We start from the raw sequence: 48,302 nt of genomic DNA, 5'->3' as shown, positions 1-48,302 counted from the left end.
TTTTTTTATGTTATAAATTTATTAAAACAATAATATTTATTTATTACAAAATAGATAATAAATATTTAATTAGCATATATTCTATTTCATTATAAATAACAATTATCCGAAAAAAAAAATATTTGCTAATAAAATCGGAAAATATTCAAATAAATATTAAATAATGTTTATTTTCTTATTAAATAATATCTAATTTCCTACTTGTTCATATTTGAATAAATTTTCTTATATTTGGCATTGAATTTTGGCAGTCATGTAAAATGAATTTGTGAAATGGAAAAGGAGTAGGGCTATATGATACATTTTGACTTAGTTCATAAGATTTTCAGCTACATAAATCTTGAGAGCGAAGTTGATGATTTCGACAAGATTCACGAATCTATCGAAAAGGACTTGAACTTCAAGGGTACAAACCTTTGGATTTTGGCGTTCGCTATCATCATAGCCTCAGTCGGCTTGAATATGAATTCGACCGCAGTAATCATCGGAGCGATGTTAATTTCGCCATTGATGGGACCTATAAACGGCATGGGTTATAGCATTGCGACATATAATATGCCCTTATTCCGCAAAGCTGCCAAGAATTTCTCCTTTGCGGTTATAGCAAGTTTGATAGCTTCAACCGCTTATTTTGCGATTACACCAATTTCCACAGCTCATTCAGAATTGTTGGCACGTACAAGCCCTTCGATTTACGATGTACTGATTGCACTTTTTGGCGGTCTTGCCGGTATCGTAGCCATCAGCAGTCGTCAGAAAGGCAACGTCATACCCGGCGTGGCGATTGCGACTGCACTTATGCCACCGCTTTGCACTTCGGGCTACGGATTGGCTACCGGGCAGTGGAACTTCTTTTTCGGTGCATTTTACTTATTCACCATCAATACTGTTTTCATCGCCATTTCATCGGTCGTCATATCGCAAATTCTGCAATTCCCAATCAGAACTTTGGTTGATGCCGACCAAAAAAAGCGTGTAAATCGTCTAATTTCCCTTGTCATTGCGATTGTCTTGATTCCCAGCATCTATTTCGGATATAATCTCGTTCAGAAGGAAAAGTTTGTCGGCAATGCTAACGACTTTGTTAAGAGAATCAACGTTGTGGAGGGAAGCTACTTGTTGAAGCACGATATTGATGCAAGTAACAGGAAATTGCTCTTGATTTATGGCGGCGCCACTTTGTCGGATGAACAGAAGCTTATAATCCGTGACAGAGCAAATGATTTCTCGCTTGAAGAAGCTACAATTGAGTATCAACAAGGCTTCTCATTCGATGAGATTGCCACACAAAGTAACGAAGCAAACGATTTGAAAGCTGAAATGAATAGATTGAATCTGATTGTAAAGGAAAAAGACCGCGAGATTCAGAGCTACGAAGATAGAAAATATCTTGGGAGTCAAATTTTGGACGAAGTAAAAATTATGTATCCGCAGGTGGTGAAATGCTCCTATGCCGAAACGTATATTTTTATCGAATCACAGCCCGAGCCCGAAAGAGTTGACTTAGTAGTGTTAACTTTGGAAGGGAAAAAACTCCCGGACAAGGACCGTGAAAAAATCGAGACTTGGCTCAAAACGAGGCTAAATTCGGAAAAAGTAAAAGTCTATTATGAGAATTAATTCATTTGTGCTGATAATTCACATTCACTTTTTTAACGACGCAGTTTCAAGTGCTGACCAAGCTCTAAGCAAAATAGACAAAATAAAAGCAAAATATTTTAAAAATAATTGCATCAAAATGTAACAAAACGCATTTTGATTTGTTATTTACATATAGAGATGTGAAGTTTTTGAAATTTTATTTTTGAAATTTTGAGGAGTCTTTATGAATTTGTCACATGTACTTAACAAGTACAGAAAGCCGAGTATCAGGTTCAGTTTGAGTCCCGAAAGTGCCGCTTTAAGCAATCGCCTAATTCGGAGGCTTGAGATGGTTAGAATTGCCCAATTTTCTGCAATTTTTGTGGGCTTCACAGGAATTTCAAATAGCCAAGCTTCTGACCCCACAATTTGTGAGGAATCATTATGAAATATTTATTATTTTTATTGATTTTATTTCCATTTGATAATTTATTTTCAGAAGAAATTTATCAGATTGAAAATGCTTATGCTTTTGGTAAAAATATTCCAAGTAATCCAAGTTGTTTATCCTGTTTGGATGAAATTAATTGCATCTTATTAAGAACCGATGATAATGGTACAGGAATAATACTTGAAAAGACTACTGATGGTGGTTTTTTGTGGACAAAAGTTTATGCCGATACCTCTTTCAAATCTTCCGATTCTGCTTACTATCCTCATTATAGAGGTGAAAATTGCAAATATAATAATAATGGAACGATAATTATTGTTACAAGTAATGGTAAAATAATTCGCTCTGATGACTTTGGCGATTCATTTACAAAATACCCAATAATTGACGATTATAAGCATCATTCATTTATTATGTTAGATCCGGAAAAGGCTCTTACATCTACATCGATATGGTCAGAAATGGCGGGTACAAGCTACCATATAATGAAATCGTCAGATAGCTGTAAAAGTTGGCAAGCTTTTCCGGTACCTACTTATATCACTAATAAATGGAATCTTACAGATTTAATTTTGCAAAAAGATAATAGTATAATAATGCGTCGAATAGTTAAGAAAACACCTAACAAGGATACGATGAATTATTTTTACCATACAGATTTCGAAGGTAGTTTTTGGAAATTGTTAGAAGTTCCCAAACATATTGAGTATATTTATTATTTAGATGAGAACGAAGCTTTTGGAGCCGGTAACATTTATGTTACTATTTACGATAGGGATACAACCATAGTCTGCAAAACTTATGACGATGGAAAAACATGGGAATTTACATCGAAAACCATTTGGCCCAAACAAAGAGTATCTTCTTATCTAGTTCATAATGACAGTCATATTATTATTTCGGGTTCGTGGTTCGGGTTTCGTAAATCAACAGATAAGGGTAATAGTTGGTTTAAACCTGAGTTTCAAATTGATAGTGACATAAAATCAACAAATCAGATATCAAATGTTCAGGCTTATTTTGATTCTGAGATACTTTATTTCTATACTGTATCGCCTTCACAACTATTAAGAGGCACAAAAGTAATTTCCTCAGTTAATTCGCCATCAGTGAAGCCCAAGCGGATTTTTCCGAACCCGGTTACATACGGCTCGGACTTCGTTGCCGAATACGAAATTGCGACTTCCGGGCATCTGAAAATGTATCTGTCCGATTTGTCAGGACGAGAAGTTTGCCCTTTTTATAGCGATTTCGTCGAATCAGGCTCGTACTCGACATCTTTGCGTTTACCTGAGAATATCATTTCGGGCAGCTATTGGCTCGTCTCCGAACAAAACGGCTACAAGCATGTCCAACTACTGAATGTGGTGAAATAGACTGGGGATTCAATTGCGTAAATTTAGAAATTAAACGTCGAATAAAAGAATTGCACAGATAATTCGTAACTTATATATTGAAAAATAATATGATTGCGAAATGTCACTTATTATACCTGAATACATAAAGGCTCTTGACCCTTACAAGCCCGGCAACCAACGCCGCGAGGCAGCTTTTAAGCATGACGTGAAGATGGTTTTCAGCCTTGCGTCGAACGAGAACCCAATTGGGACTTCGACGAAAGTGATTCAGGCGATTATGGACTCAGTGAGCGGTATCGGGCTTTACCCTGATCCCGCTTCCACTGATTTGGTGGCTGCTTTAGCCGCAAAGTTTGACAAAAACCCGAATCAAATCGTGTGCGGACATGGCTCCGAATCGCTCATGGCGCACATCGTCAATGCCTTTTCGGACATCAACGAGCGGGTTTTGACTTCGCGGGGAACTTTCGCCGGGATTTATGTCAAAACGCATAAAAACGGGCGAAAGCTAAACCGTGTGCCACTGCTGAATTACGGCTATGATTTGGAGAAGCTCCTGACGAGAATTCACCCAAATACACGAATCATCTACATCTCAAATCCGAACAATCCGACAGGGACGATGATTCCGAAAGATGAATTAGATTGGTTCTTGGCTCAGATACCGGATAATATTTTGATTGTGCTCGACGAAGCCTATTCTTACTATGCCGCTCAACACGAAGGCTACGTCAATGGTTTGCAATATGATTTGCCAAACTTAATCGTTCTCCAAACTTTATCAAAAACGCATGGCTTGGCAGGACTGAGAGTGGGCTATGCAATCGGACCCGAAGAGCTAATCAGCACTTTGTACAAGGTGAAATTACCCTTCGAGCCGAGTCTTTTGGCACAAAAAGCCGCAGTCGCCGCTCTGAGCGATGACGAATTTTTAACCGAAACGATTAGGATTAATTCAATCAGCCTCAAAATGTTTTTGGCATTATTCGACAAACTTGGAATTAAATATGCCAATCCATACGCCAATTTTGTGATGATAATTATGGAATCGGAACAATTTGCAGCTGATTTTTGCAAGCATACCTCCGAGCATGGTGTTTCCGTAAGAAATTGCAAGCCTTTTGGGTTGGCAAATTGTGTCAGAATTTCGACCGGAACCGAAGAACAAACCGAATATGCGTGTCAAGTTTTCGAACACGCTTATAATGATTTGATAAATAATATTAATAATTAATTTAAGATATAATGAAATTAGTAACTTACATAAACTCAAAAGGTAATTATATTCCCGGAATAAATATTTCAGGACATATATTTAATTTAATTGCCGCATCACAAATAATCGGTAAAAGCATCCCTGACACGATTCTCGGAATTATCGAATCCGGCGATGAAGCAATGGAAACTGTTCGTGAAATTGAGCAAAAAATTATTAGTTTGGGCATAAATCCTGATACAGATTTAGTAAAGCTCATTTCCCCAATTCCCAATCCACCCTCATGCCGCGACGCTTATGCTTTTCGTCAGCATGTAGAATCGGCTCGCCGCAATCGCGGAGTAGAAATGATTCCTGAATTCGACGAATACCCAATATTTTACTTCACCAATCATAACGCAATCTTTGGCGAAGGTGATATTTGGGTAGAAAAGGACCATCTCGAAAAGCTTGATTTTGAGCTCGAATGGGCGGCTGTTATCGGCAAAACCGGCAAAAATGTCCCTTCCGGCGAGGCAGATAATTATATCGCAGGATTTACAATTATGAATGATTTATCTGCGCGGCTTTTGCAAATGGAGGAAATGAAATTAAATCTCGGACCGGCTAAGGGCAAGGATTTTGCGACTACGCTGGGACCATTTCTCATCACTCCGGACGAACTCGAAGAGTATAAAACTTCAACCCCGTTCGGCAATCAATATAATCTGAAAATGGAAGCCTATCACAATGGTGAGCTGATTTCATCGGGCAACACCGCCGATATGACTTGGACTTTTGCAGAAATAATTGAGCGAGTCTCTTACGGCGTTGCGATACGTCCCGGCGAGGTAATCGGCTCGGGAACTGTCGGAACAGGCTGCTATTTGGAGCTAAACGGCACACGCACCAGAATTGCTAAAGAATCAGGCGAAAATTACACTCCTGTGTGGTTGCAGCCCAACGACGAAATTTCGCTTAAAATTGACATGCTCGGCACTTTGAATAATAGAATTGTTTATTCGAATTCCGATTATTCAATATTATCAAAAAAGAAAATAAATAAATAATTAATTAAATAAAGAGAAAAAAATGCTTCAATTTAATCCTAAAGAATTATCAATTCCTGATGTCCAAAAGCTTATGCAAGGCGGAATAGCACCACGCCCGATTTCATTTGTATCAACAATGTCTAATGACGGAATCCCCAATTTATCGCCTTTTTCATTTTATAATGCTTTCAGTTCCAATCCACCAATTGTAGTGTTTTCGCCATCTCGAAGCGGCAGAACCAACAAAACAAAGGACACGTATAATAATTTGATGGAAAATGGCGAATGTGTAATCCAAGCGGTGACATACGATATGCTTGAGCAAATGAATCTGGCATCATCCGAATTCGCTCCCGAAGTGAACGAATTCGAGGTGACAGGCTTTACTCCGATTGAATCGAAATTAATCAAACCGTTCAGAGTGAAAGAATCCCCATTTCAGATGGAATGCAAGCTCCGTCAAATGTTTGGAATGGGCGACGGTCCATCAGCAGGGAATTTAGCCGTTTGCGAGATTTTAATGTTCCATGTGGACGAATCAATTCTGAACAACGGCGCAATTGACCCGCAATTGATTGACCACGTCGGGCGAAATGGTGGCTCGTGGTACACTCGCGCATCGGGAGACGCAATTTTTGAACTTGAAAAGCCCAAGCATGCTAACCCGATTGGCTATTCTGCAATTCCGGAGCAAATTCGCAATTCATTTATTCTATCTGCTAATGATATCGGAAAACTCGCAAGTTGTGCAGCTATTCCGACTAAGGCATTTGTAGATGAATATTTGTCCGAAATCGAAGTTCACGATGCATCAATGGAAACTTTCAATCGCTACGCTTCCGTCGGTGAATATACCGAAATGCTTTCGATAGCTCTACACTATCATAGCATCCAAGCACAAAACGCTAAGCATATGCTCGAACTCACGGCAAAAATCGCTTTGTCGTTTAATGATACTGATTGTGCCTGGGTCGCTTTGCTAATAAAATAGTTATATTTTTATGAATTTCTTGATTTTATTTCCGAATTTTACAAAGTAAATACCTTGTGGAAATTTCGAAATATCAAGCCTTTTAAGCATCGAATTTTCGGAGCGAATATCAATATTTTGCTTTGTCATCACAATGCCAAATGGGCTTATTATTTCGACAGTATTATTTTCAATGTCGAATAATTCATCACCAACATAAATATCAACATAATCACTTGCCGGAATTGGCATAATTCTCAAATCTGATAAATCATCGCCTATTTGTTCTTCCACATTAACTGGCGTTGAATATTTGAGAAGAGTCATATGTTCACCACCTGCCCATCCGACGTTAGGTTCAGAAAAATGAATTGAGAGTAAATTTTGATTAGTTAAAGATTCAAAGTACATTGTTTCGTAATTTTGGACATTTACTTTACATAGAAATCCATTATTTCCACATAAGATTAATTCAGATTCATTTCGGAAATCAGCACCATTAATTTTATTTTCTGTAACTTTAAGATATTTCCAGCTTTGTCCTGCATCCTTAGAATAATAGAAACCCTTTTCTCCAATAACATAAAATTCTAAATCATTAAGTATCAATAATTTATTAAAAAATTGTTCACGAGTATCATCTATGCCTGCAATTTCACCTACGAATACCCATTCAGCTCCGGTATTACTTTTCATTAGAACATTTCCGGCGTTTTTAGCCTTACACACCACAAAATGAGTATCTTTATGGAAAACCCCAAAAAGTGGTGTATAACCTGAAATTGAACTAAAATCTGTCATTTCCCAATTAGTAAGTTTTTTAACTTGTGACCATTCCTCAAGTACTAAAATTCCGTTTCCTTCTGCGTTGACACTTGAATAAATAGTTTTGTGGTTGCCAAAAACTCCTTGGTCGTACCAATGTGTTTCCCATTCGTAAAATAACTCATATTTATCAAGAATTGTATCTCTTGGTATAACATAAAAAACAATTGAATACTCTGTCAATGGATGAGTTACAAAATTGAAATACCAACCATAAGTAACTATTGCGCTGTTTGATTTGTATGAAACATCGTGTAAATAAGTGTCCCAATCTGTGAATTTAATCAATGGAATGGGATTCCTGTCCTTAACAAAAATGTGTATCATTGAGCGAGCTGCAAAAAGATGGTCTGATTCGAAAGAACTTAGCACTTCAAAATGATGACCCGTATACTCGTCGTCTGTGAGTTTTATAATTTCCCAAACAGGCTCTGAAGCCTTTGTATTAGTGCATGATAATAATATCGCCAGAATCGAAATCGAAGTCAATATTCTTTTCATTTTAACTCCATTTAAATTATATTTATGTTACAAATATAAATACTATAACACATACAATTTTGAAAAGTTACAAAAATTTATCTCAATAAAAAAAGGGTTGCCTCATTTGAAGCAACCCTTTTTAAATCAGTGATATATATAAGTTCTATTCTTTCTCTTTCTTTGTATCGTCATCAACGACAGTATATTCGGCTTCTTCTACGCCATCATCTTTTTTCGGCTCTTGCTGTTGTTCGCCACCCGGATTTTGTGCTTGACCGCCTGCTCCTTGGTACATTTCCGAAGATGCTGCAGACCATGCGTTGTTCAATTCATCCATCGCCGAACGAATATCGCCCGGGTTGTCTTTGATAGCATTTGCTAATCGTGTCTTAGCGGCTTCGATTTTTTCCTTGTTCGCCGGTGTTATTTTGTCGCCCAAATCTTTCATTTGCTTATCAGTCGAATAAACAAGTGCATCGGCTTGATTGCGTAAATCAATTTCTTCCTTACGTTTTTTATCTTCTTCTCCGTATTTTTGAGCGTCAGATTTCATTTTTTCGACTTCTTCTTTCGACATTCCACCTGAAGATTCGATACGGATATTTTGTTCTTTATTCGTTGCTTTATCCTTAGCCGCAACTGCCAAAATACCATTTGCGTCAATGTCGAAAGTTACTTCAACTTGCGGAATTCCTCTCGCAGCCGGTGGAATACCATCAAGGTGGAATCTGCCGAGTGAGCGGTTATCGCGTGCCATCGAGCGTTCGCCTTGTAAAATATGGATTTCAACCGACGTTTGACTATCTGCCGCAGTCGAGAATATTTCCGATTTGCGAGTTGGAATCGTCGTATTTGCAGGAATCATCGGTGTCATTACTCCACCAAGGGTTTCGATACCCAAAGTCAAAGGAGTGACGTCAAGCAACAATACGTCGCTTACATCGCCCGAAAGTACGCCACCTTGGATTGCTGCCCCAACTGCAACGACTTCATCAGGATTAACTCCACGTGAAGCATCTTTGCCGAAGAATCTCTTGACAAGTTCTTGGATTTTCGGGATACGAGTCGAACCACCAACCAAAATCACGTCGTTGATATCGGTAGGTGTCATTTTGGCATCTTTCAGAGCTTGCTCACAAGGTCCTAAAGTTTTTTCGAACAAATCTGCACAAAGATTTTCAAATTTGGCGCGTGTCAAATTGATATTTAAGTGCTTCGGACCGTCTGCAGTAGCAGTTATGAACGGCAAATTGACATCAGTTTGGAGCATTTGTGATAGCTCGACTTTTGCTTTTTCCGAAGCTTCGCGAAGTCTTTGCAATGCCATTGCATCTTTTCGCAAATCAATTCCTTCGAGATTCTTGAATTCATCTGCCAAAAAGTCAATCAAACGTTGGTCGAAGTTGTCACCACCAAGGTGTGTATCACCATTAGTTGATTTCACTTCAAACACTCCGTCGCCAATTTCGAGAATCGAGATGTCAAAAGTACCGCCGCCAAGGTCATAAACCGCAACGGTCATTGATTGCCCTTTTTTGTCCAAACCATAAGCCAATGCAGCAGCAGTCGGCTCGTTGATAATACGACGCACAGTCAATCCTGCGATTTCGCCTGCATCTTTTGTAGCTTGGCGCTGCGAATCATTAAAATATGCCGGAACGGTAATTACAGCCTCTGTGACTTTTTGTCCGAGGTAATCTTCGGCAGTTTGCTTCATTTTTTGAAGAATCATCGCAGAAATTTCGGGTGGCGAATACTTTTTACCGTCAATGTCAACACGCAGTGACTGCCCATCTTCCGACGGTACGATAGTGAAAGGTACCATTTGGGCTTCTTCGGTCACTTCGTTCAATCTTCTGCCCATAAAGCGCTTAATCGAATAAATAGTATTTTTGGGATTTGTTACAGATTGGCGCTTAGCTTGCTGCCCAACCAGACGTTCTCCATTTTTGGTGAATGCGACCATAGAGGGCGTTGTTCTTGTTCCCTCGCTATTGGCTATTACTACGGGCGACGAGCCTTCCATTACAGAAACGCATGAATTCGTTGTCCCTAAGTCTATTCCAATTATCTTACTCATTTTATAACTCCATTTGTTTTAAATTATGTGAAATTTTGTCATCTATTGTCAATATGTCATTAATTACAAGAAAAAATGTCACTAAATTGCGACATATACATTAGTGTGAAAATACCATGCCAAAAATATTATGTAAATAGGGGATAGTGGTTAGGGACTTGGGGTTGGGGGTTTGGGTGTTTGGGGTTTGGGGTCTTTATCCCAAAGGGATAAAATGTTAATAACCCCGTATGAAATGCGGGGAGCGAAGCATACTCGCCCTCTTACAAGCCCGAAGGGCTTGAATATCTATAAATAAAAATCAACCTTCCGAAGGTTCCAAAGCTTCGGAAGGTTTTGAATATATAACTTTCCCGTCATTCTGAACTAAAGAAGAATAAATTCCTTTCCATTGTACTTGATTATTTCTACCTAATCTTGTTGACGAATCAAGATAGTTTGCAGAAGCTTGTCCTCTATTTTAGCAATATGCTGATGTCAGTGCTTCTCAGCCAGGATAAAAATTATTAGACAATACTATCACAAGTAATGTGTAAATAAATTTCTTTTTAAGTTACAACGATAACAAAATATAGTTATATTTGAATCTTAAATAGCTTGAATTTTAAAATTATTCGATGGTGCCAAAATGAAGTACTTAACTTACTTAACAGTTTTTTTCGCTTTCACTTTGTTCACATTTGCTCAGCCCACTACTATTACTTATCAGGGAAAGCTTCTCGATAATAACAACTTGCCGATTATTCAAACCGGAATGTCTATTACATTTGCGATTTACAGCTCTCAGACTGGCGGTACCAAATTATGGCCCTCAGGAACAGCCGCGACAAAAACGGTGGACGTAATTCAGGGATTGTATTCTGTATTCTTGGGCACAGGAACAGGTAACGATGATGCTTTTACCGCAGGGATGTTTGCAACTTATTCGCCATGGCTCGAAGTTGTGGTTGATGGCTCAAAATTACCACGCACACCACTTACTAATGTACCTTTTTCTTTATTAGCAAATCATTTGTCTGATGAGGGTTGGGCTTCACCCGGTGAAATTGGCTCTACTGCTCCGAATAGTGGTGCGTTTTCTTCTGTTACGGTTGGAACTGGTACAACTACCTACACTTTACCAACTGCAAAGGGTTCTGAAAATCAACATTTAATGTCAAATTCGGACGGTACAACTTCGTGGACGACTGGTGCCGTCCCAAGTTTGACTCAAGCACAAATATTAGCTATCAATAACCCGATAAACGGCTATTTGGTATTTAATTCGGATGATAACAAGTTTTATTCATTTATATCAACAGATTTTGAATGGAAAGAAATTTCTTTTGGAGCAGGTAGTTTACGTTATACATCTGCATATTCAATTGGGTCCGGTTCGTCTTGTTCAAATACAACTGTAAGCGGTGAATATTTACAAGGAGTCGCTCTTAATTCATCAAATTATGTATCTTTACAAGCTGACGTTACTCAAAAAGGTGCATGGAGCATTACAACAAACACTTTGAACGGTTATAGCTTTAGTGGCACCGGCAATTTTGTATCTACCGGTAATAATACTGTAGTTCTTTATGGAAACGGTACTCCCGGTGCCAATCAAAGTAGTACTTTTACAGCTACTGCATATAATAGTGGAGGCACGTGCACATTTATCGTAAGTATGGATTATGGAACAGTTGTGAGTGGTGGTGGAAGAACTTGGATGAATCGTAATTTGGGCGCTTCGCAAGTTGCTACAAGTAGTACTGATGCCGCATCATTTGGGGAACTTTATCAATGGGGAAGGGCTGCTGAGGGGCATCAGGTAATTACAAGTTCAACGAGTACGACACTTGCCAGTACAGCAGTTCCTAACTTGGGGAACAGTTGGGATGCAAAATTTATTATAAATGAAAGCACGGAAGATTGGCTTTCTCCATCTTCTAACTCTATGTGGCAGGGAGTAAGTGGACCTAACAATCCATGTCCCGCCGGATTCAGAATCCCAACCGAAACTGAATGGAACACTGAAATAAGTTCTTGGTCCGGTACTCCATTCGAATCACCATTGAAATTGCCATATTCAGGCATGCGAGAAAGCACAGACGGTTCAATTGTGTATAATTTTTCCGGCATTCTTCTTGGAAGTTATTGGAGTAGCACACCCGGTACACAAACCTATTTAGCACGAGCATTGACAATACTCAGCAATGGTACCAAAGCGATGCAATCAGGTCGAAAAGCGCATGGTATGTCTGTTCGTTGTATTAAGGATGAATAATTATTTTTAAAGAATTGATGCAAGATGAAATTATATTTAATATTAATATTGTCAGTATTAAGTCTACTCATTTATCAAGTTGACGCTCGTCAATTGACAGGTTATTGTCAATCTCATATTCATGAAGAAATATCACTTTATGGTTTCAATGGTCTTGAGAACTATTTACTCAGCCAATCTGAAACTGACAGTAATGGTAATTTCGTGCTTGAATATCCTGAAGATTACACCGGGATTGGATATATAAAAATATCAGATACTACGGGATTTTATTTGGTTCTTCACGAATTGGATATCAATGTAAATATTACCTATACTGATAAAATATTGAATGTGGATTTTACAAATAGTTATGAAAATAAAATATTCAAAGAATACGCAGTTCAGCACACTCAACGCGAGAATGCACTTTCTGCATGGAGATATCTGCAACAATTATATGATCATTCTGACTTATTGAATAAAGATAGAAATTATAAGAAATTAATTGATGATGAAATTGAAAGCATCAAGTACGATGATTATAATTATTTGATTAATCTGGAAAAGGCAACTTATGTTTCGTGGTATCTACCTAAAAGAAAACTGCTTGATGACATGTCTAATTCAATTAAAATATCTAAAGAAGATATTCCGAAGTATGTCGAACAATTTCGTGAAATTGATTTAGATGATTTGAAATTAATCAGAAGTGGTTTGTATCAAGATTTGTTAATTTGTCATTTTATTTTAATTGAAAAAATGAATATTGCATTTGACTCAATACTATACGAAATGAATATTTCGATTGACTATATTATCGAAAATCTAAGTCGAAATAATATTCTACTTAGTAAAACAGCTCTGTATCTGTTTAATATGTTCGAAAAGCGGAGTTTGATTAAGTCCTCTGAATATTTAGCTTTGGCAATGTTATCAAATGAATCATGTTTGTTAGATACAAATGTTGCAAAAAGATTTGAAACTTATCGTAAAATGAAAGAAGGGAAAATCGCTCCTGATTTTGTTTTTAATGATGATATATTCAAAAATGGAGTACCTTTTACTTCTGCATCGAGCCTATCTCAAATTAATTCAAAATATAAATTAATAATTTTTGGTGCAAGTTGGTGTGAAACGTGTACATCCGAATTAAGTAGTTTAATGAATCTTTACGATAAAATGAAGTCTAAAAGTATTGAAGTCATTTTTGTATCTTTGGATACAGAGCAGAGCCAATTTAAAAAGTATTCAAGTAAATTTCCATTCATTAGTTACTGTGATTATCAAAAGTGGAATTCGAGACCGGTTATGGATTATCTTGTTTTTGCAACACCTACAATATTCTTATTAGATTCTAAAAATCAAATTTTTAAGAGACCAATATCTATCGAACATGTTAAATCAATTGTAGATAGTATGGAATAGCTTTTTAACAAAAGGAAAAGAAATGAAATTTATTATTTATTTATTAAGTCTAATATTATCGAGTTTATTGCTTTCAGCTCAAACCAAGCAAACCGATGTATTTCCGGGCGGTGGTGGTAAATCAGAGAATTCGAAGTATAAAAATTTTGGAACTTTTGGTCAAACTTCTGCAGGATTTTCAATTAATTCATTATATATAAATAAAGAAGGATTTCTGCAGGCGCAAGGACAGAATACACCTTGGATTAAAACCCAACCCGTTTATAATATCACAAATAATTCAGCAATAAGCGGCGGTTCAATCAATTTAACCGAAGACGATAACGATGTTACCCAAAAAGGTGTCGTTTGGTCAACATCGGCAATGCCAACAACCTTAGACAACGACGGAATAACCGAACAAGGCGCCGGACCAACGAGTGGCAATTCAACGATTTTCGCTACAAATCTGACGAGTTTACAATTAGGTACAAAATATTATGTTCGTGCATATTTAATCACAACCGATGAATCCGAAGCCGAAGTCGTCTTTTACGGTCAGCAACGCATCTTCACCACAATCCCCACTCTCGGTGAATGGGGCTTAATCGCTCTCGGACTCCTTTTCGCAAGCTTCGGTGGCTGGTTTGTAATGCGGAAAATGGTGTAAGTAAGGGTATAGGGTTAGAGGTTTAGGGGCTTGGGGTTTGGGTTTAGGGGATTGGGGTTTGGTTATGGTTTTTTACCACGAAGTGGTTAAATATTAATAACCCCGTATGAAATGCGGGGAGCGAAGCATACTCGCCCTCTTACAAGCCCGAAGGGCTTGAATATGAATAACCCCGTATGAAATGCGGGGAACAAAGCATATGCAACCAAAACAAGCCCGAAGGGCTTGAATATCTATTTCATAAATATTTAACCCCTTCGGGGTAAAGTGAACACGCACCTGCGTTATATTTTTACAGATATTTAACCCTTTCAGGGTAGAAGACATTCGCACAGAACGCTGTTGCTGTTGCAACAAATATTATGCGTTTTTAATCATCCGATGACTGGGTGTTACAGAGAACTGCTTTTTAAGTCATCGGATAAAATGAATGAGAGTCATCGGATGAATTGCATTGTGAGTAATCGTATATAGTTATTATTCATCCGATGACTGGGTGTTACAGAGAACTGCTTTTTGAATTATCGGATAAAATGAATGAGAGTCATCGGATGAATTAAAGAACTACACCCTTTCAATAATTACGGCGTAACCTTGACCGACGCCAACGCACATGGTGCATAGGGCATACTTAGCGTTTCGTTCGATAAGTTCATAGGTGGCTGTGGTGAGCAATCTGGCGCCCGTCATGCCCAATGGGTGACCTAAGGCGATTGCTCCACCGTTGGGATTGAGCCTGCTGTCGGTGGCTGCGATGCCCCATTCGTTCAAACATGCCAAACTTTGTGCGGCGAATGCCTCGTTTAGCTCGATTAGGTCCATGTCGTCGAATGTCAATCCGGCTTTTTTCAGGGCTTTGTTTGCGGCTTCCACCGGACCGATGCCCATTATTCGCGGTTCGACGCCTACGACGGCTGATGCTACTATGCGGCTCAGTGGTGTAATTTTATTGTCCGAAATGCCGTCCGTCGAAGCGATGATTAATGCACAGGCGCCATCATTGATGCCTGATGCGTTGCCTGCGGTGACCGAGCCGACTGCTTTGAATGCCGGTTTGAGTTTCGACAGTGTTTCGACTGTGCTTTCATCGCGAATGAATTCGTCTTCGGCAAATGTGGTGCTGCTTTTCTTGCCGACTATTTCCACTCCGACGATTTCTTTTGCCAATCTGCCACTGTTTCTAGCGGCGACGGCTTTCATTTGCGAATTGAATGCGAATTCATCTTGGTCGTAGCGGCTGATTTTCCATTGTTCGGCGACGTTTTCTGCGGTTTCGCCCATGGAATCGGTGCCGTACATTTCTTTCATTTTCGGGTTTACAAATCGCCACCCTATCGAAGTGTCGTAAATTTGCACATTTCTGGAATAGGCGGCATCGGCTTTGCTCATCACGAAAGGAGCGCGCGTCATGCTTTCGACTCCTCCGGCGATGAATAAATCTCCGTCTCCGGCTGCAATTGCTCTCGATGCTTGAATCACGGCGGACATCCCCGAGGCGCATAATCTGTTGACAGTTTCACCCGGTACAGACCACGGCAATCCTGCGAGCAGCAACGCCATACGAGCTACATCGCGATTGTCTTCGCCCGCTTGGTTGGCATTTCCCAAAATCACGTCGTCTATTCGCGACAGGTCAATTTGTGGGTTGCGTTTGATTAATTCTCTGATTGTCAGTGCAGCCATGTCATCAGGGCGAACGGAAGCAAGTGTGCCGCCGTGTTTGCCTATTGGTGTGCGAATTGCGTCGCATATATATGCAGTTTTCATCTTGTGCCTTAGGGATTATTTCTCTTTTGGTTGAAATTTGCTGTAGTCAAGGGGTTCAATTTTCACATCAGTCGGGCTATATTCCGTGATGTACCATCTGTCAGCAATTTGAGCGGTTTGGTAGCCCACGAGTTTCATGTAATCATATTCGATAGTGCAAAGGAATTTTCTGGATTGAAGCGTGTCAACTTCAACTGCCGTGACGGGACGCATATAGAGCATTCTTTTCAATCTCGCTACGTTGAAATAGTTGTCATAGCGCTCAAGGGCACTCATCATACTACCGTCTTTGTGTGCCAAAATCTGCGAAGCCGCCGGGATGTTATTGCTATCTAACTCTGCTTTGAAAAGATACACTGCTCCCAATGCCGATTCCTGGGTCAAATTCACCGTAGGCAATACTTCAATTTTATTACCTATGACAAATATTTCGCACCCGGACAATGTCAGTATAATTAGTAGCAGACTTAGATTACATATTTTCATAATTTAAAAAATTCTATTGTTTTACTTGTTGCTTCAATCAATTCCTTCGCGGGTTCATCCAATGGATGTCTTGCACCAAAAGTATGACCCGTATGTTCAATGACGTTTATTTCGGAATTATTGATATGTTTAACATTGTCATATATTTCATATGCTTCGGAAAGTTTGACCGTAATATCGATACGACCATGCAATACAAGCACCGGACATTGAATTGATTTACATGCATCAATAACAGCATTTTGCGAAAAATTGGTATCTTTATCCAAAAGGTATGAATAATTCAGCTTTAAAATTTGTCCCGTTTGCTGAATTTTCACTTCGGCAAATCCTTGCTCTTTCCAAATTTTCTTTTGCCGCTCGGTATTTCGGTTGATTTGCGAAACAGCAGCCCAAGAAGCAATTCCTGCGATATCATTTCGCTTAGAAGCTGTAAATAGCGATACTGCCCCACCTAACGAATGTCCGGCAAGGTAAATCACTCCATTCCAAGTGGGGAAGGGATTGACAGTATTTTTAATTTCCTTATATAAAAAATCGAGAACTGTGTTCAAATCGGCAATTTCCTGCGAAACAGTATTTTGCGAAAACATCGTTTCGTCGTAACGCATGGCGACAGGGTCAACGATGCCGTTGAATGAAAAATCGAAATTGACAGCAATGAAACCACTTTCGGCGAATTGCTCACAGACATAAGGAATAAAACCCCAATCTTTGAAGGATTTGAATCCATGCGAAAAGACCACGACAGGCACAGAAGACTTCAACTCGTCGTCGAATCTGATGTCTGTACGTATTAAATTTCCATTACTGTTGAAAATTCTGCGATTAACTAACTGAATCATTATTTATTTTTTTGCGGTCAAAGTCACATCAAACATCATTTCAGTTTTTTCTTCACCGCGTAGAATTTTCACTTTGAGAACATCTCCGGCTTTGAATTCGCGGATTTTGTACATAAAATCGTGCAAATTTTTGATGCTTGTACCTTCAATTTCCGTGATAATGTCATTTTTGAGCAAACCTGCTTTGTCTGCGGGACTTCCGGGACTTGCACCACCGATTTTGCAACCAAGCGGGCTTTCCTCAAAATCGGGAATTATACCGAACCAAACATCAGCATATCCGCTTTCGCGTCTTGGTTGATGACTGGATGCCGTAGTAACGGCAGTGAATTCAAAATGTGCGGGATAATCAGCGATTGATTGAGTAAATTGGCGAATGAAATCAACTACGAGCGCCGAACCTTCGTAGTTAAGTTTGTTCCATGTGTCGGTCGGCTTGTGATAATCTTCGTGCAAACCTGTGAAGAACATCATCACGGGCTTATCGTTAGAATAGAAACTTGCATGGTCACTCGGTCCGTAAGCATCGCTTGCACGAATCAATTTGAATTTGTTCAAAGGTTCGAGCGAATCAATCACAGAGGCGAAATTGGGCGATGTTGCAGTGCCAAACACGGTCAATTCATCGGCGCGAAGTCTTCCAATCATGTCCAAATTCACCATTCCGACAATATTTTCCATACCTACAAAAGAGTTTTGTGTAAAATAGCGCGAACCATTCAAACCTGTCTCTTCAGCTGTAAAAGCTGCAAAAATCAATGAGCGGCGTGGAGGATTTGCAGCGAAATAATGAGCTAACTCGATTAATCCGGCTACTCCAGATGCGTTATCGTCAGCACCGTTGTGAACCATTTGGCGCTTTCCGCGATATTGCGAAGTCGGACCGCCATAACCGAGATGGTCATAATGCGCCCCGATGACGACATATTGGTCTGCTAATTTGCTATCTGTCCCTTTTACATATCCTACAATGTTATGAGTCGGTGCTTTCAAGTCTTTCAAATCTGTTTGCAAAGTGACTTCGGTGTTGGGGATATGCATGCTCATTGGCTTTTTATTTTTCATGATAGTGTTTTCGAGTAATTGCAGTGGATGCTCTTTGGTAAATAATTTTGACAAAGTCTGTCTCCATGCTTGGACAGCGACTATGCCCGCTTCACTGCCGATATTCTCGAAATTCAGACGCTCGAAAACGTTCATCGAATCACCTTGAATTTTCACCATTATTACTCCGATTGCTCCTTTGCTTTTTGCGTTTGATAATTTGTAGCGCAAACTGCGAAAGTTGTTGAATTCCGTATCGGGCTTTTCGCCATCGGGTGTTTCATTGAGCAATACTACAATTTTGCCGGTAACATCAATTCCTTCATAATCATCATAATTAAGATTGGGAGCACTTATGCCGAAACCCACAAAGGCAACTTCTGCTTTGACGCTCGCATTTTGGCTGTATGCAAGTGGCATAAAATCCTGCCCTACTGTCCATGGTTGAGCAACGCGAGGCAAACGCTCTTTTGGAATTCCCGGGCGGATGATTGTTGTTTCGACGATTACAATATTGCTGTCGCCGAGTTCTTTGCCGATAACAACGTCCAATTCTTGCTTGTATGAATCTTTGAACATTTTCAAACCTGCCAAACGGAATTGATTTTCAATGTAATCTTCGGCGAGTTTCATTTCCGGAGTGCCCGGAAATCTGCCTTTCAATTGGTCGCTTGCTAAAAACTTGACGTGGTCTCGGAGCTTATCTTTCGATGTTGTTTGGACTTCAAGGCTTTGAAGAGTGCAGTTGAACCCTAAAATTAGAGCTATTACGGGAAGAAAAAATCTGTATAAAATATTCGTTTTCATATCGTACCTAACATATTTTTAATTAACTCTTTCAAAAATAACTTATTATTACAATATTTTCAAGAAAATACGCCACAATATTAATAATAATTGCTGATTTTCGTATTTATCAAACCGAGAATCATTCAAAATATAGACGTAATAGGGCATAATAGATAAAATGAAAATTGCAGTTTTGTTATCAGGTGGAGTTGACAGCTCAGTAGCATTAAATTTGCTCAAGTCGCAAGGGCATGAATTGACGGCTTTTTATCTCAAAATCTGGCTTGAGGAAGAGCTTGCTTTTTTGGGTGATTGCCCTTGGGAAGAGGATTTGGATTTTGCACGGAAAGTTTGCGATGCTGCCGGAGTTCCGCTCGAAATAGTAAATATGCAGGAGGAATACCTCAATACTGTGGTCGAATACACGATTACTGAGCTAAAAGCCGGAAGGACGCCAAGCCCGGACATTATGTGCAATCGTCATATCAAATTTGGTCAATTTTTCTCGAAAGTTGATTTGCTCAAGAAATTCGATAAAGTTGCCTCGGGACATTATGCCGCAATCGAAGAAGTTGACGGATTGTTCTATTTGAAGGAATCGCCTGACCCTGTGAAGTGCCAGACTTATTTTTTGACATATTTAGACCAATCGCAGCTTTCGAAGATTCTTTTTCCGCTCGGACCATATAACAAGGCTCAGATTAGGCAATTGGCTAAGGATTTTGATTTACCGAATTCACAGCGCAAGGATTCGCAAGGGATTTGTTTCTTGGGAAAAATTAAGTATAATGATTTCATCAAATTTCATCTTGGCGAGAAAATTGGCGACATTGTCGAAATCGAAAGCGGCAAAACGATTGGCAAACACAAGGGTTTCTGGTTTCATACTATCGGACAAAGGACAGGATTGGGTTTGAGTGGCGGTCCTTGGTATGTTGTCAAAAAGGACATTGAGCAAAATATAGTTTACATTTCAAAAGATAGCCAAACTAACAAGACCTCGCACGATAAATTTGCCGTTTATAATTTGAATTGGATTACCACTGCACCCGCGACCGATACTTTGCAAGTTAAAATAAGGCATGGAGCTCAGAAATACAATTGCAAAATTCAACTGTTACCCGATAACCGTGCATTAGTAGAATTGGACGAACCCGACCAGGGGATTGCGGACGGACAATTTTCTATTTTTTACGATAATGGATACTGCCTTGGCGGTGGTGTTATTGAGCAATTGCCCGAATAACCAACTTGTCGTGAATCTGCTGCAAATCTAATGAAGTATCACAAGTGATGATAATCGAGTTGCCCGTTGGGCTTTGGTAGAAATCAATTTTCGGCTTCGTGATGCCAAGTTCAACCATTTTGGAAATTGACATTATATCATCATTCAAACTCAAATTTTCACCCGTAATCGCACATCCGAAAATTGCTTCGGGAGTTTTTCCGTTTGACTGAAGCACCATCAAATTTGTTTTGTCCGGTACCATTGCGATAATCAGTCCCTTATATGCAATTACTGAGCTATATAAAATCGTAGAATTCGTTGCCATTATTCGCTGCGAAAGATTATGCACTTCATTTGTACAAGCTTTTACATCGTCAGCCGAAATCCGGAAAATATATAAATTTTTTAAATTGATAATCGAATGAATTGCAGATTCCGAGTCAACATCTTCGTTGATAATCTTAGTCCCAGAAAAGGCACTGTTCATCGTATTCATGACGTTTACAGGGATTTGGGCTTCCAAAGCCGGCAAAATAGTCTTGGGATGAAGAACTTTTGCCCCAAAATATGACATTTCGAGCATTTCGCTGATTGAAATTTTGTCTATACTTTTGGCATTTGGGACCAATCTCGGGTCGGCTGTCATCACTCCATTAACGTCAGTATAAATATCAATCGAATCAATTGCATAGTCGTTTTTCGCCATACAAGCACCAATTATTGATGCCGAAAAATCCGAACCGCCTCTGCCAAGAGTCGTTGTTTTCAATTGTGTGCTTCGCCCAATGAATCCTTGCGTAACAGCAATATGATAATCACCTTCAATCATTGGCTCAATGAGTTCACTTCTAATCTTCTCGGTAATCAAGTCGTATTGCGGGTTTGCGTGACAATAATTGCTATCGCTTATCATAAAATCTCGCGAATCGGCAAGATATGATTTGATTCCTGAATCTAACAGTGCAAAATGAATGACCGTGGAGGAAACCAATTCACCCTTAGCCAGAGCCGAATCAATTGCCGAGCCGTGGCATTCTTTCAAAAAACTTATGCTTTCCAATAATTCATTCAATTCATTCAGATGAGTTTGTACCTGATGCTCCGCTTGACGGATTAGCTCAGAATCCGTAATTACTTCCTCTATCAAACCTAAAGCTCGCATTTCAATTCTATAAACGAATTCTTGAGCTTTTGCCAAATTGGTCAATGCAATTTCCGTAGATTCGCTAATCAAATCAGTTACTTTGGCAAAAGCTGAAAAAACAGCAACCGAACCTTTGGGAGAGGATTTGATTATTGAAATAAGCTGCTTAATTGCAAATGCCGTACCGACAGATGTGCCACCGAATTTGAGGATTTTGGGCATATTACAAATCAATGAATGATGTCAAATGTTCTGCACTTTTCAAATGCACCAAAACACCATCGGCAACAAGTTCGGCAACGGCTTTTTTTGCACTTTCGACCGTAATTTTGCTTTTGAATGCGAAATGCCAAATGTCAATCGGACTGACTGATATTTGCAAAGCGAGAATTTGAGCCAAACTCATTTGCTTTTTTTCCAAGAACAATGTTTTCGATGATTCGACCAAGAGCTTTGATTCATCGTCCACCATATGGTCTTCGGTGAAGTAGTAATTGTCGTTTTTGGTCAAATCGCAAATTAAGAAACCACGATAATCGGAATAAATCAAGAACGGCAAAAAAGCAATACTTACTACGTATGGTGAGATTGCTTCATCTTCCCATAAGTCATCCCATACGGGTCTATCGGCTAATTTGAGCCATTCGAAGAATTCGATTTCGCGATGAGGCAGATTAATCAATGTGGATTTGGGCAAATAATCCATAACTATTTTTGCTTGTGACGGAGAAGCAGAACTGAACAACTCTTCGGGCAAAATTACTAAGCCGTCTTGAGCTACAAGTTTTTTGCAAATTTCGTGTATTTGTAAATCGGTCAATTTTTTTCTGAATTTGTTGATATTTATTATGTAAAAATAAACAATATAGTTCAAAAATTAGTGCATTTTGGCAAAAATGATGTGCAATAATGTATTGGCAAATCTGTTTATATGAATTTGAAAAATCCGATGTCATTTTTGAGCAAAATATGGAATCCTGAGCATTATCATGGTGCAAACAAACGAGGAACTTTCTTCGAGGGTTGGTATTACAAAAATGTCAGCTACAATGGCGAAAGCATTGTATCAATAATCCCGGGAATTTTCAAATCCAAGGACAAATCCAAAGAACACGCATTCATACAATTCATTGATGGCAAAAGCAACCAAACTACATATTACCGATTTGATTTAAAAGATTTCCGAGCATCTGATAAACCTTTTGAAATCCAAATCGGAGAATGTGTATTCAATAATCGCGAAATTTTTATTGATATTCGCCGAGAGGATTCATTAACTTACGGTCACATTAAATTGAGTGATTTGACTCCTTGGCCCGTTACAACTTTTTCGCCCGGTGCAATGGGATGGTACGGATTTGTACCCACAATGGAATGCAATCACGGCGTATTGAGCATGAATCACAAAATCGAAGGCAAACTCTTAGTCAACGATAAAGTTTATATTCTTGCTCGGGGCAAAGGTTACATTGAAAAAGATTGGGGCAAATCATTCCCGTCCGCTTATGTATGGATGCAAAGCAATCACTTTACGCATAAGGGTACTTCTTTCATGGCTTCGGTAGCGAGAATTCCATGGGTAGTAGGCTCTTTCAAAGGTTTGTTGATGGGACTGTTGGTGAATGATAAATTATACAGATTTGCAACTTATACCGGTGCGAAACTTTCTCATTTGGAAATTAATGATGAAATGATTGATTTCCGTGTTTATGACAGCAAATATATCCTAAATGTGAAGGTCAAAAGGGCTGCCGGTGGATTGCTCAAAGCGCCGTATGAAAAACAAATGCTCGAACGAGTAACTGAATCCTTGAACTCGGAAATCGAACTCGAACTTTACAAGTTTAAGGGTCGCAATTCGGAATTAATCTATTCGGACCATGCAAAGTATTCCGGTTTGGAAGTTACCGGAGACGCAAGTTACCTCAGCTTACCTAAAAACTCTTAATAATTTTTATTTTTACTAAAAAATAAATCAAATCACTTGTTGTCTATTTCAGTTTGATTTTTCAATAAATAGCAAAACGAATGACTAAAAAAGAAAGTACCAAACGAGATTTAATCGGCAATTTTTTATTGATTGTCGAAAAATTAGGGAACGCTCTCCCACATCCTGCTACTTTGTTTGCACTATTGGCTATTGCAGTCGTTATAATGTCATGGATAGCCTCTTTGATTGGTTTCACAGCTGACCATCCGAGTACGGGCGAATTAATCGAGCCTGTAAACTTATTATCCGAGCAAGGCATACACATGATAATCACCAAGATGGTGACAAATTTTACGTCATTTGCTCCACTCGGTACTGTATTAGTTGCAATGTTGGGTATCGGAATTGCCGAGAGTTCGGGTTTGATTGGTACTTCTTTAAGGTTGCTTGTTATTTCGTCTCCTCGCAAATTATTGACTTTCGTAATTATACTCGCAGGTATTATTTCCAATACTGCAAGCGAAGTTGGTTATGTTTTGCTTGTTCCTTTGGGTGGTATAATTTTCCATGCCGTAGGCAGGCATCCTATTGGGGGCATTGCTGCTGCTTTTGCAGGTGTTTCCGGTGGATATAGTGCAAATTTATTATTAGGCACAATTGACCCACTTTTAGCAGGGCTATCCGAAGAAGCCGCTCGAATCATAGACCCAAGTTATACTGTCAATCCCGCTTCAAACTATTATTTTTTAGTTGCTTCAGTACCATTGATTGCACTCGCTGGCACTTGGGTTACAGAGAAAATTGTTATGCCGAGATTAGGCGATTATGAGGGTACGCTTGAAAAAGAAGAGTTGCGGAAACTAACACAAAGCGAGAAAAAGGGGCTGATGTATGCTATTATTGCATCACTTATATTTGCAGTTGTTTTAGCTATCGGTGTCATCCCCGAAGATGGCTTCCTGCGTGGTGATATTGACCCAGAGACAGGGGTTCGCAGCGTATTGCGTTCGCCGTTTATGCGCGGTATCGTTGCATTTATTTTCCTTGGGGCAGCATTTGCAGGTATTTCATATGGAATTGGTGCAGGAACTATAAAAAGCGATTCGGACGTAATGCGAGGAATGGGTAAATCAATGGAAGCACTCGGTCTATACATCGTGCTTACATTTTTTGCAGCTCAATTCGTAGCTTACTTCAATTGGACTAATCTCGGAAAAATATTTGCAGTAGAAGGGGCGCTTGTATTGCAATCGTCAGGATTGGGACCAATACCGCTTATTTTAGCTTTTATTGCCCTCACCTCGGTAATGAACCTTGTTATGGGGAGTGCATCGGCAAAATGGGCACTGATGGCACCAATTTTCATTCCCATGTTTATGCTTTTGGGCTATTCCCCGGAGTTTGTCCAAGCGGCTTACCGCGTTGGCGATAGTGTCTCAAACATAATTTCGCCTATGATGTCCTATTTTGCATTGATAGTAGCATTTTTTGCAAAATATGATAAAAAAGCAGGAATCGGCACAATTGTATCGGTAATGTTGCCTTATACTTTCGTGTTCTTTATAGCTTGGTCTATATTCATGATTATATGGATACTCTTAGGATTGCCGGTTGGTCCCGACGCACCGCTGTTCATAGACATACCTTAATAAAAAGAAATTTATTAGATGGGCAATTCTATTCTGAACGAGTTGCCCATTTGAGTGCTTGATTGAGCGATAATCTTTCCTTTGAGCAATTCTGTAATCATTGCCGCAGTCAACAAACCCAACCGAGTTTCGCGGCTTTCTTTGATTTTGAAATAATTTTCTAATGATTCCTTCGGGATTACAGCGCCATTATCAACGATTTCGATTAAGAGTTTGTTCTTGTCTATACCAACTGCCAGTTCGAGCCTGCCGTTATTTCCCGATACTGAGGCAGCATCAATTCCGTTGGAGATAAGAATTTGCAACAATGAATACAAGGCATACTTGTCAGTTTTTATTTTATCTAAATTCCCGGCAAAACTGAGATTGATGGTCACGTTTTGAGATGATGCAACTTCTTTGAATTCGGAATAAACTTCTTCGATTATTTTGTTAATATTTTGGTTTTGAAAATTGATTTGATAGCCTTTGGCAATCGTTACAAAAATATTTATAATTTTGTTCTTTATTTCGAATTTAGTACGCAAATTTGCCCAAGCTTTATCGAGTACTTCTTTAGTAGAAGTGTTGCGAAGATTTTCGTAATCGTCTAAATATCTGTTCTGTTCTAAGAGTAATAAATCGATGTTGCTTTCCAAAGCAAGGAATGTAGTCGAAACAGCATCTTGTTCCAACATCAATTTTTCATGTTCGAGCTCTTTGATTTTGCGTAAATCTTGCAAAAAAGCGACTCTACCCATTACGTTTTTCTTAGTACGGATTATGAAAGCATTCATTCTGACGGGGATTTCCGAACCATCAGTAGCAACGATATTGAATTCTTTGTTTTTGATAATGCTTCCGTCTTCGTCATAATCTTCAAAGAATTCCTTTGGCATCAATTCTTGAATTTTTGGAATTCCGGGCTTCCGTTGTAATGACCATTTCAGCATGTCACGGGCGGCAGAGTTGAATATCTGAACTTTACCCCTATGAGTCAAGGCGACAATACCATCGGCAGAACTTTCAATCAAATCTGAATAAAAGTCATGTGCGTGGTGCAATTGTTCTTGAAGTTGGTTCAATTCCGTTATATCGGCAGCGATTTCCATTACATGCGATACGCCATCGGGATTTTTAGCAATTGGAATTGTCGAAATCATCAAATGGGCTTTTTCGCCGGATTTGGTCACCCCGACTTGAGCACCAATTTGCTCCATACCTTCGGTAAATGCAAGAACTGTTGGTGAAGTCATGTATTCGTATCCACGTTTTTTGGATTGCTCGGTGTTAAAGATGCAATGACTTTCGCCGAAAGTGTCGCGGTATCTCTCATTAGCACGAAGAACTTTTAAATTTTTGTCAACTATCGAAATATAGCACGGGACTTTTTCAAACAAAATGTTGAATTCTTTCTGCCAATGACCTGATTCTGCAGTTCCATGGAAAATGCAAAGAACTTCTTTGATATCACCGTTTTGGGCGAAAAGTGGAATGAAAGTCGCAACATTATAGTCTGTTCTGATTTCGTTTGGACTACCGGAAACATATTGAACTGCCTCCTCGCCGGATTCGAAAACTCGCTTGATGTTTAGAATTACATCAGTGTTCGCAAATCTCGACTCCGAAGTTCTTAAGCTTGCATCTTGTTTCATGCCGGTAAGTTCTGCGAACTTATTATTGGCAAGTCGTAATCTCAAATCCTTTTGTATTAGAGCTACACCAAAAGGTAGAAAGTCAAGCAATTCATTTTCCGAAATTTTCATTATTTTTTTCTCATTTTAATATTATTTTTTCACAATTAAAATTTTAAGTAAAGTACGAAAATTTTTCTTACAATACAAGTTAATAGTTAAGAATTCAAATTTAGAAAATTATTTTAAATTAACATATCGAACAGATATTCAATTTTCTTAAATGAATAACAAGAAATAAAGACGTATATTATGTTGAAAAGTGTTATAATAAAAAACAGTTTTCGTAGTGAAGCCCACAATCATGAGTCAAGACAGGTAATTCTAAAGCTCGAACAGCTATATCGAGCAGAAAGTTTTTGGTTTCGCCATCGTCCCGAAAATTATTCGCCCCATTAGGTACGACGCCAGTTGCATATTGCTTGAGATTCATTTCTATCATTTTTTGTGAGTATAGCGTGAAGCTATTATATGTATATCCGTTCTTGTAGAGCATTGTGTTTGCTATCCAAGCATTAATTATAGGCTCGGGGTCTTCTTTCAGCATGTAAAATTTATCAAATCGTTCTTGAAATTTTACAATCAGAGCGTCATTCTTGTGATTTGGCTTTGTATCCAATTTTTGACGCAATTTTTCAGTAAATTCAATTTGATGAGAAATGAAATAATCCATAAGTTGCCTGTAATCATTGATACCGAGTTGTTCGAGTACTGTTTTGTTATCAAGCGATACCATAATCCTTGCGGCTTCGTTCATCAGCTTATAATTTACGGGAATTCTCATCACACAACAGGCAAGCTCTTTTTCGCGAGAATTTCGATGAAATAGTATTTTATTATCGGCATTAGGATAATACTTCGTTACTGACTTTAGGACAGCTTCTGTACCATTTGACATGAAACTATCGCATTTTATTTTTCGTCGGGACATTCTGTGAAGCATCTTGTCCCAAATTTCTGCCGTATCTTCGTTGGCTACGTCATATGCCAGAACAAAGCCCGAAAGAGCATCAATGGCAAATATGGCAAACATTGTGTTGCTTTCATTATCCCCAACCGAACAAGCAAAACTTTTTCCGGCAAGAATGATTTGTTTTGGGTGGTGCGAGTCAACCAATGAATCAATATAATTTTCCCAATGCGGAAATCCTTTCAGATAATCGCGGAGCTTTTGGTTGATTCGACGTGGGGAACTTTTATGCATATCTGCTAAGTCTCGGTATGTACTTCCCAAGAGATAATCTGCCGCCAAATCACCAATATCGGTCTTCTCATTGTCATAGACCAACACCCAAGTTCTGCCGCAATCACGACATCTCATACGTGTCTTACCAATAGGGCTCTTACCGTGTCTTGTAATTCTGTCACTCTTACAATAAATACAATCTATAGTATCACTCATGAATCTTTTTCTTTTGTAAAGCCAAAATCATGCTTCATTTGAAGCATATCAAATTAAGACGTACAAAAAGTAAAATTCATACGTAAAAGTCGAAATCAATTTCGTTTGTTCTTTGGCAGCCTATCCTCAGCTTTCAATTTTTCGTAGCGTTCGGTTATTTCGATTAAAATTTTGTTTCTCACTATATCTTCTTGATTGAACTCAAATACACCAATACCTTTGATACCGCGAATCATATTTGCAAAAAATGGCAATGCAACGTGATTTGCATTTATATCGTATTGGTGCAAATCACCGGATATGATTACTTTGCTGCCTTTGCCCATTCGAGTTGTAAATAGCATTATTTGGCGAATGTCTGCATTTTGGGCTTCATCAAGTATCATCAAAGTGTCGTCGAAAGTTGCCCCTCTCATAAAAGCAAGTGGGCGGAATTCAATTACATTGTCTTTCAGTAGTTTATCGAAAATTTTCTTTTTTAATAATTTTTGAAAGGTTATCCTGAAACTTTCGTAATGCGGGTCAATTTTGCTTTCGACATCTCCCGGCAAAAAGCCCAGCTTCTCACCTGCTTCTTGCAATGGCTTTGTTAGTATTACTTTGCTGAATTGGTTCTGTTTCAATGCAATTGTTGCATAGTAGCAATCAATGAATGTCTTTGATGTTCCGGCAGGACCTGTGCACAAAATTATGTCGTTTTCATTGATTACTTTAATCAATTCCACCTGCTTTTTAGAAAGCACGATATTACGCAAAGTGTTGTCTGATTCTACATCCATGGGCTTGGATTGTCTTTCGATTTTCTCGGTCTCTGTTTCATCTCGGCGGATTCGTTTTGTCATATAGTTTTATCAAAAATAAAATGAAAATTAATGAAAAAACAAAGATAAGCATGGATTGTCAAGTAGAAAAATTAAAATAAAGTTAAGAAATTCAACTCATTAAGAATGTGATATACAATGTTTATAAAAGTATGAAATTCAGATTCTATACTATATAAAGCTTTTTTTTGTATTTTTGTAAGATTGGAAAAACTGAAATTGGACATATAATAAGATAAGATGGCAAAACCACTAAACATTCTGTTCGTATCGAGTGAAGTATTCCCTTTTGCAAAAGAGAGCGGAATTGCCGATGTATCTTATGCTTTGCCGATTGCGTTAAGGCATATGGGACATGATGTAAGGTTGATGTTACCCAAATATGGTACAATTTCCGAACGTAGAAACCGAATTTATGAGATAAACAGATTACGCGATATACCAATCGAATTAGGCGATAAAATTGAATTTACCACAGTTAAGTCCACATCAGTTGTTAGTCCGGGCACAAAAGTTCAAGCATATGTAACATCGCACATTGGATATTTCGAAGAAAAAACGGGTGTTTATCACGACCCTGAAACTTGGATTGAATATCAAGATAATGCCGAAAGATTCATTTTTTTCAACAAAAGCGTAGTCGAAACTTGCAATTTGCTTGGTTGGTTCCCCGATATTATTCATTGTAACGATTGGCAAACAGCACTTCTTCCGGCATTAATCCGCACCTCAGGAAACGAAAAGTTCAAAAATACAGGCACTGTGTTTACCATTCACAATTTCTATCGTCAAGGTGTGTATGGATTACACGAGTTTGCAAAGACAGGATTGGATAAAAGTGTGTTACCGAATTTTAAACATAAAAATCAATTGAATTTAATGAAGGGTGCCATTCATTATTCGAATTATATCACTACGGTCAGCCCAACGTATGCTCAGGAGATTTTACAGGATAAGAAATATTCCAACGGGTTGAACGAAGTGCTCAAAGAGCGCATCGACAGTTTCAAAGGTATCTTGAACGGGATTGATTCCGTTGGCTGGAATCCGGCTCGCGATACATTAATAATAGAAAAATTCAAGAAAGATTACGAAACTTTCAAAACAAGCAACAAGATTGCATTATGCAAAATTTTCGGACTTGAATTTAAAAAGGATGTTCCACTTTTTGCAATGATACCCCGAATTGGCTATCAAAAAGGTGTTGGGTTGATTATCGAAGCGGCAGATGAAATTTTCTCGAAAGATATCCAGTTTATTTTGCTGGGTCAAGGCGATGCTGATTTGAAAGAACAGTTGACTGAAATTGCAAAAAAATACCCTGAAAAAGTCAAGCTCAGATATGAGTTTAACGAGGATTTGTCTCATCAGGTAGAAGCCGGCTGCAATTTTTTCCTAATGCCATCGCAATACGAACCATGCGGTCTGAATCTTATGTATTCGATAGTTTACGGAGCTATACCAATAGTCCGAGCTACGGGTGGAATGAAAGATATTGCAATAGATGTCAGTAACGAACTTGAAGGCAATGCAATAGTGTTCGAAGATTACAATTCTAAGGAATTGGCTATCGCATTCAATCGTGCCGTAGAACTTTACTCAAACAATGAATTATTTAAAACGATTGCCGAACGAGGAATGAAAGCAAATTATTCATGGACCGAATCGGCTATAGAATACGAATCAATATACAAATCTATCATAAAAGAACTTTCATGAGTCAATTCTTAAAAATTTTATTGATTGCTTTAGTTGTCGTTTTTGCCCTAAAATTTTCGGGATGCAATGAGCAACCCTCAAAAATTGCAATCAATTTGTTGCCCGATACATCACAAATCAAAGGCATTAGTTCAGCTGATACTCAATTGATTACATCGCAACGAGTTTTTCAAGCCGATTTTCCACTCTTTAATGTGGGTGGAATACTTATTGGGAAATCCAATGGGATAAGTGCTGCTGCGATTTCGAGTTTTGCATTTATTCCCGATACCTTAGACCATTTGAAAATTGAAAATATTGAAAACGTCAAGCTAACAATCTTTCCGCATCGTTATGCTTTTGGTGATACAAATTCCGGCTATTTCGGTTTTGATATTTACCGAATAAACAGACGTTGGGCTAAAGACATTACGACATATGATTCCTTATTTGTGGTTCCTGCTAATTATTATGACCCTATTCCGGTAGCATCATGGTCCGGTAAAATCCTTTTGAAAGATTCTTTGGAAACAGTTTCAATTGATTTAACTAAAGAATTAATTATTGAATGGCTTAGGACTGAAACGGTTTTCATACCTGATTCGGGCAAGGAAGTCAAACGTATAATTCCAAATTATGGATTGATACTAGTTCCGCATCAGCAATGCAATGTAATTCATCGTTTTTACGGAAATTCTCCTACGGCTGATTTTTCTTCTTTAATCAAAGTTGAATATCGCGATGGTAGCGACAGTTTGCGTGAATTGAATTTAATCTCAGGTGTGGATATGACATTCTTAGACATTCCGATGCCGGATACGAGTTATATCGTCATGCAAAATGGTGCAAATTATTGGACTGAATTAGAATTTGATTTGAGTATGATACCTCAGTTTTCGGGAATTCACAAAACTCAACTCACTTTGCACTTCGTTCCCGAGCTATCTTATCGCGGAAACATAAAATTAGACACTACGGTGCTCGAGGCAAATTACTTTATTGATGATTATTTGAATCCTATTTTCCAATTTACAGGTTCAAATGCTCAAAACATAAACGAGTTCTTTTTCCCGAGTTTCACTTCCGCTGTTCAATATTGGAACCGAACTACAGGAAAAGGCTCACTGATTATTATGCCTCATACCTTTAACAACCAAACGCGACAATTGGACAGATATGTATTCTATGGTTTAAATCATCCCGATGTATCAAAACGCCCGTCGCTAAAGGTAATTTACTCAACAAATCCTTCAATGTTTGAATAATAATGATGCTTAAAAGATTAATAATTATATTGTTTGTGATATTAGCCGCAACTCCCGCATTCAGTCAGGGTGGTTTGAATTATTCCATTTTCGGTGTCGGAGACATCAACACCACCGGCAATGCTTCCTATGATGGTGTCGGCGGCACATCTATTGCTTTTCCTTCCGAAAATTCTATTAATTTTCGCAATCCTGCAATGTGGTCATATGTCACTACGACGAGAATCAACGTGGGATACAAGTTCAACCAAACATTAGCATTTTCGGATTTGCAGGATTCATACCAAAATTCCGGTGCATTAAACGGTATCAGCGGATTGTTTATGATTGATACAGCAATGGGGATTGCCGCAAGTTTTGGAATTCATCCATATAGCAATATCAATTATATGATTGCCTCGCCTATTAATGAAACTGTCAATGACATTTATATGGACGGTAGAACGATATACCAAGGCAAAGGTGGAATTTCGATGCTTTATTTCGGTGGCTCAACCAAAATAACGCAATATGTCTCAGTCGGGGCATCAGTATTTTCGACATTCGGGAAAGTGTCCTCATTGCGAAAAACTGAATATTTCGGCGACCCATACGCTTTTACATACATATCATCACGTAATGAATTTTTCAGCGGATTTGGATTTAAAGCCGGATTATCGGTTAAACCAATGTCCAATCTCACATTAGGTTTTTATTTTGAAAATCAACCAAATCTTGATGTAGAAACTGATATTGTATTCGAATCATCGCTATTGCCCGATACATCAATTTCGCGCGTGAATGCAGTTATGATGCCTGATGCTTTCGGATTCGGAATAGCTTATGAAACGGGGAAGTTTATAATTGGCGCCGATTTATCAATGCAAGATTTCTCGAATTTCAACTATAATAATTTGGATAATTCGACCTACAAATCCGGTATGGTACTTTCTGCCGGAATTAACAGGTTAGGGAACAAAAATTTGAGTGCACCTGTGGCAGACAGAATGTCCTACAAATTAGGCGGATATTTCAAACAACATTACTTCTCAGTTTATGGCAACGAAATCACCGAAATGGCTGCTTCCATTGGATTTCAAGTACCTTGGTCGGGAACCTTCATCAGCGATATTGCCCTGACAATCGGCTCACGCGGTACTAAAACCGACGGCTTAATTCTCGAATATTTCGGAAAGCTTTCTGTGGATGTAAGTATTGGCGAAACTTGGTTCAAACCTTTCAAACGCGATTATTAACAAATAATTCCATAGATTATACAAGTCAAAAGCTATTCTTAAACGTTACTATAACGTATTATAAACTTATACTTTGAAAAATGGAATCAATAAATAATTTTCATGCAACAACCGTGCTTGGAGTAATCCGTGACGGTAAAGCTGCAATGGGCTCAGACGGACAGGTAACATTAGGCAATACTGTTGTCAAACATTCTGCCCGCAAAATTCGCAAATTATACAATGGCACTATACTCGCAGGATTTGCCGGAGCGACTGCCGATGCTTTTACTTTGTTGGAAAGATTTGAAGAAAAATTGGAATCTCATCGCGGTAATTTGCAACGCGCTTCGATTGATTTGGCTAAGGATTGGCGTTCCGACAGATTTTTAAGGCGTTTGGAAGCAATGATGGCAGTAATGAACAATACCGAAGCATTTTTATTAAGTGGAAATGGCGACGTAATCGAACCGGACGACAAGATAATTTCCATAGGTTCAGGCGGACCTTACGCTTTGAGTGCAGCTCGAGCAATGCTCGATAACACTTCGATGTCTGCTGCCGATATGGTAAAAAAATCGCTGACTATTGCCGGCGAAATTTGCATTTATACTAATCTCTCCATTCATGTGGAAGAGCTTTAAAATTTTTTTAAAATAATGGATAATACTTTAATATGAACGAAATAATTCAAGAAACTGAAAATCAATCAACGCAACAATTTGTAATTAAAGAAGATACGCAATTGACTCCTCGTCAGATTGTGTCGGAGTTGGATAAATATATAATCGGTCAAAATGCGGCTAAAAAGGCAGTGGCAATCGCTTTGCGTAACAGATGGAGACGCCAAAGCGTCACTGATGATATTCGCGAGGAAATCATGCCTAACAATATCATCATGATTGGTCCCACCGGTGTTGGTAAGACTGAGATTGCTCGCAGATTGGCAAAATTATCGAATGCTCCATTTGTCAAAGTAGAAGCAACCAAATTTACCGAAGTCGGTTACGTTGGACGAGATGTTGAATCTATGATTCGTGATTTGGCTGAACGTTCGGTAGCAATTGTCCGCGAAGAACACACTACCGGCAAAAAGCATGATGCTCAAATTGCAGCCGAAAATCGTATCTTGGATATCCTGATTCCGCCTGTCAAAAGGTCGCCTTCATTCGACACAGCCTCAGAAAATGAAGTTGAGGAAAATGCTCGCACTCGTGAAAAATTCAGAAGTATGCTCCGAAAAGGAGTTTTGGACGAAAGAATGATTGAACTCGATGTGCTCGTTGACCAAACTCCAAATCTGCAAGTGCTCGGTCCGATGGGAATGGATGAAATGGGAATGAACTTGCAAGACATGTTTGGCTCAATCATGCCCAAAAAGAATAAAAAACGCAAAATGAGAGTAGGTGACGCACGCACATTTTTGGAAAAAGAAGAAGCCGAGAAACTAATTGACATGGAAGCCGTTATCAAAGAAGCGATTCGCAGAACCGAAAATTCGGGTATCGTGTTTATAGATGAAATTGACAAAATTGCCTCTAAATCTACTGCCGGAAGTAGTGGTCCCGACGTTTCTCGCGAAGGTGTCCAACGTGATTTATTGCCTATTGTTGAAGGTTGCTCGGTCAACACAAAATATGGTCCTGTACATACAGACCACATACTCTTTATAGCATCGGGAGCTTTCCATGTTTCAAAGCCTTCGGATTTGGTACCTGAACTTCAGGGACGATTCCCAATTAGAGTGGAATTGCAAAGCTTGACCGAAGAAGATTTTATCAAAATTTTGACTCAACCAGAAAATGCTTTAATCAAGCAATACAAAGCTCTGATTGCAACCGAAGATGTTATTCTGGATTTTGACGAAACTGCAATTAAGGAAATAGCCTCTATCGCTGCAACTGTTAATGAAGAAGTCACAAATATCGGGGCTCGTCGTTTGCATACAATTATGACAAGTTTGCTCGAAGACATCATGTTCAATGCACCGGATAATATCGAAGTCGGAACAATCTATATAGATTCGGCAAAAGTTCGAACCACGCTCGACAAAATTGTTACAAATATTGACATTTCAAAATATATTTTGTAGGATTTTTATGACGATAAAAGCTGATACATTTGATGAATACCTCTCGCAAGTTCCTGAAGAGAGAAAAGAAGCGATTGCTCGATTGAGACAGGTGTTGAAGGATAATTTGCCTGTAGGATTTGAAGAAGGTATTGGTAATAATATGCCGGGTTTTGATGTACCGCACACGCTCTACCCGGCAGGCTATCATTGCGACCCTAAACAACCATTACCTTTTGTGGGTTTTGCCTCGCAGAAAAATTTTATCGCTTTTTATCATATGGGCGTCTATGCAATTCCCGAAATCTACGAATGGTTCATAAGTGAATATCCCAAGCATTCTAAGAATAAGTTAGACATGGGCAAAAGCTGCATCCGATTCAAAAAACCGGAGCAAATTCCCTTTGACCTGATAGCTCAACTCGCTCAAAAAATCACTCCCCAACAATGGATTGAAATTTACGAAGCAAATTATAAGCCTAAGAAATAAAAGACATAATAATTTTTGTCCTGTCAGTTGTTACAACTGACAGCCTCATTAAATACAATCTAACCGCAAAGGGCGCAAAGAAGTCTCAAAGGGCACGAAAGATTTTTTTGGTCATTCTGAGCCGAAGGCGAAGAATCAAGCTTTCAAAAAATACATGGATTCTTCGCTTCGCTCAGAATGACGATTGGTGTGGCATAAAAAACCTCCCGAAGCTTTGGAAGCTTCGGAAGGCTGATTGTTTTATAGTTATTTAACTACTTCGTGGTTTAAGTGGGTGCGTATGTTTCTTTCCCCGCATTTCATACGGGGTTATTCATATTTAACCACTTCGTGGTAAAAAATCAAGCCCCTAAACCCACCCTTCGACAGGCTCAGGGGGCGAATTTCAAAATTTACACCATTTTGCGCATAACGAACCAGCCGCCGAAACTTGCAAAAAGAAGTCCGAGTGCGATTAAGCCCCATTCACCGAGAGTGGGGATTGTGGTGAAGATGCGCTGCTGACCGTAGAAAGTGCCGTCAATATTAACCATGTAAGCACGGACATAATATTTTGTACCCAATTGCAAGCCAGTCAGATTTGATGCGAAAATTGTAGAATTGCCTGATGTTGGTCCGGCGCCTTGTTCAGTTATTCCGACATTAACGTCGGTTGTTGGCATTGCTGATGTTGACCAGACAATACCCTTTTCAGTTACATCGTTGTCATCAACTGTTAAATTGATGGAGCCACCGCTAATTGCGGAATTATTTGTGATATTATAAACCGGTTGTGTCGAAATCATTGCTTCAAACAATCCCCAATCTGCTTTCATAGCCACATTTGCGAATAATAATATTGCAATATATATAATTAATTTTTTCATTTTTTCCTTGGTCTTTATTTAAAATTGATTAACATTAATTATACTTATCTCATAATATGTTCCCATATCGTTAATCGTGACTTGTTCATCAGTCATAGGTAGATATTCAGTGCCGTCGAAGAAACGCAATATACTATTTGTATTCAATGTCTTAGGAGAAATTGCCGATTTATCCATACGTAAAATAATTGTAGCATTTAAATTATTATCGCCGGCGACGTCCCAAAATAGCATCGGGTCTTTAATAGCGCCGGGAACTGATTTCTCGACCATTCTGACCCTAATCGGAGTTGTCGGTGCATTTCCTGAAATAATTTTCAATGTGTAATGATTTGTTCCGTCGCCCATCGGGAAATCACGTTGGACACTTGCTTGTGCGTTTTGCGATAAGTATCCGGTTGAAACTGCAGTAATTGAATGATTTGTTCCGATAATTTGTCCTTGAACAAATAAATTTCCGGTACCGATTGTAATATTTTTATCTGCTCCAACTAAAGTCAAATCACCTATGATAGATGATAAATGATTATTAGTAATTGTGGCGGATGATTCGACAGTTATATTTTCAAAAAGAATTGAATCTGGACTTGTACCTGAAATAATTGAATTTCCGGTACCATTGAAAACAACTTTACCATCAGAATCTCTATTGATAAAAACTCCACCTGAAGGAGCATTATTTACAAAATTACCGGTAATAAAAATATCGCCATCTAAATCAATTTCACCATTATTGCTTGCATCGCCAAAATTTGTATAATTACCACCGGATATAAGCAATTTTGCACCGCTCTCAATCACGATTGTGGCACCGTTGTTTAAACCTTGTGCACTGGCAAATTGAAAAATCAGAATATATACAAAGGTAATGCAAATTATATATTTTTTCATTAATAAATTTCCTTTAAATTTATATCCATAATTGCGTGATTACAAATCTTACAAAATGGAATGACTAAAATTTAGTCTAATTTTTTAATCATGATTGAAGCATTTACATTTGTTTGAGTACCACCTGCTAATGTTTGTAAAGTTATCGCTGCTGCTGAAGTATGATTTCTAACAGTCAAAACATCGCCGGCTTCCGCTGTAATAATTACCATACCTGAATTTATTTGCGTGCCTGCACCGGAACCGTAAATTGCACTCGCCACGGGTGTACCGTTTAGGAATAAAGCGAACTGACATGGCTCAACACCTGAAACGTTAAAAAATACGGAATAAGTGCCAGCATTAACAATTGTAATCGGAGCTGTGCCCGGTGCATGAGTAATCCCAGCGGTTATATTTCCATTAGTGCTGAACAATATGTCTGCTTCTAAGGCAACGACTTGTGCATCTACATTGTAGATATAAGCGTATTCTGCCAAGCCTTGTGATGAAGAACCACTAACTGATGTCCAGATTGTACCGTTAAAATAATAGAAACCGGGTGTAACATCAGTTTGAAAAACCATTAAACCGGTAGCAGGCGTTGTTATCGCATTTTTTTGGACCTCCGTCATACGCGGAATTAATAAACCTTTGTCCGTGGACATAACATCCAACATAGCTGAACTGTGCGGTTGACTTGCGTCATTATTGATACCGACATTCTGGGAAAAGAGCATTACACTTGAGTGCATTAAAAAGCAAAAAATTAGTAAAAAAGATTTCTTCATACAAAACTCCATTTAGTTATAACAAATTTACAATATTGTCTAAGTTAAATATACTACTATTTTTTAGAAAGACAATTTTTAAAGTACACTATAAATAATTTATTTCTCATTGTAAATTTTTCTCGTCCCGTCTTTGTTACAAAGACAGATTGAAATGATGTGCATGATGTTACGGTCTTTGTAACAAGTAACCGGACAATCTAACTCACAGTCATCGGAATAATAAAAGTATTAAACGCATAATATTTGTAGGGACTTAACAGCGTTCTGTCGGAAATAATCTATTTGCTTGTTTCGTCTATTTTGTATATTTGCTATTCATAAGTTATCATTTATACGAGGAGAGAGATTATGAAAAAGTTCAATTCTTCGGTTTTTGCGATTATTATTATTTTGATTTTCATTTCATATTTGGGAATCAGAACAGAGCCTGAAAGTGTTGACCATTCTGCGATGATTTCGGGTCCATTTACAACGCCACAGGATATTACAAAAGCATGCATAGGATGCCATGTCGACGAAGCTGCCGACGTGCTTCAATCACGTCATTGGTTATGGTTGGGCGAAGAGTATGAAGCAGATGGCAAGGTCATGGTTAGAACCGGTAAGAGAAACGGTTTCAATAATACATTCATAAACATCAATTCAAACGAAGAGTCATGTACAAGTTGCCATCCAAGCTTCGGATGGAAGGATGCGACCTTCGATTTCACAAATCCCGAAAACATTGATTGTCTTGTTTGCCATGATAATTCAGGTATTTACAACAAGTTAATTCGAAATGGAAGCGCCCCCTTTTCCGGCGATGATTTGCTTAAAGCAGCCCAATCAGTCGGCAAATCTAAAGTTAGCAATTGTGGGACTTGCCATTTCGAACGTGGCGGTGGTAAAGATTTGAATCATGGTGGCTTAGAGATTGCGCTGCTCGATGACAAGAAGAAACTTGACGTTCATATGAGCGAGCAAGGATTTGATTGCGTGAGTTGTCATAAATCCGAAAACCATAAAATCAAGGGTGCAGGGCACGGCTCGATTGCTGCGGGAACAAACCATATATCTTGCACAGATTGTCACGACAATAATAAGAAAGAAATTCACAGAAATAAGCTACTTGGAAGACATTTAGATGCCATAGCTTGTGAAAGTTGCCATATTCCAAGCATTGCAAAAGAAAACTATACTTTGACGGGTTGGAATTGGAAAACAGCCGGATTGAAAGAAGATACAAATTTAGATGACGCACATTTGTCATATTCGAAGATGCGAGGCGATTTAAATTGGGAAAAGAACGTGAAGCCCGTTTACAGGTGGTTTAATGGTAAAGCCGATTATTATGAGATTGGAGATAAATTCGAATCGCAACCAATTCAAATGAATGTGTTAAATGGCTCTATAAGTGACTCAAAAGCAAAGATTTATCCCTTTAAAATTATACGCGGCAAACAGATTTATGATGTTGTGAATAATTATTTGATTGTACCAAAACTATTTGGCGAAGATGGTTTTGAAAATGGCTACGATTGGAACAAAGCTGCTGAAAATGGTATGAAAAGCGTCAATCTTGCCTATTCAGGGAAATTTGATTTTGTGGAAACAGTAATGCTCCAGCCAATACATCATATGGTAGCCCCAAAATCACAGGCAATTAAATGCACAAGTTGCCATAGCAAAAATGGAATAATGGATTGGAATGAGTTAGGATACAGCGAGGACCCGATGAAAAAGGGCGGAAGAGTAAAAAATAAGCTAATTAAAGATTAAATAGAACAGAAGAATCATTAATATCAAAACCTTCCGAAGCTTTGGAACCTTCGGAAGGTTGATTTTTATTTATAGATATTCAAGCCCTTCGGGCTTGTAAGAGGGCGAGTATGCTTCGCTCCCCGCATTTCATACGGGGTTATTAATATTTAACCACTTCGTGGTAAAAAACCATAACCAAACCCCAATCCCCTAAGCCCACCCTTCGACAGGCTCAGGGGGCGAATTTCAAAATTTAGACCATTTTCCGCATTAAGAACCAGCCACCGAAGCTTGCGAAAAGGAGTCCGAGAGCGATTAAGCCCCATTCACCGAGAGTGGGGATTGTGGTGAAGATGCGTTGCTGACCGTAAAAGACGACTTCGGCTTCGGATTCATCGGTTGTGATTAAATATGCACGAACATAATATTTTGTACCTAATTGTAAACTCGTCAGATTTGTAGCGAAAATTGTAGAATTGCCTGATGTTGGTCCGGCGCCTTGTTCGGTAATTCCGTCATAATCTAATATTGTTGGCATTGATGATGTTGACCAGACGACTCCTTTTTCGATGACATCGTTGTCATCAACTGTTAGATTGATTGAACCACCACTTATTGCCGAATTATTAGTGATATTATAAACCGGTTGGGTTGAAATCATTGCTTCGAATAATCCCCAATCTGCTCTCATAACTACATTTGCGAATAATAATATTGCGATATATATAATTAATTTTTTCATTTCTTTTATTCCTATTTATTTATTATCTTTAATTTAAAATTTATTTACATTAATTATTATTATTTCGTAATATGTTCCCTCGTCGTTAATCGTAACTTGTTCTTCAGTCATCGGTAGATATTTATCGCTATCGAAAAATCGCAATATGCTGTTTGTATTCAATTTCTTAGGTGCGATTGCTGATTTATCTATACGGAAAATAATTGTAGCATCCAAATTATCGTCACCATCAATGTCCCAAAATGGAATTGGAACTTTAACTGCCCCGGGAACGGATTTCTCGACCAATCTGACCATGATTGGATTTGTTGGCGCATTACCACAAATAATTTTTAATGTATAATTATTATTTCCGTTGCCCATCGGGAAATCACTTTGGACATTTTGCACTGCAGGAAGAATCAGCTTTCCTGTGCTCGGTGTTTGGATTAATCCACCTGTTAAATCACCATCTAAATCAAAATCACCATCTCCAATTACGAAAGTATATCCAGTCATATCAACGTCACCGGTGTGAGAGTAGTTGGAGATGTTGACAGTAGCACTCGGGCAAGCTGCAATAAGAGCATCCGCAAGATTGGCGAAATGAGTATAGCCCCAATTTGGAGTAGATGAATTATAATCATCGCTTACCCAAACTTCATCATTGCACAATGGGTCAACTCCGTCAGTCCATTCAAACGCACCTATATCAATAGTTGTATTTTGGATACGGTCTTCGCCACGGACATCAAAAGGTTCAGAATTGTATGAATTGTTACCGGAATTTACTGCAGGAGAAATGCCGTATAATCTAAAATCATCAATTGCAGCGTTTACGAATAAAGGATTATCGGTAATTGAGTTAACATCCGGATTAAAAGCACTACCTGCTTGGATATAAATATCATTAGTCCCGTTTGAATAACACGAATAATTCAGAGTTGCTGTTCCATTAGATTCTATGAAGATTTCATTACCATCAGAATTAGTTGTATTTTCATAAATAATGCAGTTATTAATTATTGGGGCTGAACCATTAATCCAAAAAGCACCACCTTTATTATTTGCATGATTTTTTGCAAATGTAACATTATTAAGTGAAGTAACGCCACCACTCCATAGCCCAATTCCACCTCCACCATCAATTGCGAAATTATTTGCCATCAAACAATTAGTGTAAGTTGAATTACAGGTTTGAAGTTGCATCACAGCTCCGCCCAAATTACCCCTATTATTCAGAAATATGCAATTTGTAAAAGATGAAGAAGAATTAGTCAATAATACTGCACCACCAAATTGACTGGCTCTATTATTTGTAAAGATTATATTAAAGAATATAGGTGAGGAATTATTATTGTAAATACCTGCACCACGACGAAATTCATCAACTGCACCAAGAGCATATCCACCGGAAATTGTAAATCCATCCAATACTGAATTATTAGTCAAAGCCAATCCATTCGGATGATAGAAAACATGATAGCAATTGTCAGTTTTATTTGTGAATAAATCATCAACTATATCATCACCGTTCAGGTCGCCACTGAGTATAGTCTCGTTGGCTCCTCCTTCGCCAAAATCTGTTCGTTGACTTACAGCAGTTTCTGTTCCGGCAAATCCGCCATAAATTTCTACACCTTCTATCATTCGGAAATGATTGAATCTCGAACCACCTCCTAATCCGTAATCATAGCTTGGTTTGTAAGTTCCTGCGGCTACCCAGATTTGGTCGCCAGACAGAGCATCATCAAGTGCAGATTGGAAAGATGTAAATGCATCATCCCAGCTTGTACCGTTGTTGGCGCCGCTTGCGTCATGTTTTACAAAGATAAATGTACCATCAGGGTCAGTGTCTGAATTGTATTCATAAGCTCCCATATCAATTGTTCCTACTTGCGTATAGTCGGTGCCATCTAATTTTCTAGGGAATCCATTGCCACGAATATCAAATGCTTCCGAATTATAAGAATCGTCACCGGCATCTATAACCGGTGAATTACTTGCAATTCGGAAATCACCTGATGCCGGATTGACAAATTTGGGATTTGAGGTGATTGAATTAATATCCGGATTAAAAGCACTACCTGCTTCTATATATATATAATTTGTCAAATCAGAATAGCATGAATAGTTTAGATTTAAAGTACTATTATTATCTAAATAAAATTCATTACCGTTTTGATTGGTCGTATTATTATAAACTATGCAATTATTCATTGTCGCAGTGTTTCCTCTAATATACCCTGCTCCACCACCAGTATTTGAATGGTTATTTGAAATTGTTACATTATTAAATAATGTGTTTGAACCCTCGGAACGGAAGGCTGCTCCAGGGCTATTAGAAAAATTGCCATATAGAAGCACATTTGTAATAGTAGCATTTGAACCATTATATAAAAACAAAGCAGCTGAACCATTAGTTTTGTTTAATTTGATGATAGAATTACTCATTGTGATTGAACAGTTAGTTCTATTTGAAATAGCTCCATACCAATATCCATTGCAATATTTTACTACTAAATTATTAAAAACAGGAGATGAAAATTCATTATGGATTCCGCCTCCTTCTGTTAATGGGTAAGGTCCAATTGCATTTCCACCCATAATTGTGAAACCATCAAGCAGTGCAGTATTATCAACACTCATATTATAAATTACATTATAACAGTTATCACTCATATTTTGAAATGATAAAGTTGCTCCGCTACCTGAATAAATATCGTCTTCCAATAAGTCTCCACTAAGGACTGTCTCATTGGCACCACCTTCCCCGAAGTCCGTTCTTTCACTGACAGCACTTTCGGTTCCGGCAAACCCTCCGAATATCTGGACACCGCTTATCATTTGAAAAGTAAAAAACAGTGGTTCATCAGTAGTACCATCTGCTTCTTTAGAGGGGAAGTACGTTCCGGCAGCTACCCAAATTGTATCACCCGCAGCTGCAGCATCAAGAGCAGCTTGGAATGAAGTTAATGCGTCGTCCCAACTTGAACCATCGTTGTTTCCTGTTGCGTCGTGTTTGACGAAAACTAAAATATTGTCCGGATCTTCAGTACTTGTCCATTCAAATGCACCCATATCAATAGTTGTATTCTGAATTCTGGCTTCTCCTCTTACATCGAAAAGTTCAGAATTTTCGGTATTGTCTCCTGCATTAACACTGTGAGAAGACCCAACCAAACGATAATCTTCATTATCGGGGTCAACAAATTTTGGAGCTGAAAAAATCGTATTGGCGTCAGGATTGACTGCCCCGGAGCCATTTACTTGCACATCATCGCTGCTATTCTTGTAATTAGAATAATACAAATTAATTGTACTGCCATCTGTATATATTTGATGACCTTGGGAAGGAGCATTATTACCCCAAATGATTGAATTGTATATTTCAGAAGGAGTAGAACTGATGCAAAATATCCCGCCACCATTAGTTGCTGAATTATTTGCAATTGTAACATTGACTAAGGTAACAGATGCTGTAGAACTATTTTCAATCCCGCCTCCACTACTGCCTGCCGAATTATTCACAATTAATGCATTTATTAATGTTGGCGATGAGTTAGTAATACTATACAAACCACCACCGCCTGATGTTGCTTGATTATGGCGAATAATAACATTTGTTAAAATCGGACTTGATGCACCTCCATTAAAGACTCCACCACCCCAATAAGCTGTATTATCTTCAATTACGCTATTTGTTACATTGGGAGCAGAAGCAAAGTTATACAATCCACCGCCATGATTAGGTGAATAATTATTTTTAATAATCAGGTTATTAAGATTGGGCGATGCTGTATTATTATGAATACCACCACCTCGCTGATGTTCTGCAGCTCCGTCTGCATAACCATATTGGATGGTAAAGCCGTCAAGAACAGCACTACTTGTTAGTCCCCATCCGCTTGGATGATAGAAAACGTGGTAACAATTGTCAGTATGGACTCCTTCAGTTCCAACGTCACCGCTCAAAATTGTCTCGTTAGCACCTCCATTACCGAAATCAGTTCTTTCACTCACATTGCTTTCAGTTCCGGCAAAGCCACCGTAGATTTCGACACCATTAATCATGCGAAAATGGTATAATCTCGCATCACTTTCATCACCCAATCCATTATCTGTAGAAGGCTTATAAGTTCCGGCAGCTACCCAGATTTCATCACCGGAATTAGCAACGTCAAGTGCCGATTGGAACGATATATAAGCATCAGTCCAACTTGAACCGTTGTTAGCACCTGCTGCGTCATGCTTAACGAAATATGTTGTTTGTGCTTGAACGTAATCAAAAACAAACAAAAACATGAATCCAATAAATACAGCTTGAATAATTCTCTTCATAAATACACTCCTAATCTAAACATTAATATAGTTTTCATATTGTCAATTAGCATGAATGTGGTAGATTGTTTGGTGATGCGAAATACAACACTCATTTATATAAAATTTGGAAATACACCAAGTCTAAAGTAATAATAAACTATGAATCTAAAAATTAAATTTAATTCATATTGATAATCTTAACAATTATGTTATAGCATAGTGTTCCACCAATTAAAATATACTATTTCATTTAAATTAGAGAGTGTAATATATATAAAGCATCATTCAAAGGAACACTATTATCTTTGAATGTTCAAAAAAGAACAATTTTCACGTCCTGTCTTTGTTTTCGTCCTATCTTTGTTTACGTCCTGTCAGTTGATGCAAAGACAGTAGGTGTATTTGTCATTCTGAACGAAGTGAAGAATCCATGTCTTTATGAAAACTTGATTCTTCGACTTCGTCTTCAGAATGACGAATACAAACTTTGCGAACTTCTCTTTCCGTCAGTTGTAACAAAGACGGGACAATAAAAGCTACTAAAGCAATATTTTTGTTAATTTTGAGTTAGTATAAATTTTAATTTGAAATATGAAACTTATTGCAAACGAATTGGGGGGCTCATCAAAATTAGTGCGGGATTATATCCGCTCTGACAATTTTGCTGCGCGCTTTTTACCGAATAATACTCGTCACGATGACAAGCACTTTTTTGATGCTATTTTGAAGAGTAAAGGAGACTATTCAAGGCTTCGCGCAGTTTGCAAGAGCACGATGCAAAATTTGCCCTTGAATGAATTGCAATCCGAGAATCTCGAAAAATTATGCTCAGGGAAAGCATTAGCGGTAGTGACAGGCCAGCAACCGGGACTTTTCGGAGGTCCGATTTACAGCCTGACTAAAGCCTTTTCGGCATTCGATTATGCCCGGAAAATGAAAATTAAACACCCCGAATACGATTTTGTTCCGGTATATTGGGTGGCAGATAACGACCACGACGCTGAAGAAGCGGGCAATGCAACTATCTTTGATAGTAATTTATCCATTGTAAATCTAAGTGCAGATTATGATTCGGAAAATATTAGCATTGCAAACCGATTCTTTGGCGATGATATCACCGGGTTAAAAGAGCAAGTGGCAGATGCGATTAAAAATACTCAATATGCCGATGAAATTATAAAAATGTTAGATGATTCATATGTTGTCGGCAAATCATGGTCTGGAGCATTTGTCAAGTTCATAAACTATTTCCTTGCGGAATGCGGATTTGTATTTATTTCGGCTGAAAAATTTCGGGAGTACGGTCTTTTTGAAAAATTCGCTGAAAAAGAACTCAACAATACCGGGCAAACTGCAAATATTGTTAATCAAACAAATGATGAATTGTTATCGCTCGGCTATCATTTGCAAGCACAAGTTTTCGATATTAATTTATTTTACCACAGAAATAATATTCGCGAAAATATCACTTCTGAAAATCTTGATGATTATAAACAATTATTTAAAGAAAATCCAAATTTATTTTCCCCGAAAGTGTTATTGCGACCATTGATGCAAGACGCAATTTTACCGACTGCAGCATATATTGCAGGTCCGGGCGAATTGGCATATTTAGCACAATTAAATAAATTATATAATTATTATAATATTATTATGCCGCGAATTATACTTCGCCACAGCTTCACAATCTTGGATAATCGCAGTTTACGATTTATCGAAAAATATGATATTAATCCCGAAATATTCAAATCGCACCAAGATGAGTTTATGCAAATTATCCCAAAATATATTTTTAGTGACGAAGCTGAATTAGCGTTCTTGAATGCTGAATTAACTCTAAAACAAATTTATGATGAATTGTCCGGGCATATCATTAAAATTGACAAGAATCTTGAAAAAAGTATGGCATCGGCTTATACGAAATCTGCAGAGCAACTTACCCACATTAGAAAGAAAGCAATAACGTCTCAGAAAAAGTCAAACGAAGAGTTCATTGATAGGTTTATGCAAATTAGAAATCTGATTTTGCCTAATGGTAAATTGCAAGAAAGAGTTTTTGGCATTATAAACTTTGTAGCAATTGCCGGAATTGATGAAATCAAACAAAATTTGAGCAATTTATCAAAGATTTGAACAAGAAATATTTACTTAAAGAAAAAAAGTATGTTGAGATTTGTCATTTTGAAACCTTTAATTAACTGACTCGTATCATTTCAGTATTTTATTAAGAAACGGAAATTATGAAAAAATTATTTGTTTTGATATTTCTGATGTTTTCGAGTATGATGCTTCATGCTCAAGGAGACGGTCTCGGCTCATTATCTGGTTCGGTAACCGAAGAGTTATCGGGCGAGAGTGTCATTTCCTTGACAATCGCGATATTTCCCGATTCAAATGTAACAAGCTCAAAACCTATTGCCGGAGCGGTCTCGAACAAATTCGGTTACTATTCTATTCCGAGAATAAAACCCGGCAGCTATTATTTAGTAGCTCGGGGCGTTGGTTATGCCACTTTTATCGAAAAAATATCCATCGTAGCGAATGAATCAGTACGCCGAAATATCAAAATGAAAGTAGAAGATGTGCGGATGCAGGAAATAACCGTCGAAGCGCAACGTGAAGAGCCATCGGTAGCACGAATTTCCACCGTTACAGTCACTCCGGATTTTGTCAGCAAAATGCCCTCGCTTGGTGGAGAAGTTGACGTATTCAGAGTGCTGCAACTATTGCCCGGTGTGCAACAAGCAAGTGAGCTTTCAAGCGGGCTATACGTTCGCGGGGGCTCGCCGGACCAAAATTTGAATCTACTCGATGGTGTAATTGTTTATAATCCATCGCATTTGGGTGGATTTCTGAGCGTCTTCAATGCTGATGCACTTCGCGATATTAAGCTAATCAAAGGTGCCTTTCCGGCTGAATACGGCGGAAGATTGTCGAGCGTGCTCGATATGACGATGAAAGAGGGTACGAAAGAGAAATTCTCCGGTTCAGGCGGCGTTAGCATGATTAGTTCCCGGCTTACACTGGAAGGTCCGATTAACGATAACTCCACATTTATGGTATCCGGCAGAAGGATGTATCTCGATGTTCTGACTTGGTTAGCAGGCGGTGGCACAAATGAAGAAGTCCCGATTTATTACTTCTATGATTTGAATGCAAAATTA

The 48,302-nt window shown here is 38.4% G+C and carries 36 protein-coding genes and 1 pseudogene (1 of these 37 only partly in view); 21 read left to right on the top strand and 16 right to left on the bottom strand.

Annotated elements, in window-relative coordinates:
* The first annotated feature begins 294 nt into the window (after positions 1-294).
* The 6 genes from M9949_11220 (at position 295) to M9949_11195 (ending at position 6,628) form a co-directional block, all read left to right on the top strand.
* On the top strand, positions 295-1,620 hold the full coding sequence (locus tag M9949_11220) for a TIGR00341 family protein (protein MCO5251972.1): 1,326 nt from the start codon (positions 295-297) through the stop codon (positions 1,618-1,620).
* A 205-nt stretch (positions 1,621-1,825) separates the two neighbouring features.
* Positions 1,826-2,029, top strand: coding sequence for a hypothetical protein (locus M9949_11215; protein MCO5251971.1), 204 nt, complete (start codon positions 1,826-1,828; stop codon positions 2,027-2,029).
* Complete coding sequence (locus M9949_11210; protein MCO5251970.1) at positions 2,026-3,408, top strand: hypothetical protein; 1,383 nt, start codon at positions 2,026-2,028, stop codon at positions 3,406-3,408. The genes M9949_11215 and M9949_11210 overlap by 4 nt, the downstream gene beginning before the upstream one ends.
* 100 nt (positions 3,409-3,508) lie before the next feature.
* On the top strand, positions 3,509-4,624 hold the full coding sequence (locus tag M9949_11205) for an aminotransferase class I/II-fold pyridoxal phosphate-dependent enzyme (protein MCO5251969.1): 1,116 nt from the start codon (positions 3,509-3,511) through the stop codon (positions 4,622-4,624).
* A gap of 11 nt (positions 4,625-4,635) precedes the next feature.
* A complete protein-coding gene (locus tag M9949_11200) occupies positions 4,636-5,655 on the top strand; it encodes a fumarylacetoacetate hydrolase family protein (GenBank protein MCO5251968.1) in 1,020 nt (339 codons plus the stop codon).
* 22 nt (positions 5,656-5,677) lie between these two features.
* Positions 5,678-6,628, top strand: a complete 951-nt coding sequence (locus tag M9949_11195) for a flavin reductase family protein (protein MCO5251967.1) — start codon at positions 5,678-5,680, stop codon at positions 6,626-6,628.
* Here M9949_11195 and M9949_11190 read toward each other — a convergent pair whose 3' ends face one another.
* Positions 6,629-7,933 carry a T9SS type A sorting domain-containing protein gene (locus M9949_11190; protein ID MCO5251966.1) on the bottom strand — a complete coding sequence of 435 codons (1,305 nt, stop codon included), beginning with the start codon at positions 7,931-7,933 and terminating at the stop codon, positions 6,629-6,631. It abuts the gene before it with no gap.
* Positions 7,934-8,078: 145 nt separating this feature from the next.
* Positions 8,079-9,995, bottom strand: a complete 1,917-nt coding sequence (dnaK, locus tag M9949_11185; protein MCO5251965.1) for a molecular chaperone DnaK — start codon at positions 9,993-9,995, stop codon at positions 8,079-8,081.
* 628 nt (positions 9,996-10,623) lie between these two features.
* On the opposite strand from dnaK, the gene M9949_11180 reads away from it, so the two are divergent.
* The 3 genes from M9949_11180 to M9949_11170 are packed head-to-tail and all read left to right on the top strand — an operon-like array spanning position 10,624 to position 14,308.
* Positions 10,624-12,252, top strand: coding sequence for a hypothetical protein (locus M9949_11180; protein MCO5251964.1), 1,629 nt, complete (start codon positions 10,624-10,626; stop codon positions 12,250-12,252).
* Positions 12,253-12,300: 48 nt separating this feature from the next.
* Complete coding sequence (locus M9949_11175; protein MCO5251963.1) at positions 12,301-13,659, top strand: TlpA family protein disulfide reductase; 1,359 nt, start codon at positions 12,301-12,303, stop codon at positions 13,657-13,659.
* Between the two features lie 22 nt (positions 13,660-13,681).
* A complete protein-coding gene (locus tag M9949_11170; GenBank protein MCO5251962.1) occupies positions 13,682-14,308 on the top strand; it encodes an IPTL-CTERM sorting domain-containing protein in 627 nt (208 codons plus the stop codon).
* Between the two features lie 564 nt (positions 14,309-14,872).
* On the opposite strand, the gene pcaF is transcribed toward M9949_11170, so the two are convergent.
* From pcaF to M9949_11150, 4 genes are read right to left on the bottom strand one after another with little or no spacing between them, the layout of a single operon-like run.
* Positions 14,873-16,075 carry a 3-oxoadipyl-CoA thiolase gene (gene pcaF, locus M9949_11165; GenBank protein MCO5251961.1) on the bottom strand — a complete coding sequence of 401 codons (1,203 nt, stop codon included), beginning with the start codon at positions 16,073-16,075 and terminating at the stop codon, positions 14,873-14,875.
* 15 nt (positions 16,076-16,090) lie between these two features.
* On the bottom strand, positions 16,091-16,561 hold the full coding sequence (locus M9949_11160) for a hypothetical protein (protein ID MCO5251960.1): 471 nt from the start codon (positions 16,559-16,561) through the stop codon (positions 16,091-16,093).
* A complete protein-coding gene (locus M9949_11155) occupies positions 16,558-17,406 on the bottom strand; it encodes an alpha/beta hydrolase-fold protein (protein ID MCO5251959.1) in 849 nt (282 codons plus the stop codon). The genes M9949_11160 and M9949_11155 overlap by 4 nt, the downstream gene beginning before the upstream one ends.
* A 3-nt stretch (positions 17,407-17,409) precedes the next feature.
* On the bottom strand, positions 17,410-19,257 hold the full coding sequence (locus M9949_11150; GenBank protein ID MCO5251958.1) for a M20/M25/M40 family metallo-hydrolase: 1,848 nt from the start codon (positions 19,255-19,257) through the stop codon (positions 17,410-17,412).
* Between the two features lie 160 nt (positions 19,258-19,417).
* Here M9949_11150 and mnmA point away from each other — a divergent pair, with 160 nt between their 5' ends.
* Positions 19,418-20,485 carry a tRNA 2-thiouridine(34) synthase MnmA gene (gene mnmA / locus M9949_11145; GenBank protein ID MCO5251957.1) on the top strand — a complete coding sequence of 356 codons (1,068 nt, stop codon included), beginning with the start codon at positions 19,418-19,420 and terminating at the stop codon, positions 20,483-20,485.
* On the opposite strand, the gene M9949_11140 is transcribed toward mnmA, so the two are convergent.
* Both M9949_11140 and M9949_11135 read right to left on the bottom strand, forming a co-directional pair.
* Positions 20,463-21,833 carry an aspartate kinase gene (locus M9949_11140; protein MCO5251956.1) on the bottom strand — a complete coding sequence of 457 codons (1,371 nt, stop codon included), beginning with the start codon at positions 21,831-21,833 and terminating at the stop codon, positions 20,463-20,465. The genes mnmA and M9949_11140 overlap by 23 nt on opposite strands.
* Position 21,834: 1 nt before the next feature.
* A complete protein-coding gene (locus M9949_11135; protein ID MCO5251955.1) occupies positions 21,835-22,431 on the bottom strand; it encodes a hypothetical protein in 597 nt (198 codons plus the stop codon).
* A gap of 111 nt (positions 22,432-22,542) precedes the next feature.
* On the opposite strand from M9949_11135, the gene M9949_11130 reads away from it, so the two are divergent.
* Together M9949_11130 and M9949_11125 are read left to right on the top strand one after the other, a co-directional pair.
* Positions 22,543-23,559, top strand: a complete 1,017-nt coding sequence (locus M9949_11130; GenBank protein ID MCO5251954.1) for a tocopherol cyclase family protein — start codon at positions 22,543-22,545, stop codon at positions 23,557-23,559.
* Between the two features lie 80 nt (positions 23,560-23,639).
* On the top strand, positions 23,640-25,190 hold the full coding sequence (locus M9949_11125; protein ID MCO5251953.1) for an AbgT family transporter: 1,551 nt from the start codon (positions 23,640-23,642) through the stop codon (positions 25,188-25,190).
* Between the two features lie 14 nt (positions 25,191-25,204).
* On the opposite strand, the gene M9949_11120 is transcribed toward M9949_11125, so the two are convergent.
* The 3 genes from M9949_11120 to M9949_11110 form a co-directional block, all read right to left on the bottom strand.
* Positions 25,205-26,935: a PAS domain S-box protein gene (locus M9949_11120; GenBank protein MCO5251952.1), complete on the bottom strand. Its 1,731-nt coding sequence runs from the start codon at positions 26,933-26,935 to the stop codon at positions 25,205-25,207.
* Positions 26,936-27,128: 193 nt separating this feature from the next.
* Entirely contained in the window at positions 27,129-28,265 is a 1,137-nt protein-coding gene (locus M9949_11115) for a hypothetical protein (protein ID MCO5251951.1), read from the bottom strand.
* A 95-nt stretch (positions 28,266-28,360) separates the two neighbouring features.
* On the bottom strand, positions 28,361-29,107 hold the full coding sequence (locus M9949_11110) for a PhoH family protein (GenBank protein ID MCO5251950.1): 747 nt from the start codon (positions 29,105-29,107) through the stop codon (positions 28,361-28,363).
* Between the two features lie 219 nt (positions 29,108-29,326).
* Here M9949_11110 and M9949_11105 point away from each other — a divergent pair, with 219 nt between their 5' ends.
* The 6 genes from M9949_11105 to M9949_11080 all read left to right on the top strand — a co-directional run bounded on the left by M9949_11105 (position 29,327) and on the right by M9949_11080 (position 35,824).
* Entirely contained in the window at positions 29,327-30,805 is a 1,479-nt protein-coding gene (locus M9949_11105) for a glycogen synthase (GenBank protein ID MCO5251949.1), read from the top strand.
* Positions 30,802-32,049, top strand: coding sequence for a hypothetical protein (locus M9949_11100; protein MCO5251948.1), 1,248 nt, complete (start codon positions 30,802-30,804; stop codon positions 32,047-32,049). The genes M9949_11105 and M9949_11100 overlap by 4 nt, the downstream gene beginning before the upstream one ends.
* 2 nt (positions 32,050-32,051) lie before the next feature.
* On the top strand, positions 32,052-33,284 hold the full coding sequence (locus M9949_11095) for a type IX secretion system membrane protein PorP/SprF (GenBank protein MCO5251947.1): 1,233 nt from the start codon (positions 32,052-32,054) through the stop codon (positions 33,282-33,284).
* 80 nt (positions 33,285-33,364) lie between these two features.
* Positions 33,365-33,907, top strand: coding sequence for an ATP-dependent protease subunit HslV (gene hslV, locus M9949_11090; GenBank protein ID MCO5251946.1), 543 nt, complete (start codon positions 33,365-33,367; stop codon positions 33,905-33,907).
* Positions 33,908-33,939: 32 nt separating this feature from the next.
* A complete protein-coding gene (gene hslU / locus M9949_11085) occupies positions 33,940-35,355 on the top strand; it encodes an ATP-dependent protease ATPase subunit HslU (protein MCO5251945.1) in 1,416 nt (471 codons plus the stop codon).
* Between the two features lie 7 nt (positions 35,356-35,362).
* Positions 35,363-35,824, top strand: coding sequence for a DUF1801 domain-containing protein (locus tag M9949_11080; GenBank protein MCO5251944.1), 462 nt, complete (start codon positions 35,363-35,365; stop codon positions 35,822-35,824).
* Between the two features lie 392 nt (positions 35,825-36,216).
* Here M9949_11080 and M9949_11075 read toward each other — a convergent pair whose 3' ends face one another.
* From M9949_11075 to M9949_11065, 3 genes and pseudogenes are all read right to left on the bottom strand, one after another.
* Positions 36,217-36,690, bottom strand: coding sequence for an IPTL-CTERM sorting domain-containing protein (locus tag M9949_11075; GenBank protein ID MCO5251943.1), 474 nt, complete (start codon positions 36,688-36,690; stop codon positions 36,217-36,219).
* A gap of 18 nt (positions 36,691-36,708) precedes the next feature.
* Positions 36,709-37,581, bottom strand: coding sequence for a hypothetical protein (locus M9949_11070; protein MCO5251942.1), 873 nt, complete (start codon positions 37,579-37,581; stop codon positions 36,709-36,711).
* Between the two features lie 71 nt (positions 37,582-37,652).
* Positions 37,653-38,081 (bottom strand): annotated as a pseudogene (locus M9949_11065) (collagen-like protein).
* A 621-nt stretch (positions 38,082-38,702) separates the two neighbouring features.
* Here M9949_11065 and M9949_11060 point away from each other — a divergent pair.
* Positions 38,703-40,112, top strand: a complete 1,410-nt coding sequence (locus M9949_11060; protein MCO5251941.1) for a tetrathionate reductase family octaheme c-type cytochrome — start codon at positions 38,703-38,705, stop codon at positions 40,110-40,112.
* Between the two features lie 235 nt (positions 40,113-40,347).
* Here M9949_11060 and M9949_11055 read toward each other — a convergent pair whose 3' ends face one another.
* Together M9949_11055 and M9949_11050 are read right to left on the bottom strand one after the other, a co-directional pair.
* The gene (locus M9949_11055) at positions 40,348-40,836 is read right to left on the bottom strand and encodes an IPTL-CTERM sorting domain-containing protein (protein MCO5251940.1); all 489 of its coding nucleotides are present in this window, start codon (positions 40,834-40,836) and stop codon (positions 40,348-40,350) included.
* Positions 40,837-40,869: 33 nt separating this feature from the next.
* Positions 40,870-45,156 (bottom strand): hypothetical protein, encoded by a 4,287-nt coding sequence (locus M9949_11050; protein ID MCO5251939.1) that lies wholly within the window; start codon positions 45,154-45,156, stop codon positions 40,870-40,872.
* Between the two features lie 573 nt (positions 45,157-45,729).
* Between M9949_11050 and bshC the strand changes: the two genes are divergently transcribed.
* Together bshC and M9949_11040 are read left to right on the top strand one after the other, a co-directional pair.
* Entirely contained in the window at positions 45,730-47,271 is a 1,542-nt protein-coding gene (bshC, locus tag M9949_11045; protein MCO5251938.1) for a bacillithiol biosynthesis cysteine-adding enzyme BshC, read from the top strand.
* 107 nt (positions 47,272-47,378) lie between these two features.
* On the top strand, positions 47,379-48,302 hold the 5' end (the start) of the coding sequence (locus M9949_11040) for a TonB-dependent receptor (GenBank protein MCO5251937.1). 1,395 nt of this gene lie beyond the right edge of the window; only the first 924 of its 2,319 coding nucleotides appear in the window; the start codon lies at positions 47,379-47,381; the stop codon falls past the right edge of the window.

The organism is Candidatus Kapaibacterium sp. (assembly GCA_023957315.1).
In the GTDB taxonomy this organism is placed as follows: Bacteria; Bacteroidota; Ignavibacteria; order Kapaibacteriales; family UBA2268; genus PGYU01.
Note: the sequence above shows the minus strand (reverse complement) of the source record. Positions and strands in the feature narration are given on the sequence as shown.

Excerpts from the sequence above, each read along its gene's own strand:
- M9949_11215 (MCO5251971.1), top strand. The coding sequence starts at position 1,826 with ATGAATTTGTCACATGTACTTAACAAGTACAGAAAGCCGAGTATCAGG.
- M9949_11125 (MCO5251953.1), top strand. The coding sequence starts at position 23,640 with ATGACTAAAAAAGAAAGTACCAAACGAGATTTAATCGGCAATTTTTTA.
- M9949_11130 (MCO5251954.1), top strand. The coding sequence starts at position 22,543 with ATGAATTTGAAAAATCCGATGTCATTTTTGAGCAAAATATGGAATCCT.
- dnaK (MCO5251965.1), bottom strand. The coding sequence starts at position 9,995 with ATGAGTAAGATAATTGGAATAGACTTAGGGACAACGAATTCATGCGTT.
- M9949_11140 (MCO5251956.1), bottom strand. The coding sequence starts at position 21,833 with ATGCCCAAAATCCTCAAATTCGGTGGCACATCTGTCGGTACGGCATTT.
- M9949_11195 (MCO5251967.1), top strand. The coding sequence starts at position 5,678 with ATGCTTCAATTTAATCCTAAAGAATTATCAATTCCTGATGTCCAAAAG.
- mnmA (MCO5251957.1), top strand. The coding sequence starts at position 19,418 with ATGAAAATTGCAGTTTTGTTATCAGGTGGAGTTGACAGCTCAGTAGCA.
- M9949_11115 (MCO5251951.1), bottom strand. The coding sequence starts at position 28,265 with ATGAGTGATACTATAGATTGTATTTATTGTAAGAGTGACAGAATTACA.
- M9949_11080 (MCO5251944.1), top strand. The coding sequence starts at position 35,363 with ATGACGATAAAAGCTGATACATTTGATGAATACCTCTCGCAAGTTCCT.
- M9949_11075 (MCO5251943.1), bottom strand. The coding sequence starts at position 36,690 with ATGAAAAAATTAATTATATATATTGCAATATTATTATTCGCAAATGTG.
- pcaF (MCO5251961.1), bottom strand. The coding sequence starts at position 16,075 with ATGAAAACTGCATATATATGCGACGCAATTCGCACACCAATAGGCAAA.
- M9949_11190 (MCO5251966.1), bottom strand. The coding sequence starts at position 7,933 with ATGAAAAGAATATTGACTTCGATTTCGATTCTGGCGATATTATTATCA.
- M9949_11110 (MCO5251950.1), bottom strand. The coding sequence starts at position 29,107 with ATGACAAAACGAATCCGCCGAGATGAAACAGAGACCGAGAAAATCGAA.
- M9949_11095 (MCO5251947.1), top strand. The coding sequence starts at position 32,052 with ATGATGCTTAAAAGATTAATAATTATATTGTTTGTGATATTAGCCGCA.
- M9949_11105 (MCO5251949.1), top strand. The coding sequence starts at position 29,327 with ATGGCAAAACCACTAAACATTCTGTTCGTATCGAGTGAAGTATTCCCT.
- hslV (MCO5251946.1), top strand. The coding sequence starts at position 33,365 with ATGGAATCAATAAATAATTTTCATGCAACAACCGTGCTTGGAGTAATC.
- M9949_11180 (MCO5251964.1), top strand. The coding sequence starts at position 10,624 with ATGAAGTACTTAACTTACTTAACAGTTTTTTTCGCTTTCACTTTGTTC.
- M9949_11060 (MCO5251941.1), top strand. The coding sequence starts at position 38,703 with ATGAAAAAGTTCAATTCTTCGGTTTTTGCGATTATTATTATTTTGATT.
- M9949_11070 (MCO5251942.1), bottom strand. The coding sequence starts at position 37,581 with ATGAAAAAATATATAATTTGCATTACCTTTGTATATATTCTGATTTTT.
- M9949_11170 (MCO5251962.1), top strand. The coding sequence starts at position 13,682 with ATGAAATTTATTATTTATTTATTAAGTCTAATATTATCGAGTTTATTG.
- M9949_11220 (MCO5251972.1), top strand. The coding sequence starts at position 295 with ATGATACATTTTGACTTAGTTCATAAGATTTTCAGCTACATAAATCTT.
- M9949_11100 (MCO5251948.1), top strand. The coding sequence starts at position 30,802 with ATGAGTCAATTCTTAAAAATTTTATTGATTGCTTTAGTTGTCGTTTTT.
- M9949_11205 (MCO5251969.1), top strand. The coding sequence starts at position 3,509 with ATGTCACTTATTATACCTGAATACATAAAGGCTCTTGACCCTTACAAG.
- M9949_11055 (MCO5251940.1), bottom strand. The coding sequence starts at position 40,836 with ATGAAAAAATTAATTATATATATCGCAATATTATTATTCGCAAATGTA.
- M9949_11200 (MCO5251968.1), top strand. The coding sequence starts at position 4,636 with ATGAAATTAGTAACTTACATAAACTCAAAAGGTAATTATATTCCCGGA.
- bshC (MCO5251938.1), top strand. The coding sequence starts at position 45,730 with ATGAAACTTATTGCAAACGAATTGGGGGGCTCATCAAAATTAGTGCGG.
- M9949_11050 (MCO5251939.1), bottom strand. The coding sequence starts at position 45,156 with ATGAAGAGAATTATTCAAGCTGTATTTATTGGATTCATGTTTTTGTTT.
- M9949_11120 (MCO5251952.1), bottom strand. The coding sequence starts at position 26,935 with ATGAAAATTTCGGAAAATGAATTGCTTGACTTTCTACCTTTTGGTGTA.
- M9949_11150 (MCO5251958.1), bottom strand. The coding sequence starts at position 19,257 with ATGAAAACGAATATTTTATACAGATTTTTTCTTCCCGTAATAGCTCTA.
- hslU (MCO5251945.1), top strand. The coding sequence starts at position 33,940 with ATGAACGAAATAATTCAAGAAACTGAAAATCAATCAACGCAACAATTT.
- M9949_11160 (MCO5251960.1), bottom strand. The coding sequence starts at position 16,561 with ATGAAAATATGTAATCTAAGTCTGCTACTAATTATACTGACATTGTCC.
- M9949_11155 (MCO5251959.1), bottom strand. The coding sequence starts at position 17,406 with ATGATTCAGTTAGTTAATCGCAGAATTTTCAACAGTAATGGAAATTTA.
- M9949_11210 (MCO5251970.1), top strand. The coding sequence starts at position 2,026 with ATGAAATATTTATTATTTTTATTGATTTTATTTCCATTTGATAATTTA.